Below are 57,671 nucleotides of genomic sequence, written 5' to 3'. Positions count from 1 at the left end.
ATGACTAATTGCTAAACCAATTTCATGCAAATATGCTGCACGGCGCAGTAAGTCACTGTCTTCACTGGTTAAATTCAGAGATTCTGCTACCCCATCAAATAAGTGTTGAGCTGTATTTACAACTCGTTCTGCTTGTTTCGGATCAGCGTTATAACGTCCCATTAGGGCTTGCACACTACGATCTCGGATATCTTCATGCTTAAAACGACCTAAAAGGTCATACATGACTCCTTCACGTAATGCACCATCAGAATATGCCAAATGTTCAATTTCTAATACTTCAAAAACTGCGTACAAAATTGCCAACCCGGCTGGCAAAACTGCTCGTCGATCTTCTCTAAGTCCTTCAAAATCAATTTCAGAAATATTTTTGAACTTGAGCAACTTATCTTTAAGTTTATAGAGGCCTTCACGAGTAACATTTTCTTGCTCGTCACTTAACCCCATATTTACCATAATTTGACGGCAGGCTTTAATTGTACCGCTAGAACCAACAACAGTATCCCAACCTTCCATCTTATAAGTTGTTGCGATCGCTGAAAGTTCTTTGCGCGCAGCAACCACTGCCTTATCAAAAGCTTTTTGGGTAATTTCACCATCAGCAAAGTAGGCTTTAGTATATGCTACACACCCCATCTGTAATGATTCGGTATAAATCGGCTCGAATTCTTCGCCAATAATAAACTCAGTAGACCCACCACCGATGTCAACAACTAAGCGGCGTCCACCATTTGCCATCGTGTGAGATACACCAAGATAAATCAGTCGTGCTTCTTCACGGCCTGCAATAATTTCAATAGGTTTAGGTAAAATTTCAGCAGCTTTTTGAATAAACTCATGGCCATTTTTAGCCTGACGCAAAGCATTCGTTGCCACAATTCTTAAACGATTAGGTTGAACCGACCCCAAACGCCCGACAAAACGAGCCAAACATGCCAAGCCACGTTGCTGTGCAGCTTCTGTTAAGTTTTTATTTTCATCAAGACCAGCTGCAAGCTGTACTTTTTCTGACATTGAAGCCACTTTTTTAACTTCACCGTGATCTACCCGTGCAATGGCAAGGTGAAAACTGTTCGACCCCATATCTATGGCAGCAAGTAATTCTTCATCAATCAGAAAGTCAGACATTATTGAACTAAACCCATAACAATTCACGCCTAGAGTAATTCACAAGAATGCAATTGAAAAGCCATTTTCATCAACAATTAATAGCCATCGATAATTTTCGATTTGTTAAACGATTGTAAAAGCCGATGGTGAATATCGTGAGCATCCATTAGACAAATTTAATTAAGCCTTGAATAATAGCATCAAACCCTTACATTGAACTAAGTAGCTATGTAATACTGATAGAGATTATATCCTCCTATAGTGATAGCACTTTTTTCTAAAAATTGGAGCCGTACCATGTCTGCGACTATTGTAAATACAACTGATGATAACTTCCAAGCAGATGTTCTAGATGCAGAAACACCTGTACTTGTTGACTTCTGGGCAGGTTGGTGTGCACCTTGTAAAGCGATTGCACCTGTTCTTGAAGATTTATCAAGTGAATATGCTGGTAAAGTAAAAATCGTTAAAGTTGACGTGACTTCTTGTGAAGATACTGCAGTGAAATACAATATCCGTAATATTCCTGCTTTATTACTTTTCAAAAATGGTGAAGTAGTAGCGCAGCAAATCGGTGCTGTACCTCGTTCTAAACTCGTTAGCTTCATTGACGAAAACGTTTAAGTCCGAACGTTACAGATGAAATACGCTATATCTCTATAGCGTATTTTTTTCGGCTATAAATTGACAAATTAGCTGATCTCACTTATATTGCATGCTCAAGAGGCACTGAAGGGAATCGTCTTCTGTCCGGCTTCTTACAAGACACAAACATAAAGATCGCCACTCGGCAACAGAAATTGTTTTTTCACATTTCTCTTCGAAACAGTTAATTAGACTTCTGAATTGTTATTGTGTAAATACAATTGCGATACTCTTTTTTGTATGCGAGCGATTTTTCTTCTTTTAAACCACACTCTATTCTTTCCTAATTCTGACCCCTATGAACTTAACTGAACTCAAGAAAAAACCAATCGGCGAACTAATTAAAATTGCTGAATTTATGGGCCTTGAAGGTATGGCTCGTAACCGAAAGCAAGATATTATCTTTGCCATCTTGAAACGCCATGCAATGAATGGTGAAGAAATTTTTGGTGACGGCGTTCTTGAAATTCTCTCTGATGGTTTTGGTTTTTTGCGCTCTGCCGCAGGTTCGTATTTAGCTGGTCCGGATGATATTTATGTGAGCCCCTCACAAATCCGACGCTTTAACTTGCGTACAGGTGATACCATCACAGGTACTATTCGCCCTCCGAAAGAAGGTGAGCGTTATTTTGCGTTGCTCAAAGTTAACCAGATTAACTATGACACGCCAGAAAATTCTCGAAATAAAATTTTATTTGAAAACTTAACTCCCCTTTTCCCAACCGAACAATTGGTTATGGAACTTGGTAATGGTACAACAGAAGACTTAACTGCTCGTGTTGTCGACTTAGTTGCGCCAATTGGTAAAGGACAACGTTCTATTATTGTTGCACCGCCAAAAGCGGGTAAAACAATGTTACTTCAAAACATTGCACAATCTATTGTGAGAAACAATCCGGAAGTGTTCCTTATTGTTTTACTTATTGATGAGCGTCCAGAAGAAGTAACTGAAATGGAACGTACCGTACGCGGTGAAGTCGTTGCCTCAACATTTGATGAAGCACCAGCACGTCACGTACAAGTAGCTGAAATGGTCATTGAAAAAGCAAAACGTCTTGTTGAACATAAAAAAGATGTTGTGATTTTACTTGACTCTATCACACGTTTAGCTCGCGCATATAACACGGTAATTCCTTCATCAGGCAAGGTATTGACCGGTGGTGTAGATGCACATGCATTAGAACGTCCAAAACGTTTCTTCGGTGCTGCTCGTAACATCGAAGAAGGCGGTTCTTTAACAATCATCTCTACTGCTCTTATTGAAACTGGCAGTAAAATGGACGATGTAATTTACGAAGAATTCAAAGGTACTGGTAACCAAGAAATTACGCTTGATCGCCGTATTGCTGAGAAACGAGTCTTCCCTGCCATGAATATTAAGAAGTCAGGTACACGTCGTGAAGAACGTTTAATGGATGAAGATAAATTACGTAAAGTCTGGATCCTCCGTAAACTTCTTCATCCTATGGATGAGTTGGCTGCTATGGAATTCTTACTTGACCGTATGAAAGAAACCAAAACAAATGATGATTTCTTTGATCAGATGAAACGTAAAGCTTCCACTTAATCATTATGTTGTTTTCCAAAAAGCTACTCTCATGAGTAGCTTTTTTATTTGGTTGACATGCTTTACACAAAAATACATTTTGTTAAACCTTATGTAAGGATATATTTAAGCTTTTGAAAACAAATATTTTTAATATAAAAAAATTATGTTTTTTAGTAGCTTACTTATACCTTTTCCAATATATCTAATCTAATTGATTGTTTTTTTCTGTTAAAAAACAGGCTGTTTTTTCAATTTTTCTGCGCTTTTTTGACAGGTGACAGTAGTATTTCAACATTTGCAGTGATAGCATAGCGGCAGACCAGTTAGACTGCTCCATGCGTTGTTACCTAGCTACGTTTAGGAATAATAAAAGCAAAACAGCCTAACTTAGGTTTTTTTAATCTCAAATTTTTTTTGTGAGAGTGATGCCATGTTATTCAAAAAATTCGCTGTTGCTGCTGCTGTTGCCGCTACTTTAGCTTTCGTTGGTTGTTCTAAGAAAGAAGAAGCTCCAGCTGCTGCTGCTGCTTCTGAAGCTGTAGCTGCTGCTTCTGAAGCTACTGCTGCTGCTTCTGAAGCTGCTGTTGCTGTTGACGCTGCTGCTTCTGAAACTGCTGCTGCTGCTTCTGACGTTGCTGCTTCTGCTTCTGACGCTGCTGCTTCTGCTGACGCTGCTGCTTCTGCTGCACACTAATCTAGAATCTAGATTAGATAAAAAGAGGACGTTATGTCCTCTTTTTTTATGCTTAAATTTTATGATTTAAACAAATATATATTCGATATATGATTTAAATGAATTTTATCGCTCCATAAAATATATTAATTCTAAAGCTATAAAAAATTATAAATAAAAAAAGCAGATCAATCGATCTGCTCATTTCCAACGCGTTGTCTAAATTTCTGACCTGCTCTAAAGGTCACTACACGACGGGCAGAAATCGGAATTTCTTCGCCAGTTTTAGGATTACGTCCCGGACGCTCGCGTTTATCTCTAAGCTCGAAATTACCAAAACCAGAAAGCTTAACCTGCTCACCCGCGATAAGCGCTTGGCTAATTTCGTCAAAGAACAACTCGACCATTTGTTTTGCTTCACGGCGATTTAAGCTGGTTAACTCACTTAAATGATCAGCCATGTCTGCTTTAGTTAGTGCTGTCATGAGGCCCTCAATGTCGCTTGATAAGTGTTTTCCAACACTTGGATTATATTGTCCATACCAGATTTAATTTCAGCATCTTCAAGCGTACGTGAAGGATGTTGCCATAATAGTGCAAACGCTAATGAACGTTTACCTTCTTCGACACCCTGCCCCGTATACACATCGAATAACCAAGTAGAGTCTAAAAGCTCTCCACCAGTTTTTTCGATTAACTGCTGAATATCTCTAACATTTATATTATCAGAGATTAAAAGCGCAATATCACGTCTAACCGAAGGAAAACGTGATAATTCTGTAAAATTAGATACATAAGATTGCAAAACTGCTGCCTGATCAAGCTCAGCAACCCAAGTTGTGCTCAAATCGAGCTCATTTTCTAAAGATGGGTGCAAACGACCTAGGTAACCAATTGATTTACCATCAACTAAAATTTCAGCAGACTGTCCTGGATGTAACCATGAACGCTCTGAACGTACATATTCAACTTTGACACGTCCAGCAGCTAAAACTTCCTCTACTTCACCTTTAAAATCGAAGAAGTCCATTGGTTGTGGCTTAGCATGCCATGATTCTGGTTCACGAGAACCTACAGCAATTAAAGCTAATGTCGGGATTTGCCTTAAGTCTTGAATAGAATTGGCATCTTGATAATCAAAACGTAAGCCAAGCTCAAAGAAACGTACACGGCTTTGCTGACGATTTAAATTATATTGCACACAAGGAATTAAACTAGAAAGCAAAGTGCTACGCATTGCTGCCAAATCACTTGAAATTGGATTTGCTAGCATAAGTGGATTGACTTGCGGGTTTAACTGCTTTTCAAGTTTTGCATCAGCAAAGCTAAAGCTGATTGCTTCTTGGTAACCTAAAGTAACTACTGTTTGGCGTAGCTGTGCAATTTCAAAACGATCTTGGTACTTAACAAGCTGAACATCCATGCTTGGTAAGCTGATCTGAATATTGTCATATCCATCAATACGAGCAACTTCTTCAATCAAATCTTGATAAATTGCCATATCATAACGATGTGATGGTGGAACTACGCTCCATTCGCCATCAGCTTTAACAGTTACTTCACAACCTAGTCGAGTTAAAGCATCTGTAATAAATTCAGCAGCAACTTGATATCCCAATAATTGGTCTACCTGAGCTTGCTTAAGTTCGATCGCTTCACGTTTAGGAAGTAAATCAGATTTTTCAGCTATAGTAATTGGACCAAACTCACCACCTGCCAACTCTTGAATAAGCTGGGAAGCACGGTTCATCGCAATCAAAGGTAATTCGAAATCTACACCGCGTTCATAACGTTGCGAAGAGTCTGTGTGTAAACCAAAACGACGAGCACGCCCGGCAATCGCAAGCGGAGCAAAGAATGCACTTTCTAAGAAAATGTCTGTCGTATCATCAGTTACACTTGACGCTAGACCACCCATAATACCGGCAATTGCTAAAGCTTTCTGGTCATCAGCAATAACCATCACATCTTCTTGCAATTCAACTTCTTGATCATTCAAAAGTTGCAACTTTTCTTGCGGCTTAGCTTGGCGAACTTCTACAGTACCTTCGATTTTAGCCAAATCAAAACCATGCATTGGCTGGCCTAATTCCATTAGAACGTAGTTCGTTACATCAACTAAAATACTGTGTGTACGAATTCCTGAACGTGCTAAAGCTTGTTCCATCCATTCAGGAGTAGCAGCTTTCACATTGACATTTTTAATGACACGTCCTAAATAGCGTGGAGCACCCTCTGTACTGATAACAACCTTTTTCTCATCAGTGATTGTCGCATCAACCGATTTAATTTCAGGTTCATTCATTTGCAGTTGGTTAATCACTGCAATTTCACGTGCGATACCACGGATACTGAAACAGTCACCACGGTTTGGCGTAATACTAATATCGATGACGTTATCATCAAGTTTTAAGTATCCACGGATGTTTACCCCTACTGGAGCATCGGCAGGTAGCTCAAGCAAACCATCGATTTTATCTTCAAGATCAATTTCAGAAGCGCCGCACAGCATACCTTGTGACTCGACACCACGAAGCTTACCTTTTTTGATTTTAAAATCGCCTGGTAATACTGCGCCAATAGTTGCTACAGGTGCTTTCATTCCAGCACGAACGTTAGGAGCACCACATACAATTTGCAGAGGCTCACCTGAACCAATATTCACTGTTGTTACACGTAGACGGTCTGCATCTGGATGCTGTTCAACTGTTAGAACTTCACCAACTACAACTCCGGTAAATGGCTTAGCAACAGGCGCTAGTTCATCTACCTCAAGACCAAGCATAGTCAACTGATCAGATAATGTATCACTATCAATTGCAGGGTTAACCCATGTGCGTAACCAATTTTCGCTAATCTTCATCTTTATAAACCTTATTTAATCCTGAAAAAATGTTAGGCAAATTGGCGCAAGAAACGCACGTCATTTTGATAGAACATACGCAAGTCATTAATGCCATAACGCAACATTGCAAAACGTTCTACCCCTAAACCAAAAGCAAAGCCTTTGTATTTATCAGGATCAATACCCGCAGCACGCAATACATTTGGATGCACCATGCCACAGCCTAATACTTCTAACCAACGTCCACGCTCATCCATGATATCTACTTCTGCACTAGGCTCTGTAAATGGGAAATATGATGGGCGGAAACGTACTTTTAAATCTTTCTCAAAAAACTCATTAAGTAGGTTAATTAATAAACCTTTTAATTCAGCAAAGCTGGTGTTCTCAGCAACGTACAAACCTTCGATTTGATGGAACATTGGCGAATGCGTTTGGTCTGAGTCACAGCGGTATACACGGCCCGGACATACAATACGAATTGGCGGCTGACTTGTTTCCATGGTACGAATTTGCACACCAGAGGTATGCGTACGCAACAAATGGTTTGCATCAAAATAGAAAGTATCGTGCATGGCACGTGCAGGGTGATGCCCAGGAATATTTAATGCTTCAAAGTTATGATAGTCATCTTCAACTTCTGGCCCTGTTGCAACCGTAAAACCAGCTTTAGTAAAGAATTGGCAAATACGTTCTTGCACTTGAGTAACAGGATGAACTGTACCAATACGCTGTCCACGACCTGGCAAAGTAATATCAATGGTCTCATTTGCTAGTTTTTGTGCTAGCGCAGCTTGTTGTAATGCCGTTTGACGCTCAGTTAAAGCACTATTAATCGTTTCTCGAACAGCATGAATCGCAGCACCTTGTACTTTACGTTCTTCAGGGTCCATTTTCCCTAATGCTTTCGATTGTTCTGCAAGCTGGCTTTTTTTCCCTGTAAATTGCACACGCACCTGATCAAGTGCAACAAGGTCTTGAGCTGCTGCAATGGCAGCAAGCGCTTCTGTGGTCAGGGCTTCCAGTGACATATTAACTCTCAAAGCAACAAATTTAAAAATATAATAAAACACTGCATTCTAACAGTTTTTCACCGTATTGATGAAGTTTATCCATCATGAAAAATGTATTAGGCAACAAAAAGATAAAACGTATAAAATAATAGCATCGTCAATGAGATCAATTATTATGGCGCTCAATCAGATTTGGAAACAACAACTTACACTTGTGACCTACGGTAATGAATACCTTCGCCAGAATTTAAGCTTCAACCAATGGCGACAACATCATATTTTTGACCAGCATAGTTTTCAATTTCGTGACTTAATTTCACAGCATTTACTTGCTCAACATTTCCAAGTTTGGTTAGAAGCACTCAAAAAACAAGGGACAACTCAAATCTCTCTTCACCTATCTACTATTTTAAATGAAGAGCAAAACCCGAATAGTAATGTCGAGCTTTTACCTTATGCTCATTTTATTGTAAGCCACCAAAACAATAAAAAAATCGCATGGATTTTTGGTCATGAGCTTGCAGAGTGGTACAGTAGCGATAACGAATTTGAACCACCTTTAAATCAGCGTAGCGATTTACGCTTAGAAACTTTCTGGCGTTTTGAGTTGAATGAAAAATTATCTAAGAAAGTTGAAGCTGACTTAAAGGCACCTCAGTGGGATGAAATTGCTGACTTTATGGAAACCGAGTTATTTCGGAATAAGTATGCAGCAGGTTTTGAAGAACCCGAATTTCAGAAAAAAAATTTTGATGGATCAACTCATCAAATTTCGATAGATCATCAACCAACACTTGCACTTATACCTGAAAACTACCCAGCAGATTGTGCGCATCAACTCCTCTATCGCACCCAAGCTTTATCCGAATATTTAGAGCAGAAAAAACGCAGCGCAAATGATCCTTTAGGGGAAGACCTAGACCAAGAACAAATTATTAACTTAAGAAACTTTACCCACAAAACTGATGATCTATTTGCAAAGCTCATTGTGAAAGCAGCCAATCATTATCAAACTGCACAATTAAAACCAGTTGAAAAACCTTCTCCTTTTGATGCAACGAATGAAGCCGCAACTCATTTAAAAGCACCTCATCATAAAGCTGGAGGAACAGGTGTAATTAAGCTTATTGTACTAACGGTAATTATTTGTGCCTTAGCTTATTATTTTGGTCTTTAATCAAGATTAAAGTTTCCATTGATAAAGTAACTCTGTTATTCCGAGGCCGAACTCTGGTAGTTCGGCTTCATTAATTAACTGTGCTCCCATTTTTTCATAGAAGAAACGGCTCGGATTTTTATTAAAGACTTCTAAACGAATAAAAGCATAACCTTGATTTAAAGCGCATTGATAGAACTTTTGGAATAATTCACGACCTATACCTTGTTTTTGAACTTCTTTTAAAAGATAAAAAGCAAGAATTTCAGCAATATTGCTTTCTGGGTTTAAATAACCATCAAGAAAGCCTTTCACTACCCCATTTTCAGTATAGATAAATAACTTATGATCAGGACTTCTGCTTATCTCTTTCCATAACTGTTCTTTATCTAGTACGTTAAGCTCATCTAATATTTCTTGCTTAACCATACCGGCATAGGTTTCTTTCCAACCTTGCACATGTACTTCTGCAATAGATAATGCATCGTTAAATGATGCTATACGAATATCTGAATTATTTAATGACTTCAATTTGTTCCCCTCACCTTACTACTTTTTTTAAAGTGAAGCATTGGTTGATCTCACACCAACCTATTCAGTTAAAAGCCGCTCTCGAACATACATTAAAGCAAACCCCAACAAATTTAGACCTTGCCATAGAGATGGATCTTGGACATGTGGATGGTCTTGCGCCATACCAATACCCCAAATTTTATCGACAGGAGATGCTTCAACCAAAATACGGTCTTTCGTTGCTAATAAGAATTTTTTCAATTCAGAATACTGTGAGAATTTAGCAAAATTCGCCTGCACCACTATGTCAAAACGATTTTCTTGCCATATTTGTTCATCATAGTTACGCACTTTACGACCGAGTTGCTTCGCTTCATTCGGATGTTTAACCTGCAAAATCCGTGCAAAAATTTCTTCATCATTAAATAATTTTGCTTTTTGCGCCATCATATAGTGTTCAGCAGTAAAGTACTCAACACCGTCAATTCTAAATTGCGCAGGAAACCACTGGCTAAAACAGCTTTTATCGACAAGATTAGCTTGTTTAGGAGTATGTCCCCAAAAATACAAATATTTGAATTGGTAACCTTGCTGTACTTTTTGAATTAAGTCATTTAAATTTTTCGTCTTTCATCATTTATCTCTGATTATTTTCTCTTTTTAAAATAAAACCACTAAAAATAAAAAAGACCGCTAAAAAGCGGCCTCTTTTTGAATCTCTAAGCTTATGCAGCTAATGCACCTTTAGCTTTTTCAGCTAAAGCAGCAAATGCTACTGCATCATGCATAGCGATGTCAGCTAATACGCGACGGTCGATGATCACTTGAGCTTTTTTCAAGCCATCGATCATACGGCTGTAAGACAAACCGTTTTGACGAGCACCAGCATTGATACGCGCAATCCATAGAGCACGGAATTGACGTTTCTTTTGACGGCGGTCACGGTAAGCGTATTGACCAGCTTTGATTACCGCTTGGAACGCTACGCGGTAAACGCGTGAACGAGCACCATAGTAACCTTTAGCGCGAGCAAGAATTTTTTTGTGACGACGATGAGCCACTACACCACGTTTTACACGAGCCATTTATAATCTCCTTAGATGTATGGGCACATACGACGAACTGAATTCATGTCAGAAACATGAACCATTACACAGCCGCGTAATTGACGGATACGTTTAGCAGATTTTTTGGTCAAGATGTGGCGCTTGAACGCTTGTTTACGCTTAAAACCGTTTGCAGTCGCTTTGAAGCGTTTAGCTGCACCACGGCGAGTTTTTAACTTAGCCATAGTAACCTCTTTTAGGCACCTGTTCGGCGCGATTGCACCATTGCAAAATCGACCTGCAGGTAAGGAAGCGCGTATTTTATAGTATGCTGACTAAAATTAAAACTACTCGTAGTGCTTTTTTAGATGAATGTCTTAACAAATTAAAAATTTATATCGTTTTTTTAGAGATTGGTCACTGTTAATAAATTCAACATTATGGCTTATTTAGCTCTATAATATGTTCAAATTATCAACATACGATATTTCAAATGCAGAAACATGATGCATTCGCTGCACTGCGCTATAGAGATTTCTCTATTGTTACCATTAATCAATTTTGCTTAACGTTAGCAATTTTGATTCAAGAAATTATTGTTGCTTATTCACTTTATCAAATTACCAAAGATCCTCTAACTTTAGGTTTAATTGGACTAGCAGAAGCCATTCCATTTATTGCTCTATCGCTTTGGGGTGGCTATTTTGCTGATAAATTTAATAAACAGGTCATTATGAAAATCTGTTTATTTTTCTCGGTACCTCTACCTTTAGTTTTGTGGTTGTTGTTTCATTTGCATGGTTTAGGTCATATCAGTGTAAATTTCCTTTCTTGGGGTATTTACGCAGTCATCTTTGGCTTAGGTACGATACGTGGGTTTTATAATCCCTCTGCCACCTCATTGAAACCGTTCTTAATTCCACGCGAGCTTTATGCTAATGGTGCAACATGGACAACGATTGGTTGGCAAAGTGGCGTGATTATTGGGCCTATGCTAGGCGGTTTTATGCTTGCTTACTTAGGCAGAGAAACCAGTCTTTTTAGTGTTGCTGCCCTACTCAGCATCTGTTTTATTCTTATTAATTTATTACAAAAACGAAGCTTTCCTAAAATTGAAACTGCGAATGTATTAGAAAGCTTAGGTGATGGTTTCCGCTTTATTTGGAAAACCAAAATCGTTCTCTGGGCTATTTCTTTAGACTTAGCCTCCGTTTTATTTGGAGGTGTGATTGCCTTACTGCCGATCTTTGCTGAAGATATTTTAAAAGTAGGGCCAGAAGGCTTAGGTTATTTGCGTGCAGCGCCTTCTATTGGTGCACTCATTACCATGATTGCTTTGACCCGTTTTCCGCCAACTCAGCACGCATGGCGTAACATGCTACTTGCAGTTGCCGGATTTGGTGTATTTACGATCCTTTTCGCTTTCTCAAACAATATGTGGTTATCCCTATTTGCCCTGGCAATGACGGGCGCTTGCGACAGTATTTCTGTGGTAGTTAGGCAAACAATTTTGCAAATTTTCCCGCCAGAAAATATGCGTGGTCGGGTAGCGGCTGTAAATGGCATGTTTGTGTCATCTAGTAATGAGCTGGGTGCATTTGAATCAGGCTTGGCTGCTAAATATTTGGGAACTATTGCAGCGACTATTTTTGGTGGTTGTATGACGCTTGCAGTGGTCACATTCTGTTGGTTAAAAACCAATGACCTATTTAAAGTCGACATTACCAAAAGCTCGGAAGGCTAAATAAATAGTTTTAATATAAGCATCTTCGGATGCTTGTATTTTAAATAAAGTTTGTAATTACCCAATAAATGAAAATATAACGCCCAGCCTTAGCAATAAGAACCATAAATAAGAAACGCCAAAAATTTTCTTTGAATAAGCCCGCAACTAAAGTAATAGGGTCACCAATCACAGGTGTCCAACTTAAAAGCAGCGAATAAAAACCATATTTATGATAAAAACGTTGAGCTTGCTCTAAACGTTTTTCGGAAACCGGGAACCACTTTTTATGTTTAAACTGTTCTATTTTTAAACCTAACCACCAGTTCACACATGAACCGAGTACGTTTCCAAAAGTAGCAATCGAAATGAGAAGAAAAGCAGAATATTCACTTTTTAATAATAAAGCAGCGAGTACAGCCTCTGATTGTAATGGTAATAATGTAGCCGCGCCAAAAGCACTCAAAAAAAGTAAAAAGTAACTTAGCATATTAAATTAAAACCAAATCACCTTTCACTTTATTCATTGTACTATTACACAAAATTAAACGACTTTAATTGATAAAGCTTTTTGTACAGCAGGACGTGCTGTTAGGCGGACAATGTATTCTTGTACATAAGGATAGTCCTCCAATTGAATCCCCTGCCATTCATATCGCAAAATCCAAGGCAGAATTGCCATATCAGCAATTGAGTATTCCCCTGCAACAAACTTCTGACCAATAAGCTGTTTGTTTAACACACCATATAAACGCTTAGTCTCATTTACGTAGCGGTCTATAGCATAAGGAATTTTCTCTGCTGCAAAGCGGTTAAAGTGATGATTTTGTCCCAACATAGGACCTAAACCACCCATTTGCCACATAAGCCATTGTTCCACTTCAACCCGCTCTTGTTCATCTGTTGGATAAAACAATCCGGTTTTTCGACCTAAATATTGTAAGATCGCGCCTGATTCAAATACTGAAATTGGCTCACCACGTGGACCGTCCTGATCAACAATTGCGGGGATTTTATTATTCGGGGAAATTTTCAGGAAATCTGGTTGAAATTGATCATTTTCTAAAATATTAATTGGATAAAGGGTATAATCCAGTCCCATTTCTTCTAAGGCAATTGTGATTTTATGTCCATTGGGTGTTCCCCAATAATATAGATCAATCATTCTATTTTCCTATTCATCGTTATCATGACTGCGTCTTGCGTTATATCATGTTTTGGCTAATACAATGATATGTCCAACACCAAAAAACACATAAAATTTGAGAATAACTTTGGTTTAAAAAGTTATTAAATCGCACTTTAAAGGAATTAAATCAAGAAATGACGGGCATAAAAAAGCACTGCGTTTGCAGTGCTTTTTTTGAGTATTACTTTTTCTTTTTCGGTCCAAGTAACATACCCATTTGTCGACCTTCCATTTTCGGAGCTTGCTCTACAATACCAAACTCAGCTACGTCTGCTTCAATCTTTTGCAATTGAGCTAAACCAAGTTGTTGGTGAGCCATTTCACGACCACGGAAACGTAAAGTGATTTTGACTTTGTTACCTTCTTCAAGGAACTTCAAAATAGCACGAAGCTTAACTTGATAATCACCTACATCAGTTGCTGGGCGTAGTTTGATTTCCTTCACTTGCACTTGATGCTGTTTTTTCTTGGCATCTTTTTGCTTCTGTTTCAGGTCAAACAAGTGCTTGTTGTAATCCATGATTTTACAAACAGGCGGCTCAGCGTTTGCGACAATCTCAACAAGGTCAAGATCTGCATCCTCAGCAGCACGCAGTGCTTCATTTAATGAAACAATTCCTTTTTGCTCACCATCAGCAGCGACGAGGCGTACTTCTTTTGCACGGATCTCATCGTTAATTGCTGGACGGTTACTCTTTGCACCTTGTTGTTGGTTACGGTCAGGCTGTTTAATCTTTCTTACTCCACAATATACCGGCCACGTTCGGCGACGGCAGATTTCACTAAGTCAATGAAAGCATCCACTGACATAGTACCTAAATTTTTTCCTGAGCGAGTACGTACATTCACTGTACCTTCTTCAACTTCTCGATCACCAAGAACTAACAGGTAAGGAATGCGCTCTAGAGTACGCTCACGAATCTTAAATCCGATTTTTTCATTTCTCAAGTCAGAAATAGCGCGAAGGCCATTTTCCTTGAGTTTTGCCACAACTTGCTCACTTGCTTCAGCTTGAGCATCGGTAATGTTCATGACACATGCTTGTACAGGTGACAACCAAGGTGGCATGAAACCAGCGTAGTGTTCAATTAGTATACCAATAAAACGCTCAAAACTACCAAGAATTGCACGATGCAACATTACAGGCTGATCACGCTCGTTTTCTTCAGTTACATAAGAAGCGTCTAAACGAACTGGCAAGTTGAAGTCACATTGAATGGTACCACATTGCCATACACGACCAAGACAGTCTTTTAAAGAGAACTCAATCTTTGGACCATAGAATGCGCCTTCACCCGGCTGCAATTCCCATTTAAGACCAGCTGCATCCAAAGCATCTGCTAAAGATTTTTCAGCTAAATCCCAAAGAGCGTCATCACCTACACGTTTTTCTGGGCGAGTAGACAACTTCATTTGAACTTCTTCAAAGCCAAAGTCTTTATAAACGTCTAAAGTAAGTTGAATAAAGTCTGCAACTTCTTTACCGATCTGTTCTTTAGTACAGAAGATATGTGCATCATCTTGTGTAAAGCCACGAACACGCATAATACCGTGTAAAGAACCAGATGGTTCATTACGGTGACAAGAACCAAACTCAGCTAAACGAATTGGTAAATCACGGTAAGATTTTAATCCTTGGTTGAACACTTGAACGTGACAAGGACAGTTCATTGGTTTTACAGCATAGTTACGACTTTCTGAATGAGTCGTAAACATGTTTTCTGCATAGTTTGCTGCGTGACCAGATTTCTCCCAAAGCGTAAAGTCTACGATTTGCGGAGTTTTAATTTCTTGGTAACCATTGTCTTGCTGAACTTTACGCATGTACTGCTCTAGTACCTGATAAATAGTCCAACCATTTGCATGCCAGAACACCATACCCGGTGCTTCTTCTTGCATATGGAACAAGTCTAATGCTTTACCAATTTTACGGTGGTCACGCTTTTCAGCTTCTTCAATACGCTTGATGTAAGCTGCTAATTGTTTTTTATCAGCCCAAGCCGTACCGTAAATACGTTGAAGCTGTTCATTCTTCGCATCACCGCGCCAGTAAGCACCAGAGATTTTAGTAAGCTTGAATGATTTTAAGAATTTTGTGTTCGGTACGTGCGGACCACGACACATATCTAAATAGTCTTGATGGTAGTACAAGCCCATTTGAGTTTCTTCAGGCATGTCTGCAATCAAGCGTAATTTGTATTCTTCACCACGAGCAGTAAATTCAGCAATAACTTCATCACGTGGAGTCATTTTTTTAACAACATCGTAATCTTGATCGATGAGCTTTTTCATGCGCTCTTCGATTGCTGCCATATCATCTAATGTAAAAGGACGTGGCATCCAGATGTCGTAATAGAAACCTTCTTCAATGACCGGACCAATCACCATCTTTGCTTCAGGGAAAAGTTGCTTTACTGCATGCCCTACAAGGTGTGCACAAGAGTGGCGAATGATCTCAAGACCATCTTCATCTTTTGGAGTGATAATTTGTAAGGTCGAGTCTTCGGTAATTAAGTCACATGCATCAACTAAGCGATCATTTACTCGTCCAGCAACGGTATTTTTTGCTAAACCAGGCCCAATACTTTGAGCGACTTCCATAACAGATACAGGGTGATCAAAACTCTTTTGATCGCCATTTGGCAATGTGATAATTGGCATAGAAAAATCCTTAAGGAGTGATGCCCTATACGAAGGAGCATTTCACCGCGAGATTATGATCGAGGCAAGCCTCAAAATATAAAAACGGTGTAAATCAAAATTAAAAAACCTGAAAGATTTTACACTTGTTCAAGCCAAGTGAAAACCTTTGTACTCATAAAATCATAAATACATTTTGCTTATACGGTAAACAGCAATAAGTGACTTTAATAAGTGCTCTACCTAAATTTTAAGAAATACATAAATAGGATAATTATTCATCAGAACTGTTTTAAGATGTTGAAAATAGCATTTGTGCTCATTTCCTGACTGAGGGGTATTTCTGTTTAAGACTAAAGCATTAATGCTTTGATTAATATTAAGTCATATTTTCAAAGAATGAATTAAAAAATAGAACATGGAGTTATTTCACATGGTTAGTGCATACGATGAATTACCACGCACACCCGCAAACTTTGTTGCGTTATCCCCTCTGCGCTATTTAGAACGTGCAGCTTATATCTATCCAGACCAAGCGTCTATCATTCATGGTAATCGTCAGATTTCATGGAAAGAAACTTATCAGCGCTGCCGTCAATTTGCATCTCAGCTTCAACAATTAGGCATAACTAAAAACGATACCGTTTCAGTTTTATTGCCAAATGTACCAGCAATGATTGAAGCCCATTTTGCTGTCCCTATGGCAGGGGCCGTTCTTAATACACTAAACACCCGTTTAGATGCTAAAACCATCGCTTTTATGCTAGAACATGCTGAGACGAAAGTGCTTTTGGTTGACCCCGAGTTTGTTAATTTAGCCCGAGAAGCCCTATCACTCATTCCAAACCAACATATCATTGTAATTGATGTAGCTGATGAAGAATATGAAGGTGAAAATCAATTTCTTGGTTCGTTTGAATATGAAGAATGGATAGCTCAAGGCGATGCTAATTTCGAATGGCATTTACCGCAAGATGAGTGGGATGCAATTAGTTTAAATTACACATCAGGAACAACGGGTAATCCTAAAGGAGTGGTTTATCACCACCGAGGTGCTTATTTAAATGCAGCTAGTAATATTTTAGCTTGCGGTATGAAACCTCGAGCTGTTTATTTATGGACACTTCCTCTTTTTCACTGCAATGGTTGGTGCTTTGCGTGGAGTATTGCAGCAAGTGGCGGAACCAATATTTGTTTACGCAAAGTTGACCCCGAACTGGTGATGCAGCTTATTGCTAAACATAAAGTTGATTACTTCTGTGGCGCTCCAATCGTCTTATCCATGATTATTAATCTACCGAAAGAAAAGCAGCCAATCATAGAACATCATGTTGAAGTTATGGTGGCAGGTGCTGCTCCACCTGTCGCTGTAATTGAAGGTATGCGAAATATTGGAATCAATGTCAACCACGTCTATGGATTAACCGAAACCTATGGACCATCTGCCCTTTGTGCCTCTCAAGCAGGATGGAGTGACCTATCAATTACTGAACAAGCGCAACTACACTCTCGTCAGGGTGTGCCTTATCCACTTCAAGATAGTATGCGAGTACTAGACCCTGAAACGATGCAACCAGTTCCAAATGACGGTGAAACCATGGGAGAAATTATGTTCCGTGGCAATATTGTTATGAAAGGATATTTAAAAAATCCAAAGGCAACCGAAGAAGCTTTTGCAGGTGGCTGGTTTCATACTGGAGATTTAGCTGTTTGCCATCCAGATGGTTACGCAAAAATTACTGACCGCTCTAAAGATATTATTATCTCGGGCGGAGAGAATATTTCATCTTTAGAAGTTGAAGATGTTTTATATAAACACCCTGCGGTTTTAACAGCGGCTGTTGTGGCAAAACCTGATGAACGTTGGCAAGAAGTACCATGTGCATTTATTGAATTAAAAACGGGTGCTACAGTGACTCCTGAAGAAATTATTGCACATTGTCAAAAAGAACTGGCGCGTTTTAAAGTCCCCAAAGATGTAGTGATTACAGAAATTCCAAAAACCTCAACAGGCAAATTGCAAAAATTCATTTTGCGTGAATGGGCAAAAGAACGCGTTTAAACAATATAAGAAATAAAAAAAGCGACGTATTAAACGTCGCTTTTTTTAGTTAAAACGAAATTAACCTTGATCTGACAATAAAGCGACTTGTTGCACGTAGTTAATAAACTTACCTTTAGATGCTTCAAGATCTGCTTCTGGAACTTGCTGAGTCTTATCACGGTTAATCCTTAACACATGCTGACGCAAAGTATGACGTTCTGATGCATTATAGATTTTACTAAACTCGTTAATTGCAGGATCACCTTGCTCGATCATACGATCTACCCAACGCATAAGTTGAGCTTGTTTTTTCGCGCCTTGTTGAGGAGTCAAATAAGATAAAATGACTGTCTCATCTTCATTACGCAAGAGTTTACCAACACGTTGAAATTGGCGACGGCGTGCTTCAAACGAACTAATATTCTGGACTTCTAAAAGAGCATCAATTAAACGCTCATCAACCGGAAGTTTTTGAATTTGTTTGATAGAAAGTTGTGCTAACTGCTCACCTAAAGCAGCCATACGTTGAACTGCTTTTTTCTGTTCGGTTTTACTTGCACGTCCTTCTAAAGAATCAAAATCTTCTTCAGTATAACGCTGGGGACGACGTGCCACGATTAATCTGCCTCATAAAATTTTGCGGCGAATAACGCCTGTACTTCATTTAATGCCTGTTCTTCGTCAGTGCCATCAATGACCAAACGTAAAGTGGTCCCTTTTCCTGCACCTAACATCAGTAACGACATAATATTCTTTGCATCTACTAAATGATCGCCCTTACCAATTTGAATTGACGAACGAAACTTTGTAGTGACCTCTATCAGTTTTCCTGATGCACGTGCATGTAAACCGAGTTTATTAATTACATCAACAGTTGTGTCTATCATGACCAGTGCTTCATTTCTCTGTGTAAGACCTGAACAGACCATTCTGCCTCAAGTGCTTGTTTTAGTCTATCTACCATATAAACTGAACGATGCTGGCCGCCAGTGCAACCTATTGAAACCGTCATATAATGACGATGCCCTTCAGCAAATGCCGGCAGCCATTTTCTTAAGAAGTGGTGTATATCCTCAAACATTTCGTTTGCTTGCGGACTTGCTTCTAAAAACTGCTTAACTGGCTCGTCTAAACCAGAAAAGCGGCGTAATTCTAAATCCCAATGCGGATTTGGTAAATGCCGTACGTCAAAAACATAGTCGGCATCTAAAGGAATGCCATGTTTATAACCAAATGACTGCAATATAACAATCAGATTATCTGACTGCCCTAATTTTGACAGCAAGATATGTTTTAAATCATGAACACTTTTATCAGTGGTATCAATATGAACCGTTGCTCGGAACTGAATTGGAATCAGTAACTGCTTTTCTTCATGAATACATTGCAAAAGGCTTTTGAAGCGATTCGCCAACGGATGTGGACGACGCGACGCACTAAATCGTGCAATCAAATCCTGATCTTGTGTCGTCAGATAAATCACATCAACCGTACCATGTTTTTGTAATTGCTCAAAAACATGGTCGAACTCTTGCATATCAGCCCGAGTACTTCGGACATCTACACCTAAAGCCAGCTGTTCAAGATTATTTTCATGATCTAGCTTTGCCACAATTTCAGGCAGCAATGCCAAAGGTAAATTATCAATACAGTAATAGCCCAAATCTTCTAATACTTGAAGAGCTGAAGATTTTCCTGAACCAGACTGTCCTGTCACGATAAGTATACGCTTCATGGCATGGCTGTCCTTTTATGTATTATTGAGGTGTAAAGGCAACTTGTAAATTATCAATTAAACGTGTTCCGCCCAACTTAGCCGCGACAAACAACACAATATCACGATCAAATTGAGACACAGCCAACAAGTTTGGCTGACGAGCTTCCACATAATCCAAAACAAAACCATTGTCTGTCAACAACGTTTTTAAATCTGCCAAGACTTGTTGTAAATCTTTACCTTGGTGTAATTGCTCTTCAGCTTGCTTTAGTCCTTGATAGATGACTGGCGCAATCTGACGTTGTTCCGGAGTCAAATAACCATTTCTTGAACTCAGTGCTAAACCATCTGCTGCACGAACAATGGGTACACCAATCACTTCTAATGGAATATTTAAGTCTTGTACAAACTGGCGAATCACCGCCAACTGTTGATAATCTTTTTGACCAAAAAAAGCATAATTCGGTTGCACAATATTAAAGAGTTTTGTGACAACCAGCGCTACACCGTCAAAGTGCCCAGGACGTGAACTACCGCATAAGTCATCTGTAATCTGGCTGACACTAATATTAGTTAAACGAGGTTGTGTACCGTACATTTGCTCAACTGAAGGCGCAAAAATAATATCACAACCAACATCAGCAAGTAGACGACTGTCCTGCTCTAAAGTACGTGGATAGTTATCAAAATCTTCCCCCGGACCAAATTGGGTCGGGTTTACGAAGATACTCACAACTACAACGTCACATAACTTTTTCGCTTCACGAACAAGGGTGAGATGGCCTTCATGTAGATTTCCCATAGTTGGGACAAAACCAATGATTTTACGTGCAGCTCTAGCAGGATTTAAAGAAGCAGCTAAGCCTTGTATAGTGGTTTCTGTTTTCATGAATTACAGCTCAACTTGGAAAGTATGTTCTTTGGCTGGGAACGACTGATCCTGTACAGCAGCATGAAACGCTTTAAAAGCATCCAAAATCGCTGTTTCACCAGATTGCTCTTTCATAAAGTTACGTACAAAACGCGCAACTCGACCAAAAGTTAAACCTAACATGTCTTGTACTACAAGTACCTGACCATCAGTTGCATTACCTGCCCCAATACCAATCACAGGAGTATTCGGGAATAATTCAGCAATTTCTTGACCCAATTGTGCCGGAACGCACTCGAGCAATAAAACTGCCGCGCCCGCTTCAACCACCGCCGTACAGTCAGCAATAAGTTGATCAGCTGCTTCACGGGTTCTAGCTTGTAGTTTGTAGCCACCAAAAACATGTACAGACTGAGGGGTTAAACCTAAATGTACGCATACAGGCACACCATTACGTGTTAACACCTGTACAGTTTCACTTAGCCATGCGCCACCTTCGATTTTGATCATCTGCGCACCAGCTTGCATAACTGTTTTCGCATTCTGCAAAGCATCGTTTAAAGTGGCATAACTCATAAATGGTAAATCAGTCATAATTAAAGCATGCTGGTTACCACGGCGCACTGCCGCTGTATGATAAGCCATGTCTTCAACAGTTACAGGTAAAGTTGAATCACGACCTTGAATTGCCATTCCAAGAGAATCACCAATTAAGATAGTATCAATTTCAGCAAGTTCCATTGCTTTTGCCATACTTGCATCGTAACAAGTTAGACAAGAGAACTTACGTCCTTCGGCTTTAAATTTTCTTAAGTCACTTAGACTAATCATGATGGTATCCTCTACAGGAGTTTGCAGAACGTAATAAGTCAGACTTTAAGCCCAAGACTCATCAGCAAGTACAGTCAGCGTTGGCTGCTGTAAGAGTTCTAAATTCTTAAGTGGCTGATCATTGATATGTAAATCAGCGTCTAAATCTAATAAAGGAATCACAACAAAATCTCGTTGCATTATTCCTACATGCGGCACCGTTAAGCGCTCATTTTGTATTTTTTCATCGCCATAAATCAGCAGGTCTAGGTCCAAAGTTCGCTCCCCCCAATGACGGAGTCTTACTCGCCCAGCTTCTTGCTCAAAACGCTGTAAATGATCGAGTAAGTCAAGCGGAAGTAACTCAGTTTTTAGCTGAGCTACTGCATTTAGATAATTGGGTTGATCTTGGGGACCCATTGGTGGGCTTTGGTACAGTTTGGATACCTTCACTTCACCAATAGTTTTAAGCTTGGCTATCGCTTCAGACAAAATCTGACGTGAGTCACCTAGGTTACTTCCTAAGCCAATATATGTGGTTACTGTCATTGTGTCGGCCCAAAAATAACTTGGCTCAAATCACGTTGTACCCGCTTGCGCTTTAAAATTGGGTGATCGCTCGTCATATTGGTTTGTGATGTGGAAGATTTTTCCATAAAACGATCGACAGACTGCTCTTGTCGTGCACGTTCTTTTTTACCACGACGGCTTCGAGGCTCTGGAACATCAACCAAAGGCTCAATTTCCGTATCAAATTTATTGCTTTCAACAGGTTCAGCAGCAACCTTACGACGACTTTTCGCCTTCTGACGATTATATTGGCTAATCGCAGCTTCTTTTTCGTCGTTTGACATTTCTTGGTAAGCTTCCCACCAGCTTCCCATTCCCTGTGTTGTGTCATCACCTGACTTTTCACGAAGTAATAAGAAATCAAATCCAGCGCGGAAACGAGCATGGCTTGCCAATGCTTCAATTTGCTGTGGTTTTGGATTAAGCAAACGGGTTTGCATTTCCCAAACTTCACGAATAAAAGTTTCGGCAAAACGAGGAATAACTGTGCGTGTTGCTTGACGTTTTAAAACATCCAAACCTGCTTGAGCACGTGCTTCGGCCGGAACAACGCCTTTTGATAAATAAAAATCACAACGCTCTAAAAATGGCTGCCACAATAAAACCGCATAGAAAAATGCCGGATTAATCGTTTTACCCACTTGAATACGTTGATCAGTATTTTTTGCTGCACGTTGAATAAATGGAGTGAGATCCGGACGAATATCAGCAAAAAGCTGTTTCCACACGCCAAAGTCAATCAACATTGGTAATACGCGTGCCAAATGCCCCATTGTGAAAAGCTTTTGAGACTCATCATATAAACGGTGTGGTGAAACATCACGAAGTAATTGCGTCATCTCAACATCAAAAATGTCGAGAATTGCCGGATCAATTTTAAAGTTGAGCTTAGCTGCAAAACGTAATGTCCGAAGCATACGCACCGGATCTTCTTCAAAACGTTGCACAGGATCGCCCAATAAACGTAAAGTCTTATTCTTGACATCATCAATTGCTTTACAAAAATCGAGCACAATATCCTTACGCGGCTGGTAGTACAGAGTATTGATAGAAAAATCGCGTCGAGCAAAGTCCTGTTCGATGGTTCCCCAGTTGTTGTCACGTAAAATCATGCCCGAAGCACTGGTCACCGCTTTTTTAGGAGGAGCACGGAAAGTGGCAACTTCGATTAGCTCACGTCCTGAATAGACATGTGCCAATTCAAATCGACGGCCAATAATTCGGCATCGACGGCCAAAAACTTCTTTAATTTGAGAAGGTGTTGCATTGGTGACTGCATCGAAATCTTTAGGATTGAGTCCTAGCATTAAATCACGGACACCACCCCCAACAATATAAGCTTCATAGCCTGCTTTAGTCAGACTATCGATCACATCTAAAATCGAAGAAGGAAGTTGGGCTGTGGACAAACCACATTTTGACGCTCGCAAGGTTTGCAAAAGACGCTGTCTCCTACGTCAGGACGTAAATAACAAGTTGTCGCTAATCATAGCTCTAACACACACAAAGGGCAATTTGATTCTCTTAGATTGCGCAGGAAATGATAATTGACGAATAGAACTTTTATAAGGCTAAACGCGATTTATTTTTTTCAAAAATAGCTGGTCCAATTCCTTTAACGTTTTTAATTTCGTCAATATTTTTAAAGCTACCGTTCTTTTGTCTGTATTCTACAATCGCTTGAGCCTTTTTCTCACCTATACCTTTTAACTGCTGAAACTCATTTACATTCGCCTGATTCAAATGAATTTGCCCTGTAGAGTCATTAAAATTTTTAGTTTGAGAAATTTTAGAACCATTAGAATGAGAAGACTTAGTGATGTTTAACTTTTGGTCATACATCTGTTGTTTAGCCTTCCATTCTTGAAAGTTTTGATCAAAAGATTGTGCGTAAACCGAAGGTGAAATTACTCCCAAGCACAAAATTATTAAAACAAAATACTTATTTTTCCAAAATCTCATGCTGTATTGCATGTGGTTTTTCCCCTGATTTTAATTGTCGTTTTGCCTGATTCCACAATTCATCCATTTCGGACAAGGTCATGTCTTCCAATGTTCTTTGCTGTTTTATGGCTTGCTCTTCAATAATAGCAAAACGACTTCTAAATTTATGTATGGTTGATAAAAGTGAACTTTCACTTGAAATGCCAAGTTTACGTCCTACATTGACTAATGAAAACAGGCAGTCTCCAAATTCATCTTGAATTTCATTACTATTTTGATTTTTAAGTGCCTGTTTAAACTCATCTAATTCTTCTTCTAATTTTGTATAAGCATCTTCTACCGTTTCAAAATCAAACCCAACTTTTGCGACATTTTTTTGAATTTCCTGCGCTTGAGATAGTGCTGGTCCATGTTTAATTTCATCTAATCTTGATTGTGGTTTGCCTTGCTTTTCTTGTTGTTTAATTTGTTTCCATAACTCACTTACTTGTTCTGGTGTTAAGTTGTTAAATTGGTCTGCTTGAAAAACGTGCGGATGACGTCGTACTAATTTTTCACTAATTGCCTCAACCACATCTTGAAAATTGAACGCCCCCTGCTCGCTAAACATTTGCGATTGAAATACCACTTGTAATAACAGATCACCCAATTCATTCCGAATTTCATTAATGTCACCTTGACGAATGGCAGCCTCAACTTCATATGCTTCTTCAATCGCATATTTAGTCAGTGACATTGGAGTTTGCTCTTGGTCCCACGGACATTTTTCACGTAGCTCTTGCATAATTTTAAGCAATTTATCCATGTAACCCTCAAGTTCAAAAAATTGGTCAGTAACTTTAAAATCTTAATTTGCTATGATCAAAATTAAAGCGGCAAATCATTCGTCATATTGTAACGATAAAGAGAAAAAAAGATGAAACATAGCATTCTGATTAGTGGCGCAGCTCAAGGTATTGGAGCAGAAATTGCATGGGTATTTTATCAGCGGGGTTATAAAGTCGGCATTTATGACATTAATGAGTCGCTTGCTCAAAATTTAGCGCAGGAATTAGGACCGAATGCATGCGCAGGCTATCTAGATGTCAGTGACTACAGTCAGTGGCAACATATATTAAAAGAATTTACCGACTGGGCTGGCGAGCTTAATATTTTGGTGAATAACGCAGGGATTTTATATTCCGGAGCCTTTGAAAATATCGATATCAAGTCACACCAAAGAACAATCAATATTAATGTAAACGGTGTAATCAATGGCTGCCATGCTGCACTCCCTTATTTAAAGCAAGCTTCTTTTGCACGAGTGATTAATCTCTCTTCAGCTTCTGCAATTTACGGACAAGCTGACCTCATTTCTTATTCGGCCAGTAAGTTTGCAGTTCGAGGAATTACCGAAGGTTTAGATGTAGAATGGAAAAAATACGGTATTCGTGTTTTAGATGTGATGCCTTTATTTGTACAAACCGCAATGGTCAACAATATGGATGCAGGTAGTATTCAAAACATGGGAGTCGATTTAACGCCTAATGATATTGCTCAACAGGTGCTTTCACTTGTCGAGAAAAAAGCTCATTTCTGGACACCGACTCACACTCCAGTTGGTATAAAAACCAAACTGCTTTATCAACTATCAACAATAAGCCCACAGTTTCTAAATCGTTTAACTAATATTTATTTATCGAGAAAGTAGCTTATAAAAAAGGCCGTCAATTGACGGCCTTTTTCTCAATTTAGTTAAACACCTTGAATCATGCGTCGTGCGCTAATAATCCCCGGTTGTTGCTCTAAACGAGCTAACAAACGTGAAAGCTGAGCCAAGCCTTTCACCTCAATGAGCAACTTCATATTAGCAATACCATCTGCCTCAGAAATTGTGTTCACCTGACGAATATTAATCTGGTCAGAGAAAATCACTTGGGTTAAATCTTTGAGTAAGCCACGACGATCATAAGCCTCAACTACAATTTGAACACTTTGACCACGAGTTGGCTGCATCTCCCAATCCGCTTCAACAGCACGTTCTGGCTCTTGCTTGATCATACGTTGATAATCAGAACACAAGACTTTATGAATACTTACCCCACGGTTCAACGTGATATAACCGGCAATTGATTCACCATGAACTGGTTGGCAACACTGCGCAATATGTAGCTCAACATTGTCTAAACCATCAATTAAGATGCCATGCGCAGACAGAGTATGGCTGGCACGTGGGTTTAATGTTGGTTTAAGTACCAGTTCAGGCTCATCCTGATCCAGATGCATTTGACGATTAATCTGATTAATCAAGGCATGCAAGCTGATATCACCGCTGACCAGACTAACTAAAATATCATCCCCTGTTTTCACATTAAAATGTGATGAGTAGTCGTTCAGGTCGATACTCTTAGGGTGAATCGCCAATCGAGACAATTCTTTGTTTAATAACTCACGGCCAACTTCAAGGTTCTTGCTACGATCTTGCTGTCTGAACCAATGACGTAGTTTGTCACGTGCACGAGCTGTCTTGATATAACCTAAAGAGTTCACCAACCAGTCACGGTTAGGCTCACGATCTTTTTTGGTTAAAATCTCAACCTGCTCACCTGTTTTTAGCGTATAGGTTAATGGTACATAGCGCTGGTTAACACGCGCTGCATAACACTTGTTTCCAACCTCTGTATGCACATGGTAAGCAAAGTCTAAAACTGTTGAGCCACGTGGTAGTTCTTTAATATCACCATCACGGCTAAAGACATAAATCTTTTCAAAACCTTCAAAGTCTTGAAGCTGATCAAAACCTTCCGTCTCATCTTCATTTTGATGTACTGTTGTTTCATTACGTTCTTGGTAATGTTCCAAAACAGCACGAAGCGAATGCAAACGATGGTTAAAAGAGTGGTCGGTATTCTTTGAACCTTCTTTATAGTTAAAGTGCGAACATACCCCTAACTCTGCTTCGTCATGCATCTCATGAGTACGAATTTGTACTTCTAAAGATTTATTCTCAGCAATAACAGCAGTATGTAATGAGCGATAACCATTGGCTTTCGGGTTGGTAATATAGTCATCAAACTGGTGTGGAATATGGCGCCAGATTTGATGAACAATACCTAATGAGTGATAACACTCTGGCACGCTATTGACTAACACACGTAAGGCACGAATGTCATAAAGCTGATCGAAACTCAGATTTTTACTTTTCATTTTTCGATAAATCGAATAAATGTGTTTTGCTCGACCTGTAATTTCCGCCTCAATACCGTAAGATGCTAATTCATTTTTTAAGCGATCGATTACGAACTGAATATAGTGTTCGCGCTCAAGACGCTTTTCATTGAGTAATGAAGCAATCTCTTTATAACGGTCTGGTGCCAAATAACGAAAGGCTAAATCTTCTAGTTCCCACTTAAGCTGTGCAATACCAAGGCGATGCGCTAATGGCGAATAAATAGTTAGAATTTCACGCGCTACACGCTCTTGACGCTCACGTGACGAGTTGGCCAACTCACGTAAAGAATAAGTACGCTCAGCTAACTTAATTAAAACAACACGGACATCTTCAGTCACTGAAATCAGCATTTTATAAATGCCGCTTAAATGTTCCCTCTGGTTGTTATTAAAATGGTCTTCTAGTCGTTTATTTTTTTCAATGAGTTCTGAAAGCTTACCCATTGCCAAAGTACCTTTGACAAGGTTATAGACTTGCTCACCAAACTTGCGCTTTACTTCTTCTATATCAGTAATGTCTTCACGAACACTACGATAAAGCATTGCAGCAGATAAAGTATCTTCGTCTACATGTAAATGCGCCAGAATATCCGCCATTCCAACACCAGTAGCAAATGTATTGGAACGATGATTAACCGTTGAATCTAACTCTTTTTGCAGGGTTAAATGCGCAACCTCTTCGAGTTGTTTAAGCTCTGCCCCATCTAATATTTCACGAACCCGATCCAACCATGAGGCTAAACCGACTTGTGTTTCGGCGGCATGCTCTACAGTCGTTTCCTCTGACAACTCAGTTAGTTGTTCAGGTAACTGTTCACGTACTGTGACCATACCATTCTCCTGGATATGTAACTCATGTTTTTAATCGTTTATCTCTTGAATTTTTTCAAATAAAGCAATTGATTCAACATGTTCTGTGTGCGTAAACATGTCCATAACCGCTGCTTTTTTTAACTTGTATCCATGTTGAGCCAAAACACCCGCATCCCTTGCTAGTGTTGCTGGATTACATGATACATAAACGATTCTTTTTGCTCCAAAGTTTGGTACATACTGCATAATTTCATATGCACCAGCACGAGGAGGATCAATCAATAATGCATCAAATCCTTGATTTGCCCAAGAATGATGCGAAAAATCTTTTGTTAAATCTTGTGAAAAGAAGCTTGCTTGCACCAGATTATTGCACTTGGCATTATCCGTTGCTCGCTGCACCATTTCTTCACTTGCTTCCACACCAACAACTTGTCCATTTGCACCAACACATCGTGCAAGTGGAAGCGAAAAATTACCTAATCCGCAAAACAGATCCAGTACTCTTTCACCCTGCTGCAATTGAAGCAATTCACATGCCAATTGCACCATTTGTTCATTTACTGTGCCATTGACCTGCGTAAAATCCAATGGCGAAAAAGCAAAATTTACTTCAAATGCATTTAAAGTATAATGTAATCGCATAGCGCCTTGCTCTTCATCAATACGACGAAGACTTTCGGGACCTTTAGGTTGCAAATACAACTGCCAGCCTTTGTGTAACGCGAATTGTCTTAATTGGTTGACATCAGAATTGTTTAATTTTTCTACATGGCGAACCAATAAAGAAATTTCATCATCACCTTTTGCTAATTCTACATGACCAATATGCGCTTTGCCTTTTAGACTTTGGAGTAAAGTACGCAATTCTGGCAGACTATCTGATAATTTTTTGTCCAAAACACTACAGGTATGGATAGAAGTTAAACGATTACTATGATGCTCACGGAAACCTAAAATCAAACGGTCCTGTTTTGGCAAATAGCGCACACCAATACGCGCTCGACGGCGATAATCACTTTGTAAAGATCGAATTGGCTCTAACCACTGTTCAGGTTGAATACCCGCAAAGTGTTGTAAATGTGACTGGAGTACATTTTGCTTTAAGCGAATTTGCTCATCTGGATGAATGTGCTGCATGCTACAGCCGCCACAAATACCATAATGAGGACAAACAGCCTCTACGCGATTTGACGAAGGTTCTGCTAAAAGCTCAATCATTTCAGCTTCTTCAAGGCGCTTAGCCTCATGCGTAATTTGAGCCTTTACTGTTTCTCCAGGCAACGCATAACGGATAAATACCTTTTTACCATGCTTATCTGCCGGATGATCCGGATGAGAACCATAGTGCGCAATTCCTCGCCCCTCATGAGAAAGAGTTTCAACCTGAAAAATATATTCAGGTTGCTGAGCTTTGCGAGATTTGGCTTGCTGTTTCAAAGAATGAACCTAAAAATCTAAAGGATTAAAATAGTGGGATGTAAAGTCGGTATGTTTCGACGTACGTTGCCACACTTCAAGAAAATCGGCCTGCTGAGGCATAGTCTGTAAATATTCAATACTAGAACTAATCCAATGATTATGTTCATCTACATTGATTTGACCTTTAAGTAACAACCAACGCAAATAAATAAACCAAGTATTGAGTACATCACCCTCACAATAACTGGTTAACTTTAACCATTGCTGAGCACGTACATATTCAGGAACATGATACCCCGATTCACCACGCTTACCTGGTAAACCTAAAATACAGGCAACCTCATCAAGTTTCTGGAAATTACGGCCATTAAACATTGCCATCACATCCATTAAATCAATATGACGGTGGTGATAACGGTTTTGGTAATTATTAAAACGCTTCTGGCTATCAAGCTCACCTTGATCGAACAAGCCCGGTGCAGAAAGACCATGATACATGGCACGGAACAAGATAACCGGCAAATCAAATTGTGAGCCATTCCAACTCACCAAAGTGGGATGGCGCTTGTCAAAAATAGATAGAAATTTCTGTAAAATTTCAGCTTCTGAATAGTGCTCTCGACTAAAAGAAAACAGTCTAAAGCCCGATTCATCAATCCATAAACCAGAGATACAAACGATTTCATGCAATGGCAAACGCTGAAAATCCATACCTGATTCTTGGCGGCGGATTTTTGTGAGTGCCTGTTCAACATCTGCCTCTGGCAAATCAAGATGATATAAATGCGCTCCCGCTTTTAAATCAGTTAAAGTTTCAATGTCAAAAACTAAAGTTGGGAAACGCATTCTTTCTCTCAATTATGAGTTATCGTCCTGTACTGAGAACAAACCTGTAGACAAGTAGCGGTCGCCACGGTCACAGATAATGCAAACAATAACAGCTTCTGGATTTTCTTCTGCAATCTTAATTGATGCCCAAACTGCACCACCTGAAGATGTACCTGCACTGATACCTTCCATACGAGCCAGTTTACGCATGGTTTTTTCCGCCTCAATTTGAGGAATATCAATAATTCGGTCTACACGACTGCTATCAAAAATTGTTGGTAAGTATTCTTTTGGCCAGCGGCGAATACCGGCAATACTTGAACCGTCTGCTGGTTGTAAGCCCACAATCTGAATGTCTGGATTTTGTTCTTTTAAATACTTAGAAACACCCATAATGGTACCGGTTGTACCCATTGAGCTTACAAAGTGAGTAATTTTACCACCCGTTTGCTTCCAGATTTCAGGACCTGTCGTCAGGTAATGAGCTTCAACATTATCAGGATTACCAAACTGGTTTAAAACATGACCTTTGCCGTCTTTTTCCATTTGCAAAGCTAAATCACGTGCGCCTTCCATACCTTGCTGTGGAGTCACTTCTATCAGCTCTGCGCCATAAGCTAACATCGCATCTTTGCGTTCTTGGCTCATGTTATTTGGCATGATAAGTTTCATTTTATAGCCGCGCATTGCCGCAACCATAGCCAAAGCAATACCTGTATTGCCGCTAGTTGCTTCAATTAACGTATCACCCGGTTTAATTTGACCACGCTTTTCTGCCTGCATAATCATGTTATATGCAGGGCGATCTTTTACAGAACCTGCCGGATTATTACCTTCCAATTTTGCTAAAACCGTTGCCTGCGTGTGACAAGCCAAGCGCTGCAAACGGACTAGAGGTGTTTTACCTACATAGTGATCTAACAAAAATTCGTCGGCTAAAAAATCAGGTTGTGTATTACTCATGATCAACACCTAAATCGGGGTGGCACTATTGTATGAAAAAATGATCGGTACTGCACCCATTTCACTATGCTTTTTAATTAAAGTGATTAAAGCCCAGTCAGTTATAAAATGCCGTCTGTTTTAAAATAAAGCGTGATAATATGCCCTACAGAGAGATCAATCCGATGTAGCCATGTCTAATTTCAATAAAACCTTATCGAAACGCTTACGTCTGAATCATGCATATGGGCAACTGATTGCTCTTATTTTTGTGCCCATGATGATTTTAACCGGTGTTGGTGCTTTTCTGGTTTTAACTGAAACATCTTACTCTTCAAAACAACAGCAACTGCATCATGCCTCAGCTATTCTGGCGCGTTATAATCAAATCGCTAAAGATCTCTATACATTAGTAGAGCTGAAACCTGATGAATATGACCATGCTCAACATATTATGCAAAGCATGTTCAGTGAAAAAAATCTCAAGCGTGCTGCTTTAATTGACAGTAATGGTCAGACTTACTTAAGTGTAGGCTATCGAGATAATCGTTATTGGCCTAACTTTACGCAAAACAATAGTTTTTTTGGCCCGATCTCTTATAACAATAACAATATTTATGGGGTTCGCATCAGCAATATCACAGGTAAAACCCCTGTCTGGCTAGTGATTGAAATGGATAATCAACCACTAGAATTAGCACTTTATCGTATTCTGATCGCTTTAGTTATTACGAGTTTAATGACGCTGCTCTTACTTTTGCTCTGTCTAAATTTCTTCTCTCGTCGCTGGGTTGCACCAATGTACGAAATTCGGATGCAACTACAGCGACTCAATGCAGACACATTAGATCAGCATATGGTCATTAACAGTACGGGTGAATTACGCTTACTCCAACGTGATATCGCAAGTGTGGTGAAAAGACTACATTTTAGTTTTTTAGAGCTTAAAGAACACACCGAACAAACCGAAGAAGATTTACGTAGAACATTAGATACCCTCGAAGTTCAAAACATTACTTACCGTCAAGCACGTGACCAAGCGATTTCATCAAATCAGGCAAAATCAGTTTTCCTTGCCAATATCAGTCATGAGCTTCGTACACCACTTAACAGTATTGATGGCTTTATTCATTTATTACTACGCCAACAAAATCTAAGTAATGAACAAAACCTCTATTTACAGACTATTCGCAAGTCCTCTGCCCATTTATTAGCATTAATTAACGATGTATTAGATTTCTCAAAAATTGATGCAGGGAAATTAGAGCTTGAGACAGCACCGTTTGATTTAGAAGAAGCTATTTTCGATGTGATGGATATGTTGTCACCTTTGGCTGCGCAAAAGCATATAGCCATGGCATTTTATTATGCAGACAACATTCCTCAAGAAGTCATTGGAGATGCTTTACGGTTTAAGCAAATCTTGACCAACCTAATTTCAAATGCCATCAAGTTCACGCCAGACGGAGAAATTATTGTTCGTGTCCGTATGGAACATGATGACATTGGTCAATGTTTGCTGCATTTTAGCGTTCAAGATAGTGGTATTGGTTTGAGTGGTACTGACCGTAAAAAGTTATTTGAGTCGTTTTCACAAGGTGATGCATCTGTTACCCGTCAATTTGGTGGTACAGGCTTAGGCCTTGCAATTTCCAAACAACTGGTTCATCTCATGCATGGACAAATTGGTTTTGAAGATAACCAAGAACGTGCACCAACAGAAAAAGGTTCAACATTCTGGTTTACTGCACAGTTTGCTGTAGATGAAGAGCATGAGATAGAACACCCTCACTTCGAACACTTACAAGTGGTGTCTTATTTAGCACACCCTGCAACGGCAAGTGTTTTACGATACTATCTTGAAAATTACCAAGTTCCACACATTGAAACTCAATCAATTCTGGACTTGTTTAGCCGCCTAAAACACCTCGATCAGAAAGACAATACATGGCTTATTGTTGATCATAGTGGCGATACAGAAGCTCTGCTTAAAGAAATTCGTAGCCGCTATCAGGGCAACTTAGCAGTTTACGGCTATCAAATGACCCTTGAGCCAAACATGCTCACTGAATATCGTGCTCGCCCACTTTACCAACCATTAAGCCGTAGCGGACTCATTCAATTATTAAGTGACCAACCTATTTTTGAAGAGGAACAACAAGACTTTAATGGTCAGGGTTTAGATATTTTAGCGGTCGATGACCATTTACCGAACTTAATTGTTTTAGAAGCATTGTTAGGTGAGTTAAATGTTAAAACCACTAAAGCCTTAAGTGGACAAGAAGCGCTGAATATCATCCAAGAACGCATTGACCAAAAACTCAAACCGTTTGATTTGGTGTTTATGGATATTCAAATGCCAGTTATGTCAGGCATTGATACCACACGTGCGATCCGATCTTTAGAATCCACTTTAGATGGAGAAATGCAACTTCCAATTATTGCGCTAACAGCCCATGCCCTTGCTGATGAAAAACAAAAGCTTCTGAAAGTTGGTATGAATGACTATGTCACCAAACCAATTCAAATGGAGCAAATCATTCAGATTTTAACGCAATGGACTAAAAACAATTTCACTGCACAAGCTTTAGATAAAGATCACCATGTTGTTACCGAGGCACTCGACCCAGAAATATTAAACTGGCAACAAAGCCTACAATTGGCTGCAAATAAAGAAGATCTTGCCCAAGACTTATTGAAAATGTTGGTAGACAGTTTCCCAACCGAGCTAGGTGAAATGCAGCAACTCATTGAGCTTGAAGACTTTCCTCAACTCGAACATGTGTTGCACCGCCTCTATGGTGCAACTCGCTATGTAGGCACACCAAAGCTTCAACAAGTTACTGGTGACTTCGAGCAATTCGTTTCAACATTACGTAAAGAGCGTCGCAGAGCTGACGATGGCTTCATTGAAGAAGTCATGAGACGTTTCGATGAATTAGGTCTTGTCATTAAAGAAGTTGAGAGTGCAGCTCATCAAATCTTAGTTATACCGGACTAAACAAGAACCTGTAAAAAAGGCATGACTGACCTGTCATGTTTCCAATTTCAAGCCATGTTATGCTCCGCTTATCGATAAAAAAATAAGCGGGAATTTCATGGCACTTTTACGTATTGAAAAAAATAATGGTATTGCAACAGTTTATCTAAACCGTCCTGATAAACGTAATGCCATGAGTTTTGCCCTCCTCAAAGAACTCGTTTCAACGGCTAAAGCCATACAAAAAGACCGAGATATCCGCTGTGTAATTTTGACTGGCGAAGCACAAGTATTTAGTGCTGGTATTGATTTATCTGACCTTAACAACCCTAAGAACTCCGCATTTGCGATTTGGGAACTTGTGAAGCCGGGACAAAGCCTTTTCCAGAAAGCGTTTCTGATTTGGCAGAACTTACCTGTACCTGTGATTGCAGCACTTGAAGGTTATTGCTTTGGAGCAGGAATGCAACTTGCGCTGGCTGCCGATATTCGTATTGCCCACCCAGAGACAAAAATGTCGATTATGGAAAGTCGCTGGGGACTAGTACCTGACATGGGACTTACCCGCTCACTCAAAGGTTTGATAGGTGTTGACCTTGCCAAAGAACTCACCTTAACTGCCCGTGTGTTTGACGGAAACTATGCAAAAGATATTGGTCTTGTAACTCATCTAAGCGAGAACCCTTTAGAAAAAGCGAATGCAATTGCCTCAGAAATGCTACAACGTTCACCTGATGCATTGACTGCTGCAAAACGTGTATTAGATGCAATGGAGCACCAGCCAGAAAAATCATTGCGTCTAGAAAAAATCTGGCAACTTAAATTATTACTTGGTAAAAATAGCAAACTTGCTCGTAAAAAAGACAAACATCCGGAAGTTAAATTTTTACCACGCCAATATAGATAAGAGCTTTGAAGATGAATTTTGATCGTAATACACCTATAGCTTTTTTAGGTATAGGACTTATGGGAAGCCGTATGGCTAGTCGCCTTATTCAAGCTGGTTTTCAAGTTGCTGTCTGGAACAGAACAGCATCTGCTTGTGAAGAACTTATCGATATTGGCGCACATGCTCTCGATCTTTCAAACATCGGACAATACCCTATAGTTTTAACTTGCCTAGCTGACGATAAAGCTGTGCAAGCCGTATTTGAGCAAATTCAGCCTCATTTAAAAGCAAATCAAGTTATTGTCGATTTCTCAAGCCTGTCTGTTGCTGCAACAAAAGCACTTGCTCAGGGTGCTGCTTCACAAGATGTGATATGGATTGACTCCCCTGTTTCAGGCGGTACAGCCGGGGCAGAACAAGGCACGCTAGTCATTTTTGCAGGTGGAGATGCTCAAACTATTGAAGCTTTGAGTCCTGTTTACAATGTACTCTCTCAACGTGTAACACGTATGGGTGATACAGGTACGGGCCAAGCCACCAAAATTTGTAACCAACTCATTGTGGCAGCAAATAGTGCTCTTATTGCCGAAGCTGTAGCACTAGCAGACCACGCAGGTGTAGACACGACATTACTCGCTCCCGCCCTAGCAGGTGGATTTGCTGACTCAAAGCCTTTTCAAATACTTGCACCACGCATGGCAACTCATACTTTCGAGCCTATTCAGTGGAAAGTTCAAACATTATCCAAAGATCTTAACAACGCGGTAACATTGGCTAACAATGTTAATTTAGACATACCTGTTGCACAAAAAGCTCTATTACAGCTACAAACTCACCAAAAAAATGGCTTTGCTGAGAAAGATTTAGCTACTATCATTCAACTAGTAGAGCAATAATAAACGGAGTTTGTGTATGGGTCGTCTTGCCGTTAACTTATCCATGATTTTTACCGAAGTTTCTTTAATTGAACGCTTTGCATTAGCCCATGCAGAGGGCTTTGAACATGTAGAAATCCAATTCCCATACGAACTTTCCATTGCCGATATTCAAGACCAACTTGAACGTTACAACCTAAGTTTATGTTTAATTAATGTTCCTGCTGGCGATCTTATGCAAGGTGGAAATGGTTTAGCAGGCATACCTGGTCAAGAAGCAGCATTCCGTGAAGCACTAGAGTTAACTATTCGCTATGCCACTGCCTTAAAAGTGCCTCGAGTTAATATTTTGGCAGGTAAGCAACCTCAAGATTCTGACTTACTTCCTTGCCTTAAAACACTTGCAAGCAACTTAAAGCTAGCTTGTGATTTACTTACAGAACACGACATAGAACCTGTATTTGAAATGATTAATGGCACAGATATGCCACGCTTTTTAGTACAGAACATTGCCCAAGCCCAAGAGATGCTTGAAGCAGTCAACCACCCTGCTTTAAAAATGCAATATGACTGTTACCACATGGCGATGATGGGTGAAGATGTACTTGAAGGGTTACAAGAAAATATTCACCAGATTGGCCATATTCAGTTTGCAGACTGTCCTGGACGCCATGAACCCGATACGGCTCAAATCCCTTATGAGCAAATTTTTTCATGGATTAAACAAAGCACGTATGACGGTTACATTGCAGCAGAATATAAACCTAAAAACGGGTCAAATCAGTCATTTACATGGAAAAAGAAATATTTTTCCGATGACGTAAATATATAAACTGTTACTAGTTTTGTTTGAAATTCTGAGTAAAAACCACTATATTAGATAGTGAGTAATTGTCAGGAAAATATACCCTATATGAATTTAGAACCATCGCCCAGCGTGTCTAATTCTCACGATTTCGCAATGAACACCTCAAATAAAGACGTACAAGCTTGTCTCAAAGTCGTCCATGACGCTTTAGTTGATGTAAAAGCAAAAGATATTCTACAGTTAGATGTTAGTTCTATTAGCAACGTTGCGGATGCTATTGTCATTGCGAGTGGTACATCTACTCGTCACGTCAAAGCACTTGCTGACAATGTTGCAGAAGAAGCTCGAAAAGCTGGTTTCCGCCCGATTGGCGTTGAAGGCGAACGAGATGCCGAATGGATCTTAATTGATCTTGGTTTTGTTGTAGTACACGTGATGCTACCAACTGCCCGCAAATTCTATGATTTAGAAAGCTTATGGCGTACTGCCCCAGAGTCAGTCGCATAAAATTTTGCTTTTAAAAAAGCGGCTCTTTTGAGCCGCTTTTTGTTTATATAACTAATCAAAATTTTATTTAAAAAAACTATCTTTTATAGCCTCAGATATCCTCATCAAAGCTTCAACAGCACTTACGAGCTAGTCATCAATCTTACTTAAATTTGACATGACAAATTGTCAGAATTCCAGCACTATAACAATTCTTATAGTCTCATCAATAAATAGCATAACCGGAGCACTAAAAAGTGAAGATACTCATTACAGGCGCCAACACAGGTATTGGTTTTGCCACAGCAGAACAACTTGTACAACAAGGACAACATGTGATTTTGGCATGCCGAAATCCTCAAAAAGCACAAGAGGCACAAAACAAACTACGCTCACTCAACCAAGGACAAGTTGATATCGTTTCTCTTGATCTGAACAGTCTTGAGTTAACCAGAAAAGCTGCTGATGAAATTGCAGATAAATATGGCAGCCTTGATGTGCTTATTAATAATGCCGGGCTATTTGCAAAAACAAAACAGCTCACCGCAGATGGGTTTGAACAACAATTTGGCGTTAATTATTTAGGTCATTTCTTACTTACTCAAAAGTTACTTCCGGCTTTAAAACAGTCACCTAAAGCACGGATTATTCACCTTGCATCTATTGCCCATTGGGTTGGCTCAATTAAACCTAATAAATTTCGCGCAGAAGGTTTTTACAATCCCCTGTTCTATTATGGACAATCCAAGCTTGCAAACTTGCTCTTGAGCAATGCACTAGCTGAACGACTAGCAAACAGCTCAATTACCAATAATGCATTACACCCCGGTGGTGTTGCCTCCGATATTTATCGTGATTTACCAAAACCAGTTTATGCAGCCATGAAAGTAGGTTTAGTTCCAACGTCAGTTCCCGCAAAGCTCATTACAGAAATGGCGATTGGAGACTCATGGCAAAATCGCAATGGCGAATATGTCAGCGCGCATATGCCTGACTGGAAATCTTCATATGCAAAAAACCAGCAACTGGCACGCGACCTCTACCAACAATCAATGGACTTAGTAGAAAATTTTCTTTAAATCCCAAAAAGCAAAAAACCACCCGAAGGTGGTTTTTTGTATCAAAGCAACTTAGTGGCCTGTACCATTAATTGCTTTAGTCATATCTTCAACAACTTTCTTAGCATCACCAAAGATCATCATAGTTTTTTCGTTATAGAACAAGTCATTATCAAGACCTGCATAACCTGTTGCCATAGAGCGCTTAATCACCATGATTGTACGTGCTTTATGTGCTTCAAGAATCGGCATACCATAAATTGGTGAACCTGGGTCATCTTTTGCAGCAGGGTTCACAACGTCGTTTGCCCCAATAACAAGTACCACATCAGTTGCCGGGAAGTCAGAGTTAATCTCATCCATTTCCAAGATATCTTCATATGCTACGTCTGCCTCAGCAAGTAATACGTTCATATGACCAGGCATACGACCTGCAACCGGGTGAATTGCGAAACGAACACGAACACCTTGCTCTTTTAGAATTTCACACAGCTCTTTCACAGCATTTTGTGCACGACCTTGCGCCATACCATAACCCGGTACAATCACAACACTGTCTGCATTTGACATCAAGAAGCCAGCATCATCAGCAGAACCTGAACGGTAGTTACGTTGAACTTGCTCACCTTTGGCCGCTGTAGAAACTGCCGCACCACCCATTGCACCACCAAACAATACGTTGATGATTGAACGGTTCATTGCTTTACACATGATGTATGACAGAATCGCACCAGATGAACCTACAAGCGAACCCGCAACAATCAACATGTTATTTTCAAGGGTAAAACCAATACCTGCCGCTGCCCAACCAGAGAACGAGTTAAGAAGCGATACCACCACAGGCATATCACCACCACCTACCGGTGCAATCCATACCCAGCCAAATGCAAGTGCAAGTGCTGTCATTGCCCAGAAAGCAGTCATATTGCCAGTTGTAAAGAAGTAGAAACCACAAGCCAACATCGCAACAAAGATAAGCGCTTGAACAGGTTTAACCCATGCGCCAGAGATTGTTTTAGCCCATTTTTTCGCAGCCAATTTACCGTAAGCAAACACAGATGCTGTAAAGGTAATCGCACCAACGAAACAGCCCACAAACAATTCAAATAAATGAACTTTGCTCATGTGCGCATGTTGTACGCCAGCAGCTGTTAATGCCGCCTCGTTTTGAGCAAACAATGCTGTAAGCTGGTTGTTATGCAAAATTGCAGCAACTGCAATTAAAACTGCAGCCAAACCTACCAATGAGTGCATAAGTGCAACAGTTTCAGGCATTTGAGTCATTGGTACAGTACGTGCACGTGCAATACCCACAATCGCGCCAAGCACCATTGCACCGCCAATCATCCAGATCACTGGGTTGTTGGCAACAAAGAAGGTTGTTACAACTGCAATCGCCATTGCGATCATACCGTAACGGTTACCTTGAATTGCTGTTTTAGGACCAGATAGGCCGCGAAGCGTCAAGATAAAGAGAATTGCGCCTACAAGGTACAACCAGTTTGCATTTGCTTGAATAAATTCCATGTCAAAGCCCTCTTATTTCTTTTGCTTAGGCTTGAACATTTCCAACATGCGTGCAGTTACTGCGAAGCCGCCGAAAATATTAATGCTTGCCAAAAATACCGCAATCGCACCAAGTACGCTTACAACATTCACACTTTGAAATGCAACATTTGCATCTACACCAAGTACAGGCAGCCCGACTGTTTGCAACATCGCACCAACGACAATAATTGATGACAATGCGTTAGTTACCGCCATAAGTGGCGTATGTAAAGCTGGTGTAACACCCCAAACTACGTAATAACCTACGAAGATGGCAAGGACGAAAATTGTAATAGTTTCAACCATGAGAAATCTCCTTAACCACGCTTAAGCAGCACTTGACCGCCATGAGTGACCAATAGGGCTTTTTGGATTTCGTCTTCTTGATTAATCGCAAAGTTTTTCTCTTTGTCGAATAAAGTCTCTACGAAATTGAAAACGTTACGTGCATATAATGCAGAAGCTTCTGTCGCAACAGTGGCTGGAATATTTGGAATACCCAAAATTTTCACGCCATTTTCAGTCACAACAGTTTCGCCAACTTTAGAACCTTCAACGTTACCACCAGTTTCAACTGCCATATCTAAAATGACAGAGCCCGGCTTCATTTTGGCAACAGTTTCAGCTTTAATCAGACGCGGCGCATCACGACCCGGCAACAATGCTGTTGTAATCACGATATCGGCATTCGACACAGCTTTATCTACAATCGCAGCTTGGTCTTTGATGTATTGCTCACCCGGCATCCAGCCATAACCATTTTTTGCTGCATCTGCTGCACGTTGCTGTTCTTCTTCAGACATTGGTACGTCTAACCACTTACCACCTAAAGACTCAACTTGATCTTTAGCTGTTGGACGTAAATCTGTTGCTTCAACAACAGCACCCAAACGTTTTGCTGTAGCAATCGCTTGAAGGCCCGCAACCCCAACACCCATAATCACAACACGTGCTGGCTTTACAGTACCAGCAGCAGTCATCAGCATTGGGAACATGCGTTGATACTCGGCAGCTGCAAGCAAAACTGATTTATAACCAGCCAAGTTCGCCTGAGAAGACAACACATCCATGTTTTGTGCACGAGAAAGCGTACGAGGAAGCAATTCCAGAGCAAAAGCAGATACTTGCTGATTCGCAAACTGATCTAGCTCGGTATTACGATAAGGATCAAACATTGCTACAACAGCTGTATTTGCTGCAAGTTTTTGAATTTCCCCGCCTTGTGGCGCACGAACTTTCAAAATAATTTGACTACCCGTATAGGCATCATCCGTAATGGTTGCACCGACCTGTTCATAAGCACTGTCAATGTACGCAGCCTTTACACCAGCACCACGTTCAATCACAACGCTATGACCAGCGCTAATCAACTTCTTTACTGTCTCTGGCGTAGCAGCTACACGATTTTCACCGACGACAGTTTCGGTTGGGATTCCGATCTGCATGAGCGTTCCTCAAGCTAATTTCTCATTGTCAAAAACATTGCAACCCGCAATGTTTCCCCCATGTGTATTCTTTGTACAGAATTTGGATTCTAATTGAACTTTTTGAAAATACCACCCACTATTTATTTAATAAATACCCATATTTTGAACTGATGATTCACGATATTTGACTTGAGGTGTAATATAGGAAGATTTTTCTTTTTTTTGCAGACAATAGTCTCTCTTATACAGTCCTGTATATGAAAATTTCTTTATCTTCGTTTCAAATTGGGTCTTTTTTCGCGCTTTGTTCTGCTTTTCTATTCAGTACAAAAGCAATCTTTATTAAACAAACTTATGCCCTTTCTCCATTAGTAGACGGTACAGTCCTGATGGCTTTACGTATGCTAAGCGCCTTACCGTTCTTTCTATTAATTTGCTGGTTCAATAGGCATCATAATCAGGGCATAAAAAAGAAGGATTGGCTAATTTTAATTTTTGCCGGTCTATTAGGCTACTACTTTGCCAGCTGGCTTGATTTCATGGGCCTTATGTTTATTAGTGCTTCTTTAGAGCGAATTATCTTATTTTTATATCCAACACTTACCGTGATTGCATCAAGCCTGCTCTACAAACAAAAATTAGATATAAAAAGTTTAATCGCCATTTTTCTTAGTTATGGTGGAACCGTGCTAGTGATGCTCCAAGAACACAACAACGCACCAATTCAGGGCAATTTCTGGCTAGGAACAAGTTTTGTATTTGCAAGTGCTGTAGCATTTGCTGGTTATTTACTGTTAACCCCACCATTAATTAAAAAATTTGGTTCTTGGAATTTCACAGGCTTAGCGTTAACTGTGGCCTGTATTGGGGCATTAACACATTACATACTAAGTACTCCTCACCCTATTCAACTAATATTACAACTCCCCTCAAGTGTAATTTGGTATGGAGTCGGCTTAGGCTTTTTAGTCACTGTCTTACCCACCGTTATGCTCATACAAAGTATTGAACGTCTTGGTGCATCACAATCTGCAATGATTGCTTCAATTGGACCAGTTTTAACTATTTTACTTGCCGTTGTTTTCTTAAATGAACATCTTAATATGTGGCAATGGGTCGGTTGCCTACTCAATATTGTAGGGGTAATGATGATTACGCTTAGAAAGAAAAGACTAAAACATTAAATTCTCTTGACCTCAACTTAAGTTGAGGTTGGATACTCATCTAAATTTTACTGAAAGGTTGAGTTCCAATGAATAAAGAAACTTTTAGAATCATAAATCCCTCTACTTTATATAACCCAACACCAAATGCTTATAGCCATATTGCTGTAGTCCAAAATTTTAAAAATATTATTCATATTGCAGGACAAGGCGGTGAAGATTCGAAAGGGGAATTAAGCCCAAATTTTGAAGAACAAGCCACTCAAGTTTTTAATAACATTCAAAATGCATTAACAGCAGCAGAAGCAAAAATCTCAGATATTGCTGTTTTAAGGGTTTTAATTGTTGACCACTCAGATGAAAAACACCAAATTTTAATTAAAATCATGCAAAATCTATGGAAAAATCATCCTTTTCCAGCCTGTACGCTCATTCCTGTACCACGCCTTGCATTAGAGCGCATGCTCATTGAAGTTGAAGCAACAGCATACACCTAATAAAACCGAGAGAATATCATGTCTACCCCTGAAGATATCAGTCAAAATAAACCTTTGCTTTGGTTGATGGCAGCAGCATGTGGCTTATGTGCAGGTGTGAATTATTACTGTCAGCCTCTAATTCACTCTATTCAGCAAGAGTTTGCTGTAACTCAAGCACAAGCCGCTTTAACAGTGACATTTGCTCAGGTGTCTTATGCCCTTGGTCTACTCTTTATTGTTCCGATGGGTGACATCGTCAATAAAGCCAAAGCTATTCCGTTTTTGATGGTGCTTTGCGCAGTTGGTCTATTTACTTCTGCCTTTGCTGTTAACTTACCTATGCTCTGGATTGGTACAATTTTAGCGGGCTTGTTTTCTGTTGCAGCTCAAGTATTAATTCCATTAGCTACTATGACAGTCAAACCTGAAAAAACAGGCGAGATTATTGGTTTTTTAATGAGTGGCTTATTGGTCGGGATTTTACTCTCTACCAGTCTGGCCGGTTTATTTTCCAATCTTTTCCACTGGAAAGTCGTTTATGTGGTAAGCGGCGTATTAATGCTATTACTGGCATTTACTTTAAAAAGCCGTCTACCTTACGTCTTGCGTATGAAAATGAATTATGGGCAAATTTTTGTTTCCATGGCTCAGCTTTTAAAGCACGAAAAGCGACTATTACTAAGAGCGCTTACAGGTGCTTTCGCCTTTGCAGCAGTAAGTACTTTATATTCTACTATCGCCTTACTACTGACCTCAGCACACCATTTACCAGATCTATTTATCGGACTCGTTCCTCTAGTTGGTATTTTTGGTGCATTATCAACCCGCTATATTGGTAAATACGCCGACCAAGGCTACACAAAATTACTTACTTGGATGGGCTGTGGACTATTCTTAGTCAGTTGGGTTTGTTTCTACTTTGGACAAACTCTACTTTCTACATATGTCATTGGGTTTGCGTTAATTCAATTAGCACTCGCGCTCGTTCACACCAGTAACCAAAGTATTATTTTCCGTCTACGTCCAGATGCTAAATCCCGTATTAATGCCATCTATATGACCACTTACTTTATTGGTGGCGCAGCTGGTTCGGCATTAGGAATTTTTGCCTGGAATCATGGTGGATGGACCATGACTTGCCTTGCAGGGGTTGGACTCGTTCTGTTTTGTATTTTATTTAGTGTGATTGATGCTTTCTTACAAAAAAAGCAGTTGGCTCACTCATAAGGTAATTTGTTAAAAATCATCTTTCTACATTCACCATAAGGGCGGTTATAAATTACGCGATTAAATGTCTCTGTCGATTCAGAGCTAAACCCCGTATAATGCTGCCCTTTCTTTAATTTAGCGACTTTTGGGTCTATTGATTATGCAATCACTTCAATCGTTACAACCTCGTATTTCAGTTGCCCCAATGATGGATAGGATCAACTAAAATAAAATATCATTTATTATTAAAAACTTAGAAACAAAAATAAAATTCATGGTGTAAATTTAGTGTAAAAATTTAATTACTGAAAAATAATTTAAAAATCCAGCCCATTTATGAGAAAAAAGACGTAAAGACTCCCAAGCATGTAACCATGCACCACCTGCCTGATTTTGGTCATCTAAAATCACAAATGGAATTTTCTTACGTTTTAAAAAATAGGCTGTAGCAAGAGCTGCTTGTCCACCACCAATAATGACTACATCTACTTCAGCTTGTAATTGAGACAAATTATCTCTCCCTCTTCTTTATTGTCATAAACAAAATCAAAAGCCCAGCCTGTTTAACAGACTGGGCTTATTTCTTAAAACTTTCAAGTGATTGAATTAGCTTTTCAATCGTTCAATTGATCTAGATATTTTTCAGCATCTAGAGCAGCCATACAGCCTGACCCAGCTGAAGTAATCGCTTGACGATAAATGCTGTCAGCGACGTCACCAGCAGCAAAAACACCAGCTACAGAAGTTGCTGTTGCATTACCAGAAGTACCGCTTTGTACTTGGATATAGCCATCACGTAAGTTTAATTGACCATCAAACATTCCAGTATTTGGTTTGTGGCCAATTGCAACGAATAGACCATGAACCTCTACGTCTTGCTTAGACTCATCTTGAGTTGATTTAAGGCGAACACTTGTTACACCAGTATTGTCACCCAATACTTCTTCAACTTCGTGATTCCAGATAATGCTGATTTTGCCTTCTTTTTCTTTAGCAAATAAATGATCTTGCAAAATCTTTTCAGAACGTAAGCTATCACGGCGGTGTACTAGCGTTACATGTGAAGCAATATTTGATAAATAAAGCGCTTCTTCAACAGCAGTGTTACCACCACCTACAACCATTACTTTTTGGTTTTTGTAGAAGAAACCATCACATGTTGCACATGCGCTTACGCCTTGTCCCATAAAGTTTTGTTCAGACTCTAGGCCAAGATATTGAGCTGTAGCACCAGTTGCAATAATCAAAGCATCACATGTGTACTCTTCCATATCACCTTTTAGAACAAAAGGACGTACGTTTAAGTCCACTTCGTTAATATGGTCATAGACGAGTTCTGTACCAAAGCGTTCAGCATGTGCTTGCATACGATCCATTAATGCAGGACCAGTTAAACCTTCAGGATCGCCCGGCCAGTTGTCAACTTCGGTTGTTGTTGTAAGTTGCCCACCTAGTTGTAAACCCGCAATTAAAGTAGGTTTAAGGTTTGCACGCGCTGCATAGACAGCTGCACTATAGCCCGCAGGGCCAGAACCGAGAATTATCAGACGTGAATGTCTACTTTGCATTTAGTTCTCTCCAATGTGTTACAGACTACGCTGGTTAACACGTTTAGATAATTCTTCAGCAGATTCTTTACGCTCAGAATATCGATCAGTTAGATACAGGCTTTGTCCACGCGTAAGTAATGTAAACTTATAGAGTTCTTCCATCACATCTACTATACGATCGTAATAAGAAGATGCTTTCATACGTCCATCTTCTTCAAACTCTAAAAAGGCTTTAGGAATTGAAGATTGATTCGGGATTGTAATCATCCGCATCCAGCGCCCCAAAATACGCATCTGGTTAACGCTATTAAAAGATTGTGAACCACCACTAACTTGCATAAGTGCTAAAGTTTTACCTTGCGTCGCACGTATTGCACCACCAGCCAAAGGAATCCAGTCGATTTGGGATTTAAAAATAGAACTCATAGAACCATGACGCTCAGGTGAACACCAAACCATACCCTCTGACCAAGCCAAAAGTTCATGCAATTCTTTTACTTTTGGATGTTCAGTATCGGCATCTTCTGGCAAAGGCAATCCTTTCGGATGAAAGATTTTCACCTCAGCACCAAACTCCTCCAAGATTCGTCCTGCTTCCATCACCGCTAAACGACTATAAGAACGTTCACGATTCGAGCCATATAACAATAAGATGCGTGGTGCATGATCCAGTGCTTTAGCTTGAACTTTCTCTAAAGTAGGTCGATCAAGAAGATTCATATCAACATTTGGGAGATTCATAGATTTACACCGATTCAAAATACTTTTTTCTTAGCCATAAAGAGACACTGACCAAAGCAATCAAAACTGGTACTTCAACTAATGGCCCAATGACTGTAGTAAATGCCACAGGCGATGCTAAACCAAAGGTTGCAATGGCTACAGCCAGTGCTAACTCAAAATTATTACCCGCAGCAGTAAATGAAATTGCTGTAGTTTTTGGGTAGTCATTACCCATCCACTTACTCATAAAGAAACTAATGAAGAACATTACGATAAAGTAAATTGTTAATGGAATCGCAATTCGAATTACATCCAAAGGCAGACTCACTACATCTCCACCTTTGAGACTAAACATAGCAACAATAGTAAACAGTAATGCCAATAGACTTAATGGACTGATCTTCGGTAAAAAGACATTTTGGTACCACTCTAAGCCTTTGGCGTTGACTAAGATCAAACGGGTCAAGAAACCAAGAAAAAAAGGAATACCCAAGTAAATTAATACCGCGTGGGTAATCGTCCAAAAATCCACATTGATTACTTGCCCAGCAATACCAAAATAAGGTGGTAAGAAGGTAAGAAATAACCAAGCATAAGTACTAAAGAACAAAATCTGAAAGATACTATTGAATGCAACCAATGCTGCTACATATTGGTTATCGCCGCAGGCTAAACCATTCCAAACTAAAACCATTGCAATACAACGAGCTAATCCGATCAGGATTAGTCCAGTCATATACTCTGGATAGCTATGCAAAAAAATAATTGCTAATGCAAACATTAATACAGGAGCAATAATCCAGTTCTGTACTAAAGACAAAGTTAATGTTCTTTTGTCTTTAAATACTTGTGGTAGAGCTGCATAGTCCACTTTGGCTAACGGTGGATACATCATCAGAATCAAACCAATCGCAATTGGAATATTGACAGAATCCACACTCATTTTGTCTAAAGTAACGGAAGCTTGAGGTAAGAAGACACCTATCGCAATCCCCAACCCCATCGCAATGAAAATCCATAGCGTCAGGTTACGATCTAAAAATGACAGTCTTTGTTGAGCCATGATTTTCTCATTCAATATCTGATATGTGATTGATTGCAGCAATTAATTCAGGACGAGACATATTTGCTGTATCAAGTGCAAATAAAGCATCTAAACGACGGTTGATATGGTCTACTGTCACTTGGAAAGCTTTTAATTTTTCCTCTTTAGGCAAGTCTAAATGTGATGGATCAGCCAAGCCCCAATGTGCCTTGATCGCTCCCCCCAAATAAAGAGGACAAGCTTCTTGAGCTGCTGAATCACACACAGTAATCACTACATCAGGTTTATATTGCTCACAGTCATCAATGGTTTTACTCCATAAACCTTCTGTTGAAAGACCAAGGTTTTCCAAAGTTTCAATAGTCAATGGATGCACCTGTCCTGATGGCTTACTACCTGCACTGTATGCTTTCCAGTCATGAGGAGCACGACTGTTAAAAAGCACTTCAGACAAAATGCTACGACAACTATTTCCAGTACACAAAAAAAGGAATTTCATAATCTATTACTCACAATAACTATTTATAGAAAGCGTGTTGGTATTGCTTACAACTTGACTAGATGATGTTTTTTTTAAAGTATCTAGAATTTCAAAACACCATGCTGGAAGTTGTTGATTAATGCTGTAGTACACCCATTGGCTTTGTCGTCTGTCTTGTAAGAGACCAGAAGAGCGTAATAAAGCTAAATGCCTAGAAATCTTTGGTTGACTCAGTTGTAGCTTTTCTGTCAGATCACAAACACAGAGTTCTTTATTCTCAGCAATTAAAGTGACAATATTGAGACGGGTTTCATCTGATAAGCATTTAAAAAAATTAACTTGATCCATCTTTGCTACCTATAAATTTGGATATGCAGATAATCACATACAAGAACTAAATTTTTTAATTTACTCTCTGACCATTTTCGTCGATCACTTGTTCACCATCTTCTTTAGTGAAAGCACCTTTTTGTGGTAATGGCAGAATATCCAAGACAACTTCTGAAGGACGACTTAAGCGAGTACCTAATTCAGTAACAACAAATGGTCGATTAATCAAAATAGGATGTTCAAGCATAAAACTGAGTAGTTGTTCATCACTCAAATCACTACGATCAAGCTGTAAATCCCGATAAGGATCTACATTCTGACGAATAGCCTCTCTTACTGTTAAGTTTGCATCCTGAATCAATTTAACTAATTCGTCATGACTAGGTGGTGTAATGAGATATTCAATAACGGTTGGTTCAATTCCTGTATTGCGAATCAAAGCCAAAGTATTCCGAGAGGTGCCACAAGCAGGATTGTGATAAATCTTTACATCTAATGAAGTTGTCATGAAACTGGGACCTCTAATATATTAATATCTTTATATATGAATTAGCATATATATGCAACTTCATATATGATGGTCTGCAAAATACAATCCATTAAATAAGCTAGTTAAATTTGAAAAACTGCTGTAAACAATTCATTTTAGATTAAGAATTTAGCAATAATATTAAATAAGCCAATATACGTATCAGTAAGTTTGAGAAACAAATGTGATCACTAACTTTTTATTCAGGCTAACTTCTTCAGTACACCACATTTGTCCACTGTACATAACCCATCACAAGTCTTTCTTATTTCTAATAGCTGCTGTATGAGTTTCTGCTGATTCCGAATATTTTCCTCTACATCGTTAATATGTGAATCGATAAGCTCATTCACATCAGAACAATTTAGATTAGGCAGATCCTTATAATTTAGTAATTTTTTGATTTCAATTAAGTTCATATTCAAAGAACGACAATTCACAATGAATTTCAACCGATCAATGTAATCTTCAGTATATAGTCTATAGTTACCTTGAGTTCGATCAGGTTGCGGGATTAAACCTTCTTTTTCATAAAACCGTATTGTCAGTACTGAGCACGACGTTTTCTCAGAGAGCTCTCCTATCTTCATAAACATTAGAAATACTCAAAATCCAACTTGACTCTATAGTAGCTATAGAGATTTTAATATGCAATAAGTAAAGATATGACTATGGGCACATCAATGAGTGGTTGCGGTTGTAATAAAGAAAGTTCTTGTGAAGACACTAAGCAAAATCAAAATGAATCAGAAACAAATTCTGGTAACAGTAAAGATTTAACTGCTGAAGAAAGTAAAAGCTCTTGTTGTGGTAATGAAGTACCACAACAATCTAAGCCAGATGAAAAAGATTCTTGTGCTAGTACTCAGCCATGTTCTACGCAGTCAAACTCATGTTGCACCCCAGATTCAATAAGTTCACCTGAGATAATCAGTGATAATGAGGGTGTAGCGACTTTCATCAGTGACTATAAAATCCCTAAAATGGATTGTTCCGCAGAGGAACAAATGGTTCGGATGACTTTATCTTCTTTGGTAAATGTTAAGAGGCTAGTTTTTGATTTGCCGAATCGAAACCTAAAAGTTATGCATAATGGTGAAAGTAATGAAATCACTGCAAAACTTGAAGCTCTTGGGTTTGGCGCTAAATTAAATAAAACTGAAGCCTATGTAAATAAAGAGCATGCAAAAGAAATCAGTACGTTTCTGATTCCGAAAATGGATTGCTCTGCTGAGGAGCAAATGGTTCGTATGGCATTGTCTCCAGTGAGTGAGGTCAAAGGACTAATATTTGATTTACCTAATCGGAAATTAAAAGTTTTTCATAATGATGGTCTTAATGAAATTACTAGCAAACTTGAAGCACTTGGTTTTGGAGCCAAACTTGAAAGTACCGCTGCCTCTGTGGGTGAAATGCCTGAAAAAGCAGATACGTCTGAACAAGCAAAAGTTTTAAAAATTCTTTTAGCGATTAATCTCCTATTATTCTTTATAGAGTTTATCAGTGGTTTGGTAGCTGCCTCTACAGGCTTGATTGCTGACTCATTGGATATGCTTGCTGATGCCACAGTGTTTGGTATAGCACTGTTTGTTGTTGGTAAAAGTGTAAAAAAACAATTAAAAGCAGCGCATCTTTCAGGCTGGTTACAGTTAATTCTCGCTACTTCTGTAATTGTAGATGTTGTGCGTCGGTTCATTTATGGTAGTGAGCCAGAGTCTTTCTTGATGATTGGAATTGCTGCTTTAGCGCTAATTGCCAATTTTTATTGTATATACCTAATGTCTCATCAAAAAAATGATGGTGCACACATGAAGGCTAGTTGGGTCTTTTTATCCAATGATATCATAGTCAATTTTGGTGTGATTTGTGCAGGGATACTAGTTGCTTTGACAGGTTCCGCATATCCAGATCTTGTTATAGGAATAATTGTTTCACTTTTCGTACTTAACGGTGCTCGAAAAATTTTGGCATTGAAATAAGAGTATTAAAAATGAATTTATTCCAAGTTAAACCAAACGAATTTGTCAAAATTGTTGACCTAAAAAAAGGTAACCAATATTTAGATAAAAATGATCCAGTTCTCGAACGACTTGAATTGTTAGGTTTCAGAATTGGTGAAACTTTACAAGTTCTAGCTAAGGGACTTTTCGGTGGTGATCCAGTATTGGTTCAAATTGAAACTTCTCGATTTGCGTTAAGAAAGAATGAAGCTGAACGAATTTTTGTAGAGATTGTTTCAAATGAACAGTAAAAATATTGCACTTATTGGTAACCCAAATTGTGGGAAAACATCTCTCTTTAATACTTTAACAGGTACTCGTCAAAAAGTAGCTAATTATGCTGGTGTTACTGTTGAGCGGAAAGAAGGTTTTTTTAAACTACCTTCTGGTGAATCAGTTCGAGTTTTAGATTTGCCCGGCACATACAGCTTAAAGCCTACGAGTCTAGATGAAGAGGTAACAAGGGCTGTATGCTTAGGTGAGCTTGAGGGTGAGGTTCTACCTGATATATATGTATGTGTGGTTGATGCCACTAATTTACATTTACATTTAAGTCTTGTGCTTGAAATAAGGGCATTGAATCGACCAATGCTTCTTGTTTTAAATATGATGGATGAGGTCAAAAAGCGTGGTATTTCGATAGATATTAATAAGCTATCAGAATTGTTGGGTATCCCTGTTATTGAGGCTGTTGCCGTTAAAACTAAAGGCGTGCAAGAACTACTAAATCAATTAGATCAAAAAAATCTATTTGTCACTCCTTATCATTCTGATCTGAATCATTTTGATCAGATTAAAAATATTACTAAACAGGTAATTTTAAAAAATGATAACGGTGATGCAAGAACAGCTTTCTTGGATAAAATTTTCTTACATCCTGTACTTGGTTTAGTCATCCTAACGCTTACCATGTTTGTCATGTTCCAAGCCGTTTTTATCTGGGCACAACCTTTTATCTCATTAATTGAAAATGCAATTGCTTGGTTAGGTAATACAATTGGCCCGCTTATTACTCATCCATTACTTAGAAGTCTTATTGTTGATGGGGTAATCGCTGGATCGGGTAGTGTTTTGGCTTATATGCCGCAGATCCTTATCTTATTCTTCTTTATTTTAATTTTAGAAGAATCAGGTTATTTGCCACGAGCAGCATTCCTTTTGGATAAATTAATGTCCAAAGCTGGTTTAAGTGGACGTTCCTTTATTCCACTATTGTCTAGTTTTGCCTGTGCTATTCCTGGTGTCATGGCAACACGAAGCATTAGTTCGGAAAGAGATCGTCTAGCAACCATTATGATTGCGCCATTAATGACTTGTTCTGCAAGATTACCTGTTTATGCTTTGCTAATTGCGGCATTCATTCCAAACAAATTAGTTTATGGTTGGTTGAGCCTACAAGGTTTAGTTCTTTTTGGACTATATATGGCTGGAATTGTTTCAGCATTATGTGTTTCTTTATTTTTGAAACTAGTTAGAAAAGATAAAACAGAAAGTATTTTTATCTTTGAGTTGCCTACTTATCGATTGCCAGATATTCGAAACGTTGCATTAGGACTTTATGATCGAGCTACGATCTTTCTAAAAAGAGTTGGTGGTATTATCGTAGCATTATCTATATTGCTTTGGGTGTTGGTTACGTTCCCTCAACCACCTGAGCATGCCACGATGCCTGCTATCAACTATAGTTTAGCTGGACAACTTGGACACATTATTCAGCCTATATTTGCACCTATTGGCTTTACTTGGGAAATCTGTATCGCATTAATTCCTGCTATGGCTGCAAGGGAAGTTGTCATTGCTGCTTTAGGTGTAATTTATGCTATGTCTGGAGATGAAGATACTGTAACTCAAACATTGTTGAGTCAAATCTCTGGTCCTGATGGTTGGGGGCTAGCTACAGGGATGTCATTATTAGTTTGGTACATTTTCGCACCACATTGTCTTGCAACATTAGCGACCATTCGTCGTGAAACTGGTAGCTGGAAACAGCCTGTTATTATGGCGACTTACTTATTTGGGCTTGCGTATTTCTTTGCCTTCATTACATATCAGCTTATTAGTAGACTTTAATCAAAATAAGAATATTTCATAAAGAAAAATGGATGCCTTCGCATCCATTTTTCTTTTAAGTATCAAACTGATTATGAGCTTTTTTTCACAGCAACAATAATCTGACTCTCACCCTCTATTTTTAATTCGAAGTCAACCTTTTCCCCTACAGTTAAACCATTCAATAATGCTGGATCTGCAACTTTAAAGCCCATGGTCATTGCAGGCCATTTAATTGCAGGAATTGCTTCATGGTCGAGTGTTAGAATATTTTCTTTCGTATCAATAGCAGTAATCACACCAACAGCTTGAGCTGTTGCAACTGTAGATGACTCTTTACTCATCTGCTCCATCGGTGCTTCCGCTTTCTTTTGCTCTGATGCCTCATTTTTGCTACATGCACTTAACGCAGCAACAGTTGCAACAAGAGCCACAATTTTCATAAATTTCAACATAATAAAACCTCTTTTGACGAAATAATAAAACTATCAATTCTTTGATAGTTTTCTTTTGATTAAAAGCTGATATGCCGCAGGGATAACAAACATAGATAAGAGAGGGGCTGAAATCATCCCCCCAACCATAGGTAAAGCAATACGACTCATTAATTCAGAACCTGTTCCAGTCCCCAACAGAATAGGGATTAACCCCGCCAAAATGACAGCGACTGTCATTGCTTTAGGGCGAACACGTAGCACGGCTCCTGTATGAATTGCCTTATTGAGTTGTTGCTCTGTTAAGGATGCCGTTGAAGAAGATAGGCTTTGCTGTGCATGCTCAATTGCTTGCTTTAAATAGAACAACATGACTACACCAAACTCTGCGGCAACACCAGCAAGTGCAATAAAACCAACAGCAATCGCAACCGAAAAGTGATAATCACTCAAGTACATAGCCCAAATACCACCAATCAAGGCAAAAGGTAGTGTTGCCATAATCAGAACAGCATCTTGTACTTGCCTAAAAATCAAATAGAGCAATAGAAAAATGATCATCAAAGTAATTGGAATAACAACTTTTAAGCGAGCATTCGCACGCTCCATGAACTCAAACTGTCCTGAATAGCTAATGCTCATGGCAGAAGAACGTTTTACTTTTTGGTCTATGGCCTGCTTCAAATCTTGTACAACCGAAGCTAAGTCACGTCCTTGTACATCGACATAGATCCAACCACTTGGACGGGCATTCTCACTTTTAAGCATTGGCGGCCCATCTGTAATTTGAATATTAGCAACACTACTCAAGACTATTTGTTGACCAGATTCAGTTAGAATCGGTAAATTTCTTAAGGCTTCCAGTGAATCTCGAATCTCTCGTGGGTAACGTACATTAATGGGATACCGTGCCAAGCCTTCAACAGTTTCACCAATATTTTCCCCGCCAATCGCTGATGAGACGATTTGCTGTACATCTTTAATATTGAGACCATATCGCGCAGCCTGCATACGGTTAATATCAACATCAACATATCGACCACCTGTGAGCCGTTCAGCTAAAGCTGAACTAACACCGGGCACCTGTTTAGCCACTTGTTCAATTTGCTGTGCTACCCGATCAATATCTTGCAGATCATTTGCTGAAACCTTAATCCCGATTGGACTTTTCACCCCAGTTGCCAACATATCAATCCGGTTACGGATAGGTGGCACCCAAATGTTTGTTAAACCCGGTACTTGGACTGCCTTATCTAGTTCTTTTATCAATTTGTCAGGTGTCATACCTGAACGCCATTCAGACCGTGGTTTGAACTGAATCGTGGTTTCAAACATTTCTAATGGTGCAGAATCTGTGGCTGACTCTGCGCGACCAGCTTTACCGAATACTGTTGCAACTTCAGGAACGGTTTTAATCATTCGATCAGTCTGTTGGAGTAGCTCAGAAGCTTTTGCTGCGGACAATCCCGGTAAAGCTGAAGGCATATACAGTAAATCACCTTCATCCATATTGGGTAGAAACTCCCCACCTAACCGTGTTAAAGGGAAAAGACTAATAAGGAAAATTAGCAATGCACCAAGTAAAATTGTCTTTGGATGAGCTAAAACCTTATCCAACATAGGGCTGTATATTTTGATCAGAAAACGGTTCAGTGGATTACGCTGTTCAGAAGGTAATTTCCCTCGAATCCAATAACCCATTAAAACGGGAATCAAGGTAATGGATAAACCTGCTGCTGCTGCCATTGCATAGGTTTTAGTAAATGCCAGTGGTGAGAACAAGCGACCTTCTTGTGCCTGTAAAGTAAAAATAGGAATGAAGGATAAGGTAATGATGAGTAGACAGAAAAATAAAGTTGGCCCGACCTCACTGGCAGAACGTGTAATGATGTTCCAACGGACTTGTGCTTCCAAGACTTGCTCAGGATGTTCGTGTTGCCAAGTTTCGATATGCTTATGTGCATTTTCAACCATTACAATTGCGGCATCGACCATAGCGCCAATCGCGATAGCAATACCACCCAACGACATGATATTGGCATTTAGCCCTTGATAATGCATCACCAAGAAAGCAGATAAAATCCCAAGCGGCAAAGAAACAATAGCCACCATTGCTGAACGTAAATGCCAGAGGAATAGTCCACAGACTAAAGCCACCACAATAAACTCTTCAATTAATTTATGGCTGAGATTTTCTACTGCTCTATCAATCAATTGACTGCGATCATATACAGGAACAACTTGTACACCTTTCGGTAGACTTTGTTGTAATTCAGCTAGCTTCGCTTTCACAGCAGTAATCGTTTCACGTGCATTTTTACCTGCTCGTAAAATCACGACACCCCCAACCGTTTCACCTTGCCCATTCAATTCACTGATGCCACGACGCATTTCTGGACCAAGTTGAATAGTTGCAACATCACCTAAAGAAACAGGAACACCGAAACTATTTGTTCGTAAAGGAATTTGGCGAAAATCATCTAAAGTTTTTAAATAACCAGAAGCCCGCACCATATATTCCGTTTCAGCCATTTCCAGAACTGAACCACCAGTTTCCTGATTAGCTTTTTGAATCGCCTCAATGACATTGTTTTGTGTGACACCTAAAGTAGCCATCTTGCTTGGGTCTAAGACAACCTGATATTGCTTAACCATTCCCCCAATTGTGGCAACTTCAGCCACGTTAGGTAATGTCTTCAGTTCATACTTTAAAAACCAGTCTTGTATGCTTCTCAGCTCCGAAAGATCATGCTGTCCTGTTGGGTCTACTAATGCATATTCATAAACCCAACCAACGCCAGTGGCATCTGGTCCCAATGAAGATTTCGCATTTGCAGGCATTTTCCCTTGAATTTGATTTAGATACTCCAATACACGAGAACGGGCCCAGTAAAGGTCAGTATGTTCATCAAAGATGACATAAACAAATGAGTCACCAAAAAAAGAATAACCGCGAACAGTTTTAACACCGGGCACCGATAACATGGTTGTTGTTAAAGGGTAGGTCACCTGATTTTCAACAATTTGTGGTGCCTGACCAGAAAAATTAGTTCGAATAATTACTTGTACATCAGACAAATCTGGTAATGCATCGACCGGAGTATTCTTTACGGCCCAAGTTCCCCAAGCAGCCAGAATTAAAGCGGCCAACAGGACAAATACACGATTTGCAATTGAAAAACGAATAATACGGGCAATCATAATCGTCCTCCCGTTTAGTTCTTCATAGATGTCATAGACATCTTGGAAATGTCAGAAATAACGTAAGTATCTCTAGCATGTGTAAAACTAAAACGGACCTGATCGCCTTGCTGAATTTGGGTAAATGGTTGCACTGGTTGTTTAAAGCTCATAGTCATAGCCCCCCAACCCAACTCAGGAATCGCCTGATGTGAAATGGTAATGTCTTGAGCTGTGACTTTTTCAACTTTACCAATGCCTTGATATATTGATGTCTTAACCACTTGAGATGAAGTCTTCGATTGTCCAGTGTTCAGCTTATCCAATACACCTTGTAAATTTGCTTCAGAATCAATCAGGAATTGCCCTGAAATTACCACCTTCTGACCAGCTTTCAACCCTTTTAGAATTGCAATTTTATTGCCATCACTTTGACCTAACTGTACTACAACAGGTTCAAAACGCCCTTGCTCATGTCCCACAATGACAACGTTCCGAGTACCTGTACGTATAACAGCTTGCTCTGGTATAACTAAATTGCTTTGTGGGTTGTTGGAGAATTTAACGGAAGCAAACATTCCCGGCTTGAGCAATCCCTCTCTATTGGGCAACTCAATACGAACTTTTATGGTTCTACTCGTGCTATCCAAAGTTGGTAAAATATCAATGACTTTACCGGACACTATTTGAGGATATGCAACAAAAGTAGCTTCAACTTTCATTCCCCGTTTTATCCCGGCAATTTGTGCTTCTGGAACAGATGCTTCTAACCAGATTGGGCTTATCCCCTTGATGGTGACAAGCGTTTGCCCCATAGCTAAAGCCATTCCATTGCGGACTTCTAACGAATCAATAAATCCACTTACAGGTGCACTTAAAGTCATATTGGATTGCACTCGATGTGTCCGCTCGACTTGATTAATCACATTTTGTGGGATTCCTAAAAGCTGTAAACGTTGTCGGCTTGCCTGAATAAGAGAACGATCTCTTGTTCGGAGTACAGCTAGAAATTCAGTTTGTTCTCCTGTCCATTCAGGTATTGAAATATCAGCTATGGGACTGCCTTGCGTCACCATATCCCCAACAGCATGTCCGTACACTCGTTGGACGAAACCACTTGCTCTTGTTTGTAAAATAGCTACCTGTCGTTCATTG

The 57,671-nt window shown here is 39.4% G+C and carries 57 protein-coding genes and 3 pseudogenes (2 of these 60 cut by a window edge); 19 read left to right on the top strand and 41 right to left on the bottom strand.

Going from position 1 to position 57,671, the window contains the following annotated elements; all coding sequences use genetic code 11:
- Positions 1-1,128, bottom strand: the 5' portion of a protein-coding gene (gene ppx, locus J678_RS16465) for an exopolyphosphatase (protein ID WP_002054555.1). The gene continues 393 nt to the left of window position 1, outside the view; the window shows 1,128 of its 1,521 coding nt (coding positions 1-1,128); it begins with the start codon at positions 1,126-1,128; its stop codon lies beyond the left edge, outside the window.
- Between the two features lie 279 nt (positions 1,129-1,407).
- On the opposite strand from ppx, the gene trxA reads away from it, so the two are divergent.
- Together trxA and rho are read left to right on the top strand one after the other, a co-directional pair.
- Positions 1,408-1,734: a thioredoxin gene (gene trxA, locus J678_RS16460; protein ID WP_002054512.1), complete on the top strand. Its 327-nt coding sequence runs from the start codon at positions 1,408-1,410 to the stop codon at positions 1,732-1,734.
- A gap of 319 nt (positions 1,735-2,053) precedes the next feature.
- Positions 2,054-3,322: a transcription termination factor Rho gene (gene rho, locus J678_RS16455; protein ID WP_001054522.1), complete on the top strand. Its 1,269-nt coding sequence runs from the start codon at positions 2,054-2,056 to the stop codon at positions 3,320-3,322.
- A 184-nt stretch (positions 3,323-3,506) separates the two neighbouring features.
- Here the strand turns inward: rho and J678_RS23200 are convergent, their stop codons facing one another.
- Entirely contained in the window at positions 3,507-3,641 is a 135-nt protein-coding gene (locus J678_RS23200) for a hypothetical protein (RefSeq protein ID WP_017393480.1), read from the bottom strand.
- A gap of 93 nt (positions 3,642-3,734) precedes the next feature.
- On the opposite strand from J678_RS23200, the gene J678_RS16450 reads away from it, so the two are divergent.
- On the top strand, positions 3,735-3,998 hold the full coding sequence (locus tag J678_RS16450) for a hypothetical protein (protein ID WP_004710540.1): 264 nt from the start codon (positions 3,735-3,737) through the stop codon (positions 3,996-3,998).
- A gap of 167 nt (positions 3,999-4,165) precedes the next feature.
- Here J678_RS16450 and J678_RS16445 read toward each other — a convergent pair whose 3' ends face one another.
- From J678_RS16445 to pheS, 3 genes are read right to left on the bottom strand one after another with little or no spacing between them, the layout of a single operon-like run.
- Positions 4,166-4,462 (bottom strand): integration host factor subunit alpha, encoded by a 297-nt coding sequence (locus J678_RS16445; protein ID WP_000126166.1) that lies wholly within the window; start codon positions 4,460-4,462, stop codon positions 4,166-4,168.
- The gene (gene pheT / locus J678_RS16440; RefSeq protein WP_017393481.1) at positions 4,459-6,840 is read right to left on the bottom strand and encodes a phenylalanine--tRNA ligase subunit beta; all 2,382 of its coding nucleotides are present in this window, start codon (positions 6,838-6,840) and stop codon (positions 4,459-4,461) included. Before pheT ends, J678_RS16445 begins: the two co-directional genes overlap by 4 nt.
- Positions 6,841-6,872: 32 nt before the next feature.
- Entirely contained in the window at positions 6,873-7,853 is a 981-nt protein-coding gene (pheS, locus tag J678_RS16435) for a phenylalanine--tRNA ligase subunit alpha (protein ID WP_002054514.1), read from the bottom strand.
- Between the two features lie 157 nt (positions 7,854-8,010).
- Between pheS and J678_RS16430 the strand changes: the two genes are divergently transcribed.
- Positions 8,011-9,012, top strand: a complete 1,002-nt coding sequence (locus J678_RS16430) for a hypothetical protein (RefSeq protein WP_017393482.1) — start codon at positions 8,011-8,013, stop codon at positions 9,010-9,012.
- A 6-nt stretch (positions 9,013-9,018) separates the two neighbouring features.
- Here J678_RS16430 and J678_RS16425 read toward each other — a convergent pair whose 3' ends face one another.
- From J678_RS16425 to J678_RS23885, 5 genes and pseudogenes are all read right to left on the bottom strand, one after another.
- Positions 9,019-9,522, bottom strand: coding sequence for a GNAT family N-acetyltransferase (locus J678_RS16425; RefSeq protein ID WP_004710546.1), 504 nt, complete (start codon positions 9,520-9,522; stop codon positions 9,019-9,021).
- 60 nt (positions 9,523-9,582) lie between these two features.
- Positions 9,583-10,138, bottom strand: a pseudogene (locus J678_RS16420) (NADAR family protein).
- Positions 10,139-10,229: 91 nt separating this feature from the next.
- On the bottom strand, positions 10,230-10,589 hold the full coding sequence (gene rplT, locus J678_RS16415; RefSeq protein WP_000124858.1) for a 50S ribosomal protein L20: 360 nt from the start codon (positions 10,587-10,589) through the stop codon (positions 10,230-10,232).
- 11 nt (positions 10,590-10,600) lie between these two features.
- Positions 10,601-10,795 carry a 50S ribosomal protein L35 gene (gene rpmI / locus J678_RS16410; protein WP_002054552.1) on the bottom strand — a complete coding sequence of 65 codons (195 nt, stop codon included), beginning with the start codon at positions 10,793-10,795 and terminating at the stop codon, positions 10,601-10,603.
- Between the two features lie 11 nt (positions 10,796-10,806).
- Positions 10,807-10,914: pseudogene (locus J678_RS23885) on the bottom strand (hypothetical protein); the annotation flags it as partial.
- Positions 10,915-11,043: 129 nt separating this feature from the next.
- Here J678_RS23885 and nreB point away from each other — a divergent pair.
- Positions 11,044-12,294: a nickel resistance MFS transporter NreB gene (gene nreB, locus J678_RS16405; protein ID WP_017393484.1), complete on the top strand. Its 1,251-nt coding sequence runs from the start codon at positions 11,044-11,046 to the stop codon at positions 12,292-12,294.
- A 40-nt stretch (positions 12,295-12,334) separates the two neighbouring features.
- On the opposite strand, the gene J678_RS16400 is transcribed toward nreB, so the two are convergent.
- The 4 genes from J678_RS16400 to thrS form a co-directional block, all read right to left on the bottom strand.
- Positions 12,335-12,763 carry a YqaA family protein gene (locus J678_RS16400; protein ID WP_017393485.1) on the bottom strand — a complete coding sequence of 143 codons (429 nt, stop codon included), beginning with the start codon at positions 12,761-12,763 and terminating at the stop codon, positions 12,335-12,337.
- A 54-nt stretch (positions 12,764-12,817) separates the two neighbouring features.
- Complete coding sequence (locus tag J678_RS16395) at positions 12,818-13,438, bottom strand: glutathione S-transferase N-terminal domain-containing protein (RefSeq protein ID WP_017393486.1); 621 nt, start codon at positions 13,436-13,438, stop codon at positions 12,818-12,820.
- A 205-nt stretch (positions 13,439-13,643) separates the two neighbouring features.
- Positions 13,644-14,195, bottom strand: a complete 552-nt coding sequence (gene infC / locus J678_RS16390) for a translation initiation factor IF-3 (RefSeq protein WP_079377112.1) — start codon at positions 14,193-14,195, stop codon at positions 13,644-13,646.
- A 5-nt stretch (positions 14,196-14,200) separates the two neighbouring features.
- Positions 14,201-16,123, bottom strand: coding sequence for a threonine--tRNA ligase (gene thrS / locus J678_RS16385; RefSeq protein ID WP_017393487.1), 1,923 nt, complete (start codon positions 16,121-16,123; stop codon positions 14,201-14,203).
- Between the two features lie 412 nt (positions 16,124-16,535).
- Here thrS and J678_RS16380 point away from each other — a divergent pair, with 412 nt between their 5' ends.
- Positions 16,536-18,164: an acyl-CoA synthetase gene (locus J678_RS16380; protein WP_017393488.1), complete on the top strand. Its 1,629-nt coding sequence runs from the start codon at positions 16,536-16,538 to the stop codon at positions 18,162-18,164.
- A gap of 60 nt (positions 18,165-18,224) precedes the next feature.
- Here J678_RS16380 and yjgA read toward each other — a convergent pair whose 3' ends face one another.
- The 9 genes from yjgA to mazG form a co-directional block, all read right to left on the bottom strand.
- Positions 18,225-18,761, bottom strand: coding sequence for a ribosome biogenesis factor YjgA (yjgA, locus tag J678_RS16375; RefSeq protein ID WP_004710561.1), 537 nt, complete (start codon positions 18,759-18,761; stop codon positions 18,225-18,227).
- A 2-nt stretch (positions 18,762-18,763) separates the two neighbouring features.
- A complete protein-coding gene (locus J678_RS16370) occupies positions 18,764-19,033 on the bottom strand; it encodes an HPr family phosphocarrier protein (RefSeq protein ID WP_000567533.1) in 270 nt (89 codons plus the stop codon).
- Entirely contained in the window at positions 19,030-19,881 is an 852-nt protein-coding gene (gene rapZ / locus J678_RS16365) for an RNase adapter RapZ (RefSeq protein ID WP_002054547.1), read from the bottom strand. The genes J678_RS16370 and rapZ overlap by 4 nt, the downstream gene beginning before the upstream one ends.
- Positions 19,882-19,903: 22 nt before the next feature.
- Positions 19,904-20,752 (bottom strand): pantoate--beta-alanine ligase, encoded by an 849-nt coding sequence (gene panC / locus J678_RS16360; protein WP_017393489.1) that lies wholly within the window; start codon positions 20,750-20,752, stop codon positions 19,904-19,906.
- Between the two features lie 3 nt (positions 20,753-20,755).
- Positions 20,756-21,565, bottom strand: a complete 810-nt coding sequence (gene panB, locus J678_RS16355) for a 3-methyl-2-oxobutanoate hydroxymethyltransferase (RefSeq protein WP_000624763.1) — start codon at positions 21,563-21,565, stop codon at positions 20,756-20,758.
- 45 nt (positions 21,566-21,610) lie between these two features.
- Positions 21,611-22,093, bottom strand: coding sequence for a 2-amino-4-hydroxy-6-hydroxymethyldihydropteridine diphosphokinase (gene folK / locus J678_RS16350; protein WP_006581366.1), 483 nt, complete (start codon positions 22,091-22,093; stop codon positions 21,611-21,613).
- The gene (gene pcnB, locus J678_RS16345; RefSeq protein ID WP_017393490.1) at positions 22,090-23,553 is read right to left on the bottom strand and encodes a polynucleotide adenylyltransferase PcnB; all 1,464 of its coding nucleotides are present in this window, start codon (positions 23,551-23,553) and stop codon (positions 22,090-22,092) included. Before pcnB ends, folK begins: the two co-directional genes overlap by 4 nt.
- A 124-nt stretch (positions 23,554-23,677) precedes the next feature.
- Entirely contained in the window at positions 23,678-24,088 is a 411-nt protein-coding gene (locus J678_RS16340) for a ComEA family DNA-binding protein (protein ID WP_002041921.1), read from the bottom strand.
- The gene (gene mazG, locus J678_RS16335; RefSeq protein ID WP_031956009.1) at positions 24,057-24,863 is read right to left on the bottom strand and encodes a nucleoside triphosphate pyrophosphohydrolase; all 807 of its coding nucleotides are present in this window, start codon (positions 24,861-24,863) and stop codon (positions 24,057-24,059) included. The genes J678_RS16340 and mazG overlap by 32 nt, the downstream gene beginning before the upstream one ends.
- A gap of 111 nt (positions 24,864-24,974) precedes the next feature.
- On the opposite strand from mazG, the gene J678_RS16330 reads away from it, so the two are divergent.
- Positions 24,975-25,748 (top strand): SDR family oxidoreductase, encoded by a 774-nt coding sequence (locus J678_RS16330; protein WP_017393491.1) that lies wholly within the window; start codon positions 24,975-24,977, stop codon positions 25,746-25,748.
- 44 nt (positions 25,749-25,792) lie between these two features.
- Here the strand turns inward: J678_RS16330 and J678_RS16325 are convergent, their stop codons facing one another.
- From J678_RS16325 to cysM, 4 genes are read right to left on the bottom strand one after another with little or no spacing between them, the layout of a single operon-like run.
- Positions 25,793-28,099, bottom strand: coding sequence for a RelA/SpoT family protein (locus J678_RS16325; RefSeq protein ID WP_002054537.1), 2,307 nt, complete (start codon positions 28,097-28,099; stop codon positions 25,793-25,795).
- A 30-nt stretch (positions 28,100-28,129) separates the two neighbouring features.
- Positions 28,130-29,521: a 23S rRNA (uracil(1939)-C(5))-methyltransferase RlmD gene (gene rlmD, locus J678_RS16320; protein ID WP_017393492.1), complete on the bottom strand. Its 1,392-nt coding sequence runs from the start codon at positions 29,519-29,521 to the stop codon at positions 28,130-28,132.
- A 9-nt stretch (positions 29,522-29,530) separates the two neighbouring features.
- Complete coding sequence (locus J678_RS16315) at positions 29,531-30,349, bottom strand: 3'-5' exonuclease (protein ID WP_004710576.1); 819 nt, start codon at positions 30,347-30,349, stop codon at positions 29,531-29,533.
- Between the two features lie 12 nt (positions 30,350-30,361).
- Complete coding sequence (gene cysM, locus J678_RS16310; protein ID WP_002054567.1) at positions 30,362-31,294, bottom strand: cysteine synthase CysM; 933 nt, start codon at positions 31,292-31,294, stop codon at positions 30,362-30,364.
- A 172-nt stretch (positions 31,295-31,466) separates the two neighbouring features.
- Here cysM and J678_RS16305 point away from each other — a divergent pair, with 172 nt between their 5' ends.
- The 6 genes from J678_RS16305 to J678_RS16280 all read left to right on the top strand — a co-directional run bounded on the left by J678_RS16305 (position 31,467) and on the right by J678_RS16280 (position 38,390).
- Positions 31,467-34,274, top strand: coding sequence for an ATP-binding protein (locus J678_RS16305; RefSeq protein WP_017393493.1), 2,808 nt, complete (start codon positions 31,467-31,469; stop codon positions 34,272-34,274).
- 97 nt (positions 34,275-34,371) lie between these two features.
- On the top strand, positions 34,372-35,160 hold the full coding sequence (locus tag J678_RS16300) for a crotonase/enoyl-CoA hydratase family protein (protein WP_016803787.1): 789 nt from the start codon (positions 34,372-34,374) through the stop codon (positions 35,158-35,160).
- A gap of 11 nt (positions 35,161-35,171) precedes the next feature.
- On the top strand, positions 35,172-36,038 hold the full coding sequence (locus tag J678_RS16295) for an NAD(P)-dependent oxidoreductase (protein ID WP_017393494.1): 867 nt from the start codon (positions 35,172-35,174) through the stop codon (positions 36,036-36,038).
- A gap of 16 nt (positions 36,039-36,054) precedes the next feature.
- Complete coding sequence (locus J678_RS16290) at positions 36,055-36,849, top strand: hydroxypyruvate isomerase family protein (protein ID WP_017393495.1); 795 nt, start codon at positions 36,055-36,057, stop codon at positions 36,847-36,849.
- 81 nt (positions 36,850-36,930) lie between these two features.
- A complete protein-coding gene (rsfS, locus tag J678_RS16285; RefSeq protein WP_001047580.1) occupies positions 36,931-37,332 on the top strand; it encodes a ribosome silencing factor in 402 nt (133 codons plus the stop codon).
- A gap of 236 nt (positions 37,333-37,568) precedes the next feature.
- Positions 37,569-38,390, top strand: coding sequence for an SDR family NAD(P)-dependent oxidoreductase (locus J678_RS16280; protein WP_017393496.1), 822 nt, complete (start codon positions 37,569-37,571; stop codon positions 38,388-38,390).
- A gap of 51 nt (positions 38,391-38,441) precedes the next feature.
- Here J678_RS16280 and J678_RS16275 read toward each other — a convergent pair whose 3' ends face one another.
- Genes J678_RS16275 through J678_RS16265 form a run of 3 tightly spaced genes read right to left on the bottom strand, consistent with a single transcriptional unit; the run spans position 38,442 to position 41,362 of the window.
- On the bottom strand, positions 38,442-39,896 hold the full coding sequence (locus tag J678_RS16275; protein ID WP_000394402.1) for an NAD(P)(+) transhydrogenase (Re/Si-specific) subunit beta: 1,455 nt from the start codon (positions 39,894-39,896) through the stop codon (positions 38,442-38,444).
- 12 nt (positions 39,897-39,908) lie between these two features.
- Positions 39,909-40,223, bottom strand: a complete 315-nt coding sequence (locus tag J678_RS16270) for a proton-translocating transhydrogenase family protein (protein WP_000230434.1) — start codon at positions 40,221-40,223, stop codon at positions 39,909-39,911.
- An 11-nt stretch (positions 40,224-40,234) separates the two neighbouring features.
- Positions 40,235-41,362: a Re/Si-specific NAD(P)(+) transhydrogenase subunit alpha gene (locus tag J678_RS16265; RefSeq protein ID WP_004883185.1), complete on the bottom strand. Its 1,128-nt coding sequence runs from the start codon at positions 41,360-41,362 to the stop codon at positions 40,235-40,237.
- A 239-nt stretch (positions 41,363-41,601) separates the two neighbouring features.
- Between J678_RS16265 and J678_RS16260 the strand changes: the two genes are divergently transcribed.
- The 3 genes from J678_RS16260 (at position 41,602) to J678_RS16250 (ending at position 44,213) form a co-directional block, all read left to right on the top strand.
- Positions 41,602-42,528, top strand: a complete 927-nt coding sequence (locus J678_RS16260; RefSeq protein ID WP_004883187.1) for a DMT family transporter — start codon at positions 41,602-41,604, stop codon at positions 42,526-42,528.
- Positions 42,529-42,596: 68 nt separating this feature from the next.
- On the top strand, positions 42,597-43,004 hold the full coding sequence (locus J678_RS16255) for a RidA family protein (RefSeq protein WP_004883190.1): 408 nt from the start codon (positions 42,597-42,599) through the stop codon (positions 43,002-43,004).
- An 18-nt stretch (positions 43,005-43,022) separates the two neighbouring features.
- Positions 43,023-44,213 carry an MFS transporter gene (locus J678_RS16250; RefSeq protein ID WP_017393497.1) on the top strand — a complete coding sequence of 397 codons (1,191 nt, stop codon included), beginning with the start codon at positions 43,023-43,025 and terminating at the stop codon, positions 44,211-44,213.
- Positions 44,214-44,534: 321 nt separating this feature from the next.
- Here the strand turns inward: J678_RS16250 and J678_RS16245 are convergent.
- From J678_RS16245 to cadR, 8 genes and pseudogenes are all read right to left on the bottom strand, one after another.
- Positions 44,535-44,705 (bottom strand): annotated as a pseudogene (locus J678_RS16245) (NAD(P)-binding protein); the annotation flags it as partial.
- Between the two features lie 104 nt (positions 44,706-44,809).
- Positions 44,810-45,763 carry a thioredoxin-disulfide reductase gene (gene trxB, locus J678_RS16240; protein WP_001191832.1) on the bottom strand — a complete coding sequence of 318 codons (954 nt, stop codon included), beginning with the start codon at positions 45,761-45,763 and terminating at the stop codon, positions 44,810-44,812.
- An 18-nt stretch (positions 45,764-45,781) separates the two neighbouring features.
- Entirely contained in the window at positions 45,782-46,486 is a 705-nt protein-coding gene (gene arsH / locus J678_RS16235; protein ID WP_001052988.1) for an arsenical resistance protein ArsH, read from the bottom strand.
- Between the two features lie 4 nt (positions 46,487-46,490).
- Entirely contained in the window at positions 46,491-47,531 is a 1,041-nt protein-coding gene (gene arsB, locus J678_RS16230) for an ACR3 family arsenite efflux transporter (RefSeq protein ID WP_000068658.1), read from the bottom strand.
- A gap of 7 nt (positions 47,532-47,538) precedes the next feature.
- A complete protein-coding gene (locus J678_RS0104275; RefSeq protein WP_000670223.1) occupies positions 47,539-48,012 on the bottom strand; it encodes an arsenate reductase ArsC in 474 nt (157 codons plus the stop codon).
- A 6-nt stretch (positions 48,013-48,018) separates the two neighbouring features.
- Positions 48,019-48,342, bottom strand: coding sequence for a metalloregulator ArsR/SmtB family transcription factor (locus tag J678_RS16225; RefSeq protein ID WP_000373080.1), 324 nt, complete (start codon positions 48,340-48,342; stop codon positions 48,019-48,021).
- Between the two features lie 55 nt (positions 48,343-48,397).
- The gene (arsC, locus tag J678_RS16220; RefSeq protein WP_000213577.1) at positions 48,398-48,832 is read right to left on the bottom strand and encodes an arsenate reductase (glutaredoxin); all 435 of its coding nucleotides are present in this window, start codon (positions 48,830-48,832) and stop codon (positions 48,398-48,400) included.
- 224 nt (positions 48,833-49,056) lie between these two features.
- On the bottom strand, positions 49,057-49,449 hold the full coding sequence (gene cadR, locus J678_RS0104270; protein ID WP_000480874.1) for a Cd(II)/Pb(II)-responsive transcriptional regulator: 393 nt from the start codon (positions 49,447-49,449) through the stop codon (positions 49,057-49,059).
- A gap of 75 nt (positions 49,450-49,524) precedes the next feature.
- Here cadR and J678_RS16215 point away from each other — a divergent pair, with 75 nt between their 5' ends.
- The 3 genes from J678_RS16215 to feoB are packed head-to-tail and all read left to right on the top strand — an operon-like array spanning position 49,525 to position 52,923.
- Positions 49,525-50,832: a cation transporter gene (locus J678_RS16215; RefSeq protein ID WP_000537300.1), complete on the top strand. Its 1,308-nt coding sequence runs from the start codon at positions 49,525-49,527 to the stop codon at positions 50,830-50,832.
- A gap of 11 nt (positions 50,833-50,843) precedes the next feature.
- A complete protein-coding gene (locus J678_RS16210; protein ID WP_001048218.1) occupies positions 50,844-51,104 on the top strand; it encodes a FeoA family protein in 261 nt (86 codons plus the stop codon).
- Entirely contained in the window at positions 51,094-52,923 is a 1,830-nt protein-coding gene (gene feoB, locus J678_RS16205; RefSeq protein WP_001086233.1) for a ferrous iron transporter B, read from the top strand. Before J678_RS16210 ends, feoB begins: the two co-directional genes overlap by 11 nt.
- Before the next feature lie 71 nt (positions 52,924-52,994).
- Here the strand turns inward: feoB and J678_RS16200 are convergent, their stop codons facing one another.
- The 3 genes in view from J678_RS16200 to J678_RS16190 are tightly spaced (at most 33 nt apart) and all read right to left on the bottom strand, a layout consistent with a single transcriptional unit that may run on beyond the window.
- Positions 52,995-53,357 (bottom strand): copper-binding protein, encoded by a 363-nt coding sequence (locus J678_RS16200; RefSeq protein WP_000911302.1) that lies wholly within the window; start codon positions 53,355-53,357, stop codon positions 52,995-52,997.
- A 33-nt stretch (positions 53,358-53,390) separates the two neighbouring features.
- The gene (locus J678_RS16195) at positions 53,391-56,537 is read right to left on the bottom strand and encodes an efflux RND transporter permease subunit (protein ID WP_000561666.1); all 3,147 of its coding nucleotides are present in this window, start codon (positions 56,535-56,537) and stop codon (positions 53,391-53,393) included.
- Between the two features lie 14 nt (positions 56,538-56,551).
- A protein-coding gene (locus J678_RS16190; protein WP_000945698.1) for an efflux RND transporter periplasmic adaptor subunit crosses the window boundary here: on the bottom strand, positions 56,552-57,671 show its 3' portion. Its footprint extends 371 nt past the window's final position; 1,120 of the gene's 1,491 nt are visible here — the last part of the coding sequence; its start codon lies off the right edge, out of view; it ends in the stop codon at positions 56,552-56,554.

The sequence above is a fragment of the Acinetobacter sp. 1424608 genome (assembly GCF_000588255.1).
GTDB lineage: Bacteria > Pseudomonadota > Gammaproteobacteria > Pseudomonadales > Moraxellaceae > Acinetobacter > Acinetobacter nosocomialis.
The sequence above is the reverse complement of the archived record's forward strand: the minus strand, read 5'-3'. Positions and strand labels throughout refer to the sequence as shown.

Bases quoted from the DNA above. Each gene is read 5' to 3' on its own strand.
- J678_RS16225 (WP_000373080.1), bottom strand. From the start codon at position 48,342: ATGGATCAAGTTAATTTTTTTAAATGCTTATCAGATGAAACCCGTCTC.
- rplT (WP_000124858.1), bottom strand. From the start codon at position 10,589: ATGGCTCGTGTAAAACGTGGTGTAGTGGCTCATCGTCGTCACAAAAAA.
- mazG (WP_031956009.1), bottom strand. From the start codon at position 24,863: ATGGATAAATTGCTTAAAATTATGCAAGAGCTACGTGAAAAATGTCCG.
- J678_RS16325 (WP_002054537.1), bottom strand. From the start codon at position 28,099: ATGGTCACAGTACGTGAACAGTTACCTGAACAACTAACTGAGTTGTCA.
- J678_RS16270 (WP_000230434.1), bottom strand. From the start codon at position 40,223: ATGGTTGAAACTATTACAATTTTCGTCCTTGCCATCTTCGTAGGTTAT.
- rapZ (WP_002054547.1), bottom strand. From the start codon at position 19,881: ATGAAGCGTATACTTATCGTGACAGGACAGTCTGGTTCAGGAAAATCT.
- thrS (WP_017393487.1), bottom strand. From the start codon at position 16,123: ATGCCAATTATCACATTGCCAAATGGCGATCAAAAGAGTTTTGATCAC.
- J678_RS16330 (WP_017393491.1), top strand. From the start codon at position 24,975: ATGAAACATAGCATTCTGATTAGTGGCGCAGCTCAAGGTATTGGAGCA.
- arsH (WP_001052988.1), bottom strand. From the start codon at position 46,486: ATGAATCTCCCAAATGTTGATATGAATCTTCTTGATCGACCTACTTTA.
- rsfS (WP_001047580.1), top strand. From the start codon at position 36,931: ATGAATTTAGAACCATCGCCCAGCGTGTCTAATTCTCACGATTTCGCA.
- J678_RS16370 (WP_000567533.1), bottom strand. From the start codon at position 19,033: ATGATAGACACAACTGTTGATGTAATTAATAAACTCGGTTTACATGCA.
- nreB (WP_017393484.1), top strand. From the start codon at position 11,044: ATGCAGAAACATGATGCATTCGCTGCACTGCGCTATAGAGATTTCTCT.
- J678_RS16290 (WP_017393495.1), top strand. From the start codon at position 36,055: ATGGGTCGTCTTGCCGTTAACTTATCCATGATTTTTACCGAAGTTTCT.
- J678_RS16215 (WP_000537300.1), top strand. From the start codon at position 49,525: ATGGGCACATCAATGAGTGGTTGCGGTTGTAATAAAGAAAGTTCTTGT.
- J678_RS16300 (WP_016803787.1), top strand. From the start codon at position 34,372: ATGGCACTTTTACGTATTGAAAAAAATAATGGTATTGCAACAGTTTAT.
- J678_RS16400 (WP_017393485.1), bottom strand. From the start codon at position 12,763: ATGCTAAGTTACTTTTTACTTTTTTTGAGTGCTTTTGGCGCGGCTACA.
- J678_RS16250 (WP_017393497.1), top strand. From the start codon at position 43,023: ATGTCTACCCCTGAAGATATCAGTCAAAATAAACCTTTGCTTTGGTTG.
- J678_RS16380 (WP_017393488.1), top strand. From the start codon at position 16,536: ATGGTTAGTGCATACGATGAATTACCACGCACACCCGCAAACTTTGTT.
- J678_RS16195 (WP_000561666.1), bottom strand. From the start codon at position 56,537: ATGATTGCCCGTATTATTCGTTTTTCAATTGCAAATCGTGTATTTGTC.
- pheS (WP_002054514.1), bottom strand. From the start codon at position 7,853: ATGTCACTGGAAGCCCTGACCACAGAAGCGCTTGCTGCCATTGCAGCA.
- J678_RS16395 (WP_017393486.1), bottom strand. From the start codon at position 13,438: ATGATTGATCTATATTATTGGGGAACACCCAATGGACATAAAATCACA.
- J678_RS16305 (WP_017393493.1), top strand. From the start codon at position 31,467: ATGTCTAATTTCAATAAAACCTTATCGAAACGCTTACGTCTGAATCAT.
- J678_RS16450 (WP_004710540.1), top strand. From the start codon at position 3,735: ATGTTATTCAAAAAATTCGCTGTTGCTGCTGCTGTTGCCGCTACTTTA.
- arsB (WP_000068658.1), bottom strand. From the start codon at position 47,531: ATGGCTCAACAAAGACTGTCATTTTTAGATCGTAACCTGACGCTATGG.
- panB (WP_000624763.1), bottom strand. From the start codon at position 21,565: ATGATTAGTCTAAGTGACTTAAGAAAATTTAAAGCCGAAGGACGTAAG.
- J678_RS16275 (WP_000394402.1), bottom strand. From the start codon at position 39,896: ATGGAATTTATTCAAGCAAATGCAAACTGGTTGTACCTTGTAGGCGCA.
- trxA (WP_002054512.1), top strand. From the start codon at position 1,408: ATGTCTGCGACTATTGTAAATACAACTGATGATAACTTCCAAGCAGAT.
- J678_RS0104275 (WP_000670223.1), bottom strand. From the start codon at position 48,012: ATGAAATTCCTTTTTTTGTGTACTGGAAATAGTTGTCGTAGCATTTTG.
- folK (WP_006581366.1), bottom strand. From the start codon at position 22,093: ATGACAGTAACCACATATATTGGCTTAGGAAGTAACCTAGGTGACTCA.
- J678_RS16210 (WP_001048218.1), top strand. From the start codon at position 50,844: ATGAATTTATTCCAAGTTAAACCAAACGAATTTGTCAAAATTGTTGAC.
- pheT (WP_017393481.1), bottom strand. From the start codon at position 6,840: ATGAAGATTAGCGAAAATTGGTTACGCACATGGGTTAACCCTGCAATT.
- J678_RS16200 (WP_000911302.1), bottom strand. From the start codon at position 53,357: ATGTTGAAATTTATGAAAATTGTGGCTCTTGTTGCAACTGTTGCTGCG.
- arsC (WP_000213577.1), bottom strand. From the start codon at position 48,832: ATGACAACTTCATTAGATGTAAAGATTTATCACAATCCTGCTTGTGGC.
- J678_RS16315 (WP_004710576.1), bottom strand. From the start codon at position 30,349: ATGCGTTTCCCAACTTTAGTTTTTGACATTGAAACTTTAACTGATTTA.
- rho (WP_001054522.1), top strand. From the start codon at position 2,054: ATGAACTTAACTGAACTCAAGAAAAAACCAATCGGCGAACTAATTAAA.
- J678_RS23200 (WP_017393480.1), bottom strand. From the start codon at position 3,641: ATGGAGCAGTCTAACTGGTCTGCCGCTATGCTATCACTGCAAATGTTG.
- cadR (WP_000480874.1), bottom strand. From the start codon at position 49,449: ATGTTTATGAAGATAGGAGAGCTCTCTGAGAAAACGTCGTGCTCAGTA.
- rpmI (WP_002054552.1), bottom strand. From the start codon at position 10,795: ATGGCTAAGTTAAAAACTCGCCGTGGTGCAGCTAAACGCTTCAAAGCG.
- J678_RS16295 (WP_017393494.1), top strand. From the start codon at position 35,172: ATGAATTTTGATCGTAATACACCTATAGCTTTTTTAGGTATAGGACTT.
- J678_RS16265 (WP_004883185.1), bottom strand. From the start codon at position 41,362: ATGCAGATCGGAATCCCAACCGAAACTGTCGTCGGTGAAAATCGTGTA.
- feoB (WP_001086233.1), top strand. From the start codon at position 51,094: ATGAACAGTAAAAATATTGCACTTATTGGTAACCCAAATTGTGGGAAA.
- J678_RS16430 (WP_017393482.1), top strand. From the start codon at position 8,011: ATGGCGCTCAATCAGATTTGGAAACAACAACTTACACTTGTGACCTAC.
- J678_RS16445 (WP_000126166.1), bottom strand. From the start codon at position 4,462: ATGACAGCACTAACTAAAGCAGACATGGCTGATCATTTAAGTGAGTTA.
- trxB (WP_001191832.1), bottom strand. From the start codon at position 45,763: ATGCAAAGTAGACATTCACGTCTGATAATTCTCGGTTCTGGCCCTGCG.
- panC (WP_017393489.1), bottom strand. From the start codon at position 20,752: ATGAAAACAGAAACCACTATACAAGGCTTAGCTGCTTCTTTAAATCCT.
- cysM (WP_002054567.1), bottom strand. From the start codon at position 31,294: ATGAGTAATACACAACCTGATTTTTTAGCCGACGAATTTTTGTTAGAT.
- J678_RS16340 (WP_002041921.1), bottom strand. From the start codon at position 24,088: ATGCAATACAGCATGAGATTTTGGAAAAATAAGTATTTTGTTTTAATA.
- J678_RS16260 (WP_004883187.1), top strand. From the start codon at position 41,602: ATGAAAATTTCTTTATCTTCGTTTCAAATTGGGTCTTTTTTCGCGCTT.
- J678_RS16255 (WP_004883190.1), top strand. From the start codon at position 42,597: ATGAATAAAGAAACTTTTAGAATCATAAATCCCTCTACTTTATATAAC.